The organism is Shouchella oshimensis (assembly GCF_002019765.1).
GTDB lineage: Bacteria > Bacillota > Bacilli > Bacillales > Bacillaceae_D > Shouchella > Shouchella oshimensis.
In genome coordinates this window covers 3,645,836-3,703,506 of sequence record NZ_KV917380.1, presented here as the reverse complement: position 1 = coordinate 3,703,506, position 57,671 = coordinate 3,645,836, and the positions used below count along the sequence as shown (strand labels likewise).

The window sequence follows — 57,671 nt, the reverse complement described above, 5'->3', positions numbered from 1 at the left end:
GGAAGTTGGTATAGCGGTAGGCGCATTTATAGTGGGATGTGTGATTGGCACCCTTCCTATAACGTATTTGGCCGATCGTGTAGGCCGGAAAAAATGTTTTGTAGTCGTTATAGCCGTGTCTATTTTGTCCTTAGCAGGTGTGGTGGCAATTGACCACTATCAAACCATGCTTCTATTTTCTTTTATAACAGGGTTTGTTGTAGGACCATTTTATCCACTCACATTAGCCCTTACCGTTCAAGATTTAACTCAAGAAGAACTTCCATCTGGTACAGCGCTCTTTACGTTTACGTATGCAGCGGGCTCGGCAGCAGGCCCAATTCTATCGGCATTGGTGATTGCTAGCTTGGGAATTCAACACATATTTAGTCTGACTTTAGTATTCTTTTTATCGTTACTCCTATTCGTGGGGTTGCAGTTAGTCAGAGAGAAGCACAAAAAAAAGTTCGATCGGGGGAATTTAAGTGGTTAATAGGAATGAATCATCGACAGGTCCTCTTGCTATCTCTAAAGGGAACCAAATAAGTACCCGCTTTCAAGTCAAATCTTCTATCGGACAATTATTGTCTGAAGCTGCACAAAGAAAAGATCGAGGAGTTACGTTCATTGAGAATGATGAATCAGAAACATTTGTTTCTTATGAGGAGTTATTCTTAGCAGCGAAGAAACGTTTATACGGATTGCAACAGATAGGTGTGCAAGCAGGAGATTCAGTAATGGTCATTCTTGAAGACAATAAAGAGTTCTTGAAGACATTTTGGGCTTGTATTTTAGGTGGTATTATCCCGGCTCCACTTTCCTATCCCCAATCGTTTAAAACGCAATCGGCAGCGCTAGAAAAAGTGAAGAGCATTTGGACGGTTTTAGGTGAACCCGTTATTTTATCAGATGAAAGAGCAGCTCAAAGTTCAATTAATGAGCTGCTAGGCGCTAATATGAATTGGGTGGAAGCCATTCAGTTAGACCATGAAAACCAGTACGGTGAACTAGCTAAGGTGGACGTTCTAGATGCCGCATTTATTCAATTTAGCTCCGGTAGCACAAGTCTTCCAAAAGGCGTTTTATTAAGTCATAAAAATTTATTGGCAAATATTGATTCCATTGTAGATGCTGCACAATTTACAGACATGGATCGCTCCCTAAGTTGGATGCCTTATCATCATGATATGGGTTTAATTGGGTTCCATCTCTCCATGATGGCGATGCAAATTCAGCAATACAATATGTCCCCAGTTAAATTTGTAAAGAAGCCGATTCTTTGGTTAGAACTGATTACGAAACATAACATTACGTTAACTGGCTGCCCTAATTTTGGATACCGATTACTCCTTGCTCGAGCAAGAGAAGAGAAGTTGAAGAAATTAAATCTTCATTCCCTACGCTTAATTTTTAATGGGGCAGAACCTATTGCTGTTTCCGTTATGGAAGCATTCGTTAAGAAATTAGAACCGTATGGACTAAAACGAAGTGCGATGTTTCCGGTTTATGGAATGGCTGAAGCTTGTGTAGCTGCATGCTTTCCTCCATGTGGAAGTGAGCCAAAAATACATGCCATTAATAGGCACACATTGAATCTCTCGCAATCGGTTCAAGAATTAGAATGGGATCATAAGGATGCAGTACATCTAGCTGATGAAGGCTTCCCTATTAATGGGATGGATGTACGTATTGTGGGAGAGACGGGTGAAATCGTTGTAGAACGAACAATCGGTGAGATTCAGCTACGAGGACCTAACCTAACAAGTGGATATGTCAATAATGAAGATGCGAACGAGAAAGCTTTCCAAGATGGATGGTTTAGAACAGGAGATACTGGTTTTTTAGATAACGGTCGTTTAACTGTCATCGGTCGTATAAAAGACATTATTTTCTGTAATGGACAAAACTATTACGCTCATGATATTGAAACAAAGATCGAGGAGCTAGAAGGTGTGAAGCCTGGAAAAGTGGCGGTTTGTGGTTGGCAAGACGAGCAAGAAGGAACCGAAAAAGTAGCTGTTTTTTCTACGCTTCGTGTCAAGGAATCAGAGCAGAAACAATTTTACCAAGGAATGCTTTCTCATATTCGTGAAACGACAGGATTACCCATTCATTATGTCATTATGATTAACAGTATTCCTAAAACAACAAGCGGAAAGGTACAGCGATTCGAGTTAATAAAAGATTTTCAAAACGGCATTTTAAGTGATTCATTGACTGCAGAAGAGTTAAACAAGTGGATGATCTCAGAAAAAGAAGAGGTAATGGATGAAGATGTATCACTTGAAACAAAGACGATGAGTGCGCTTAAACAGAGTTGGGCGGAAGTATTAAACCTTCCAATTGATCAGGTTCCAGAAGACGTTTCTTTTCTTACGTTAGGTGGTTCGTCTTTAAAAGCGTTTCAAGTTTTAGGCATGTTAGAGGAAGAATTGAATGTTTCATTAACCCATGACATGCTCATACGATGCCGAACCGTTTCTGAAATGTATCAGTATTTGTTTGATTTCATTTATCACTCGAACGTTGAAGACGAAGTGGCAGCAAGCATGGAAGTAGAGGATGCAAGCGAGACGGAATATAACGAAGAAGATATTGCTGTTATAGCAATGGCTTGCCGTTTTCCTGATGCATCGTCTCCAGAAGCGTTTTGGGAAAATTTGATAAATGGAAAAGATAGTATAAATGATATACCGATGGAACGCTTTGGCACAAATGCGTCTTTTCATCACCAAATGAAGAGTGAAAGTGAGTATAAACCGAAGGGAGCTTTTTTGCAGAAGCCTTTCGATTTTGATCCTGCCGCATTTGGTATTTCTGAAGAAGAAGCCGTCATTATGGATCCGCAACAACGGTTGATTTTGGAGCTTTCTTATGAAGTATTTGAACGAGCTGGATATTCCAAAGAAGCCGTAAATGGGGAAAAGATCGGCATGTATATTGGCGCTGGAGTGAACGCGTACTATGAACAACATTTAAGTGCCATGAATCAAAAGCGATTTAAAGCGTTTGATAGTTTCAATGCTTTGAGTTCTGAACAGCAAGAACAATTGCTTCAAGAATGGACTACGTCATTTGGTGAGGTAGGGGATCATCCTAATGTGTTAGTAGATAACATCCTTAATATGATTGCTGCTAGATCTTCTCAAACATTTAACTTAAAAGGGCCAAGTATGGTCATTGATACCGCTTGTTCTTCATCACTCGTCTCCCTTCATATGGCTTGTGAAGAACTAGCTAAAGGCAACATAAAGATGGCCATTGCCGGCGGTATTCACTTGTTGCTGACAGCAACTCCTTATCGTTTGTTTAACCAAGCAGGAGCTTTATCTGAGAAAGGAACGTCGAATGTATTTGATGAAAAGGCAGATGGATTTGTACCAGGAGAAGGGGCGGGTCTTGTTCTTTTAAAACCTGTTCACCAAGCGATTAAAGATGGAGACCATATCCAAGCCGTAATTAAAGCAAGCGCTATTAACAACGATGGTCATTCTATTGGTGTGATGGCACCTAATCCTGATGGTCAAAGGGAAGTGGTTCAATCCACATATGAACAAAGTGCGATTTCTCCAACGACGATCCAATACATGGAAGCACATGGAACTGGAACTCCGATCGGTGATCCAAGTGAAGTACGAGCATTAGAGCGTGCGTTTCAACGGTACGATGTAGATCGTCAATCTATTGCTTTAGGATCGGTGAAAGCAAATATTGGGCACTTGCTTAGCTCTGCTGGAATTGCAAGTTTCATAAAAATGGTGCTTTCTTTAGAGAAGCAAACGTTGGTTCCGCAAATTAATGTTCATAATGAGAATCCGATGCTTCACTTAGATCAAACACCATTTTATATTCCGAAAAAGTCGGAAGTTTGGGAAAAACCTGAAGGATTAAGACGTGGAGCCATTAATTCGTTTGGTTTTGGTGGGACAAACTGTCACATGATCCTAGAGGAATCACCTAATCAATCGGTTGTAACTTCCTTTAAGGAAGAGGATCTACCAGTACATTCCATTTGTCTTAGTGCCCATACTGAAGACGCTTTAACGGAGAAAATAAAACAGTTATCAACTTATTTAAACCGCCATAACCCGAATGTTGGAGATGTTGCTCGTACTGAAAATGCAAAAACTCAATGGGATTATCGTATAAGTTTTTCAAGTAAAAATGTAGAAGATTTGAAGCTAAAGCTCTCGACATTTACAAGCAAAAAGATAACCAAGAAAAAAGGAAATCGAAACATTGTATTCATGTTTACCGGTCAAGGGTCTCAGTATGTTGGAATGGGTCAGCAGTTGTATAAATATGTTCCCATCTTTAAACAGTATTTCGATGACTGTTCTGAAGCATTTAGGCCTTATTTAACTCAGTCCATTACTGAATTGCTTTTCAGCGAACACGCAAATCAAACGGAACTATCTAGAACGGATATCACGCAGCCTGTTGTTTTTGCAATGGATTATGCTCTTGGTCGACTCTTACTTGAACTGGGAGTAAAGCCTACATCAATGATTGGTCATAGCGTAGGTGAATGGGTAGCTGCAACGTTGGCGGGTGTTGTGACATTAGAGGATGCTGCGAAATGTGTAGCGCTAAGAGGGAGGTTAATGAACGAATTAAGCTCTTCAGGTGCTATGGCTGCAGTGTTTACTTCAAAAGATAGTCTCGAAGAATTACTCGAACACTTTCAAGATAAGGTATGGATTGCAGGGTATAACGTGACCCACCAAGCTGTATCTGGTAGTGAGGAAGCGTTGAACCAATTTTTACAATTTATCAATCAAAAAGGAGTCGCTTTCAAAAAATTAAACGTTTCACAAGCGTTTCATACACCTTTAATGAAACCAATGTTAGAAGAATTTAAGAGGGAACTCGATAAAATATCCTTTTCAAAACCATCGATTCCTATTATCTCTAATGTTACAGCCGAATATATGGATAGCCCAATGAATGCAGCTTACTGGATTGAACACATTACGTCTTCAGTAAAGTTTGACCAGAGTGTCGAGTTCGCAATCGCAAAAGGAGCTAATCTATTTCTGGAGGCTGGTCCTGATTATCTTCTTGCAGCAATGGCTAACGCTGTCAGTACAAGTGGTAAAAAGCCTGAGGTTTGCTCATTAATCAATAAGAAAAAGTCAGAGCTGGAATTTTTCACAGAAGCTTTAGGCTTCTTATTTGAAAGAGGTATAGCGTTCGATTGGTCCGCCCTTTATAAAGATCTGTCCTTTAAAAAAATTCAACTACCTTTATATCCATTTGAACGATCAACCTTCTCGCCTTCTTTCGGAGATTACAGTAAAGCTCAACTATTACGATGGTTTCATGAGTGGCAGTGGGTGGAGGATCTAGGAAAAGCGTATCAACCGGATAGAAATGGAGTGACTTTAGTTGTTAGTAGTGAATCCGATTGTCATAGGGGACAATCGATAGCCAATTATTTAAGGGAGACAGGTGAGGATCTTATCTACCGTGTCGAGAATGGCTCAACGTTCAATCAAAAGGACTCTTATTGTTTTACTGTCAATCCATCTAAGGCATCTGAGTGGGAACACTTAAAATCAGTTTTGCCTTCTGATATTAAGAATGTTGTCTTTTTAAGTTATGGAAGTCAAAAAGTGGGTGACGAAAAGTATATAGAAAGTTGGAAAGACTTTTTGACACTTGCTTCTTTTACATCCATGCAAAGCATGAATCAAATGCGCATATTGGTTGTGACGAAGCAGTTGCACCCATTAATGAAAACAGATAGTGTGCAGAACCCTTATCAAGCTCTGGATGCGACGTTTGCCAATGTATTAGACACGGAAGCGCATGTCTATGCGTCTACGATAGATGTAGAAGAAGATGATTGTGGAGTTGTAATTGAAGAGGAGTTAAAGCGATTTCCGCCTGAAGAGGGAGTGGCACTTATTCGGAAGGGCAAACGTTACGTACGTGCTTTAACACAAAATAGGCAGATGTCATTTGAAGATGAAATAAACATTGAAGAAAACGATACGTATGTTTTCACAGGCGGTGCAGGAAGCATCGGAAGTGAGATAGCTTTAGAGTTGGCGTCTAAAGCGCCAATCAACTTAGTTATAACTGGATTAACACCTCTAGAGGAGAGTGAGTACAAACGACAGCTCTTTTCTAGGTTGAAGTCGCTAGGTTCGCGAGTGTCTTACTTTGCAGTTGATGTTGGCAATCGTCAAGAAATGGACCGTGTGTTAACAGAAGTGAGAACGTTATATGGACGTGTTGATGGTGTTATTCATGGAGCTGGGCTTCTTAGTCCTGAGACAACGAAGTCTCTAATGAAACGTGATCAAGAGAGTGTAGAAGCTGTTTTAAATCCAAAAATAAACGGGACACGGGTGTTAGATGAATTAACGAGAAACGATTCCCTTAAATTTTTTGTGATGCTCTCATCCATTTCTGCATCTAAAAAAATATGGTCAGCGGGTCTTGGAGACTATGCAGCCGCAAATGCCTTTCTTGATCAGTATAGTTATTATAGAACAACGATAAAAGAAGCTCCTGGAAAAACAATAGCGATCAATTATTCCTTATGGGAAAAAGAAGGCATTGCCCGTTCTGTTCGTTCCTTGTCGACGTTTATTAAGAAAACGCAAGGGTTGGAATCTGTTTCGTCATCATTGGGCTCTAAAGTTTTCTTTCAAGCACTAAACGCCAATGGAGAGCCAGTATTACATGTGCTAAAAGAAAAAACGAATCGAATGCCTTCTTCGACAATGAAGCGGGAGCCCATTGAAAAAGCGAATCGCTCTCAAAAACAACAGAACGTAACGTTAGAAAAAGGGGCCATTCGAAACCTAGTCTATCAAATTACTGCTGATCAATTACAATGTCCTGTTGATGAACTTGAGACAAACCGAAATTTTGAAGAATTAGGCATTGATTCTATACGAGCGGTTACGGTACTTGATCAAATTGCACAATCGTTAAAATTGGAATTAAACCCAACGCTTCTGTTTGAATACCAGACACCCTATGAATTAAGTAAGTATTTAGAAGACGTTGGACAAGCGTCATTTATACAGGAGAAAGAAAAAGAGTTCTCAAACCCTGCGCATAGTGATTCAGATATAGCCATCATCGGAGTAGGTCTCAGATTTCCTGGCGCTAGTACTACAGACGAGTATTGGAATTTATTAACGAGCGGAAGGTCTGTCATTAAAGATACGCCAGCAGATCGTTGGTCGAAAGAAGACCACGTGAGTTCGGATCGGGAATCCTTGCATAGCAGTTATAGTAACCGCGGAGGATTTATTGAACAGCCTTATGATTTTGACCCTTCCTTTTTTGGAATGTCACCAAGCGAGGCAGAAGCAACCGATCCTCAACAAAGACTATTTCTTGAAGTAGCGTGGGAAGCAATGCAACAAGCAGGATATGGAAGTTCAGAGAGATCAACAAATGTAGGGGTATATGTTGGGTGCGAACAAAACACATATATGGAGCACTTTATTGGATATCGTTCCTTCAAAGTTCTGGAACAGCAGTTAACCAATCATCCTGTTTTTTCAATCATGGACGAAACTAGTAAAAACGATCTCATGGAAACCATTTCTCACGTACTGGCACCGGGTAAGCTTGTACCGGATGCTGTAGCAGGAAATGGATTAAATGAAGTAGCTGCTAGGGTAAATCATTTATTCAATCTGACTGGTCCAAGTATGGTCATTAATACTGCTTGTTCTTCTTCATTAGTCGCTGTTCATCAAGCCTGTGATGCGCTCCGTACTGGTCAAGTGGAAATGGCATTGGTTGGAGGCGTTAATTTGAACTTATCTCCAACACCATTTGCGAGTTTAAGTCGAGTTTCTGCTTTATCACCAAATGGAGTGTGTCGTCCATTTGATAAAGATGCAGATGGTATGGTCTTGTCAGAAGGATGTAGTGCGGTACTCTTAAAGCCTGTGAATAAGGCAATACATGACAATGATCATATTTATGCGGTTATTAAAGGATCAGCAATAAATAACGATGGTCGATCGCAAGGGATTACTGCACCGAGACCCCAAGGTCAGGCTGAGGCGGTTCGTGCTGCCTATCAAACCTCAGGTATTAATCCTGAGACTGTCTCTTATATTGAAGCACATGGGACTGGTACGCCATTAGGCGACCCTATTGAAATTGAAGGTTTAACTCAAGCATTCAGGCACTTCACAGATAAAACTGATTTTTGTGGGATTGGTTCAGTAAAACCAACCGTTGGCCATATGTTGGCGGCATCTGGTTTATCGAGTTTAATAAAGGTTGCTTTATCCATAAGTAACCAGCAATTGCCTCCAACCTTAAATTTTGAGGAAGCCAATCAGAACATTCCATTTGAGAAGACACCGTTTTATGTTGTGAATAAGTCCCAATCTTGGTTGCCTACAGATCAACATCCTTTAAGAGCGGGTATTAACGCATTCGGTTTTGGCGGAACAAATGCACACATTATCCTTGAGGGCGCACCTTCAATGCCTGAGATTGGTGTGAACAAACCATTAACAGATGGACCACAATTAATGGTGATTAATGGGAAAAGCAAGGCGACATTGAAAAAGATAGCCTCTGACCTTAATCAGTATGTAACTGAGAACGATGTAACGCTAGCTGACTTTTGTTTTTCACTAAATACAGGACAAAAGGCGTTAACGCATAAAGTCGCTACAATCATACATTCAAAACAGCATGCTAGTCAGGTGCTTCAGGCACTATCCCTCGGATTAGAGTCGAATGAACTGGTGTATGGGAAGTCAAACCCGAATAAACAAGTGACCATTCAGCTTGTGTTAAATGGTAAACCGTCTATGAATAATCGAACGATAGAACAAGTTTCAAATCGGTTCCCGGAGTTTGAGGAGGATTATCAACACTGTATGAACGCTATTGTTCATTCATTAAGTGAACATGAATTCATGCAGTGGAGATCCGTTGCTGTGGAATATGCGCTATGTTGCCAGTTAAAACGGTTAGGGCTTGATGTAGAGGCATTACATTCAAGCGAAAACGGGCTATTAACAGGGTTGTTGCTAAAGAATAAACACGCGGTAGATCACGTTTTTTCTATCTTTCATGATAGGCATATTGTCGCCGAGACAAGTGTGTTTTTTGAGAATGGCAATGGCTGGCAAGCACCGTTATTTACAAGTTTAGGAGATGCCAAAACGCTTACAGCTTCTGAAATGCTAATGGCAATGGATATAGCTAAACCGAAGTTGTTTACTCAGAAAGAAAACTGGTTTTCTATGACGAATGGTGTTTTGGGAGAAGCAATGAACAATCATGAATGTACGCTAGATACCTTACTTGCTTTAATCGGATCATTAGTGGTGAAGGGAGTTCCACTAACATTGTCAAAAGTAGCAGGAGCAGGTAGCAAGCATATCCCGCTTCCAACCTATCCATTTGAACGCTCGACTTATCGGATCGCAACAGGGTTAAGCAAGCCAAAAGAATGGCGTCAAGATCGCATTCATACTATTTCTGAGTCGAGGGATACAAAGAAAGGTTTCTCTGTGGAGGAGTTAAACGAAGAGTTACAACTCTTATCAGGGTCTCTATTTGGTAAAGAATAATTTGAATTGAGTAAGGAAGAGAGTACCGTACACTCTCTTCCTACTATTATGGAGGTTTCTTTTTGGACAAAAATAGACTGGATTATTTAGATTTTTTAAAAGTATTCATGGCTATCTTTATCGTTACGGTCCATGTTGCGCTTGCCTATGCTCCAGGTATTTGGTGGTTTTATAAATCATTGCCAGAAGACGACTGGCTACTCGTTTATTACCAAATTATAAACCCTATTGCCATGGCTCTTTTTTTCTTACTTTCTGCTTATTTCTTCCCAGCATCGTTTGATAAAAAAGGGGCAAAAAAATTTATGAAAGGAAAGCTCATTCGCGTTGGTGTGCCGTTTATCGCAGGTGTTTTTCTACTGATTATTCCACTTCATTTTTTTTACCATTTACAATTTAGAGACTGTGGATATACGACACTATACAGTTACACATGGAATATGTTCTTTGGTATTGGTGGTGATGCTAATGCCTGCCATGATCGCTGGCTCGACATTTGGCCCGATTTAAAAGTCGCTCACTTGTGGTTTTTACAACATTTACTTATTTATGCAAGCATTTATACCCTCATCAGGCTATTGGTTAGAAAAAAAGAGCACAAATTTTTAGGGCGTCCCTCAAATGTAAAGATTGTCGCGTTTATCCTAGTGTTGACTACGATTACGTTTGCCATGAGAACAAAATTTCCATTAGATTATTGGAATGGATTTTTAGGTGCCATTCAAATGGAGTATGCCAATGTTCCAAAATATGCTCTGTTTGTCATACTTGGCGTGCTGCTCTATAGAACGGACTGGCTCACAACTTTTCCTATAAGAAGAGGGATGGTTTGGCTTGGGTTCGGTTTCATACTTTTACTGACAACATTATTTGGCTATGAATACATTCCGTTTTTTCTTGCCAGTGGTGAATTTGGCTTAAATACATTTCTATGGACGCTATGGGATTGTTTCATGACGGTATCGCTAGGTATTGGATTGATTGTTTTATTTAGAGAAGGAAGTCGGTACCTTTATAAAGGGTTCCGTCAATTTTCGCAAAATACATACGGCGTTTATTTATTCCATGTGCCTATTGTTGTGTTTGTTCAATATTTTTTTCGAGATCTTTCTGAGCCGATCTATGTGCGCTTCTTAATAGAATGTGTGGTTTCCGTATTGATTAGTTTTGCTTTTACACATTTTATTCGTAAAAGTAAAACCGTTCGAAAATTCATTTAATTTTTCACTATAGTTAAGAAAAAGATAAGATTTATTTCACAGAATGATTAGAAGTTGCGACTACAATAAAAAAATAGAAAAGGGAAGCTAAAGGAGGAAGTGTACAGGATGGAACGTGGTTTAAAGAAAATTGGTAAATGGATGGCCACATATAGGTGGGGTGTTGTTGGTGTCTGGATCGTCTTGATTGTATTTGGCGGTTATTATGCTACTCAAGTAGGTGGGTATTTGACTGGAGGGGGCTGGGGTGTTCCTGGATCGGGGTCAAATCAAGCATACGAACTTGTTTCAGAAGAGTTTGAATCTAGGAATGCCACATCGTTAACGTTCGTAATGAGTCACGATACGTATGAAGTTGGTTCTACAGAATTTACAGAAGCATTAGAGCAAGCGTCAGCATCGTTATCAGATGAAGAAGAGATAGAAAGTGTTTATACGTGGGTTAATGCGGAAGAGCGTATAAAAGATCAATTTGTTTCTGACCAACGTCATACAAGTATTGGGTTTGTTGAAATGAACGTTGATGAAGGGTTTGCTCAAAAGGTATTACCTGACATTCAAGAGCGTCTAACAGAAGCGATTGATCAAGATGGCTTTCAAGCGACGGTTTTAGGAGCCCCCGCTTTTTGGGGTGAAATGAACCAATTGAGTCAAGAAGGACTTGAGAAAGCACACTTATACGCTTTGCCTATTATTATTATCGTTTTATTATTCGTGTTTCGTTCTGTTGTATCTTCCTTAACACCTTTGCTTTTATCTGGGTTTTCAATCATCGCTTCATTAGGTGTCCTTTACTTTTTCGCTCAGGGAATTGAATTATCCATCTTTGTGTTAGATGCAGCATTAATGTTAGGGATAGGTGTAGGGATTGATTTTGCTCTCATCTTTGTCAAACGTTATCGAGAGCAGTTAGAGAAAACGAGTGGCAACCATCTTGATGCAGTCGCAGAGACGATGGGTACAGCTGGTCACGCTATTTTGTTCTCTGCTTTAACGATTATTGGTTCCATGTCTGCCATCTTATTCGTTGATATAGCTGCTGTCCGTTCCATCGCTTTAGGTGTCATCGTTGTTGTGTTCTTTTTAATGCTTACTAGTTTATCATTACTGCCTGCGTTTTTAGCAATAGTAGGGCCAAAGATTAATGCACTAAGAGTTCCTTTTATGTCGCTCCGTACAGTTCCAAATCAGCAAGGTACATGGTATAAACTTGCTCATAAAGTAATGAAGCGACCAATTCTTTATTTTGCAGGTTCTGTTTTCTTTCTTCTTTTACTTGCTTGGCCTGCACTTGAACTCGAAGTTTCAACGCCGGATTCACGCATGCTGCCAGAAGATACGCAAGTTCGTAGTGGTATAAATGATTTGGAAGATGGATTTGGTGTTGGTTATTCCGCCCCTATTCAAGTCGTTGTATCGACAGAAGAGGGAGAATTAACCGATGAAGCATCACTTACGAATCTTCAATCATTACAGGAAGAGTTAGAAGGTATAGCGAATGTTGAAGAAGTGAATTCACTCTTCTCATTTTTCCCAGATATGACCATGGATTCTATAAGCGACATTCTAACAGATAACCAAGATCTTCTTTCCACAGGTGAATGGATGATGCTAAATCGAAATCTTGGAGAAGAGAAGAATGTAGTCATCTTTGATGTCATCTCAAATGATTACTCTTCTAGTGAAGCGAACCGAGGGATTGTAAAAGAAATTCGTTCGACTCATTCTTCTCAGGACGGGTGGACCGTTCTCGTAGGTGGAGAGACGGCAGAAGGACTAGACACTAGTCAATCGTTAAATGATAGCTTGCTAGGCGTATTAGCCTTTACCTTAGCGCTTCTATTTATTGTACTGGTCATCACGTTTAAAAGCGTACTATTACCGCTTAAAGCGATTATCATGAATATTCTCTCCCTCGGTGCTACGTATGGTGTACTTGTCGCAGTGTTCCAATGGGGATGGGGATCGGAAATATTCGGTTTCGGTGAGTTTGGTTTTATCCAAAGTTTTATCCCGATTTTGTTACTAGGCCTCCTATTCAGTTTAAGTACGGATTACGAAGTGTTCTTGTTGAGTCGTGTACAAGAAGAATATATGAAAGGTGTATCGAATGAGGAAAGCGTGGCGCTAGGGTTAGAAAAGACAGCGCCTATGATATCTGGAGCAGCGTTAATTATGGTAGCTGTTTTTGGATCATTTGCGTTTGCTGGCGTACTCCCTATGCAGCAACTAGGGTTTGGAATGGCTCTTGCCATTGCTCTTGATGCAACGGTCGTGCGACTGTTTTTAGTCCCAGCAACAATGAAGCTTTTAGGTGATTGGAACTGGTGGTTGCCGTTTAAGCGCTCCTCACGGAAAACAAACCTAGAGAAACAACGCTCGATTAGTTAGCATTTCGTTTTTTTAGAGTAAGAGATCGATTATAATGAAAAAGCAGACAGAGGAAGGAGAGAAAAGATGTCAATACGAGTAAAGTTGATTCTTTCATATGTATTAATGACCATTATTCCCATTGGCCTTTTCATTCTCTTTCTTCATCTTCTTTTTCATCTATTTTTAAATAATATAGAAGAAATGAAAGAATTTTATCAAGTAGATGACCGGACGGTTGAAGCATTCTTTTATGAAGAATTAGCCGCCATTACGGAGTTAAAACAAGTCGCTATTTCGAGCCCAGATGAGCTATTAGATGAGTCGATCGTTTCACGGTATGAGAATCTGTTAGGACATCGGCAAATCGCTATCTTCGTTCGAAAAGGGGATACGCTCACAAATGGACAGCAAGCAGATACGTCTACTTTTTACTCTTATTTACCGGCGCACCAGTTAAGCGAGTCTGATCCATATGTGAATCATCAAGGTCAAATAGGTGAAGACGGTCAGTATTGGCTCTATACAGGAACCGATTTTCGTTTCCCTGATGGCGACGATGGATCACTCTTCTTTACATTGGATGTTGAACCTGTAAGTGACTTTCTAACCAACATCATTCCGCTTGTTATTACTGGATTTATTGTTGCCTTTATTTTGACAAATGGTGTAATTACGTATGTCATATCAAAGCATCTTATACAGCCGTTAAAAAGATTACACCGTTCTGCAGGAGAGATTGCCAGCGGGAACTTAAATGAACAAACTGGTATTGTGCGAAATGATGAAATTGGTGATTTGGCAGGTGCCTTTGAAGAAATGAGGCTGCAATTAAAGCAATCTGTGGCGCTTCAAGAAAAGTATGACGAAAACCGAAAAGAATTAATCAACAATATCTCGCATGATTTGAAGACACCGATTACCTCAATTAAGGGGCATATTCAGGGAATCATCGATGGTGTTGCAAGGGATCAGAATAAATTGGATAAATATATTCAAATTATCCACACAAAAGCCTCAGAAATGGATCAATTAATTGATGAACTTTTGCTCTTTTCAAAACTAGATTTAAATAGCATTCCATTTCATTTTGAGTGTGTAAATCTTCGACCTTATCTAAGAGATATTATTGAAGCATTTCAATTGGAATACGATGAGGTTGAGATTGAATCAAATGTAAGCATTCATCCAGAAACCCTTGTTTTAGCTGACCGAGCTCAACTTTATAAAGTGTTTGCTAATCTTTTAGCCAATAGCGTTAAATTTATGAATCAAGATGAAAAAAGAATACACGTACATGCAAGTGAAAGAGGGCAAGTTGTATGTATCTCTATTACAGATAATGGTCAAGGCATTGAAGAAAAGGCTTTACCTTACGTGTTTGATCGATTTTATAGGGCGGAGGCTTCTCGAGGGACAGATCAAGGAGGAAGTGGCATTGGATTAGCCATTGTCAAGCAAATCGTTGAAGCTCATGAAGGAATGGTGGAAATTACAAGTAAGGTTAACGAAGGTACTACCATTCAGTTCACTTTGCCAATAGTCGATGAAAACAAGAGAGGTGAAAAAGATGAAGAGGATTTTAATTGTTGAAGACGAGAAAACGATATCAGAGCTGCAGAAAGACTATCTCGAAATTAATGGTTTTGAAGCAGAAATTAAGCATAATGGCCACGAAGGTCTTGAACGGGCACTTACAAGTGACTTTGATCTAATTGTATTAGATGTTATGCTCCCTGGTTTAGATGGGTTTGCTGTCTGTAAAAAAATTCGAGAAGTGAAAGAAGTACCTATTCTGATGGTAACGGCTCGCGTCGAAGAGATCGATTTAATCCGAGGATTGGGCTTGGGTGCTGATGATTATATCTTTAAACCTTTTAATCCAAATCAGCTAGTGGCAAGAGTAAAATCCCATCTAGCACGCTATGAGCGTCTTGTGTCTTTACATGAACAGCCAACAGAATTGACGACGATTGGACGTTTATGTATTGATCACACAGCTAGGAGCATTCAATTAGATGGAGTAGAAATTCAACTCAGAGCAAGGGAATTTGAGTTGCTCGCGTTCCTTGCTCTTCATCCAGGTCAGGTCTTTACGAAAGAACATTTATATGAACGAATTTGGGGGATGGATCCTGCGAGTGATCATACAACGGTAACGGTACACATTAAAAAAATTCGCGACAAATTGTCTGTAAACGGAATCGAATTTGATAGCATCGAAACGGTATGGGGTGTAGGTTATCGCTATAAAAAGCAGTCGCTATTGGCATAAAGGGAAACCAGTTGATTGAATTTAGTCATATCTTGTTGAGATGGCGTTAAAATACCATATGTCTCTTTGTGTGCTGGCAAGATTTGTTTGACAAAATTGACAAGTGTTTGAGAGGGACCGATGTCAACGAAGATCCATTTTTGATGTTCTTCTGTTAGTCTGTGTATGGTTTCTTCAAAGAATATGGGCTCTCTAATGGTTCTCCAAAAATCTGGTCGGGTCACGGCTATACCTGGAAATAAAGAGGAGCTCGGAATATAATCTGTGTGACCTTTATGCAATCTCATGGCATTGAATACGGAAAGGAAAGCGTCTTTCAATGGCTCCATGTAGCTTGAATGAAAAGGGTATTCCACAGGTAAGGGGAAACAAGGAATGTTTAAGTTGCTTAATGCTCGAAGAACGGTTTGTCGTTCTGTTATCGGCATAGATAACAGAAAATTTGAATGATAGTGTATACCTGCTAAGTTACAGTGCCGGAATACATTGTTGAGAGACGTTTCATAAAAAGTCGAGGGAGGAGCTAAAACAGCAAGCATTGCACCGGGTATACTGCGAGCTTCTATAATGGTTGCTTGTTGATAGAGACTTTCAATAGCTTCTCGAAATGGGAGTATACCTGCTGTTGTAGCTGCTGCAAACTCTCCGAGACTTGTACCAATTACTTTATCTGGCCGCACGCCATGCTGAATGAGAGATTGACTTAACGAAACTTGTACCATATAGATGGCTAGATGAGTATGGAGCAGACGATTTGTATGAAATGAGTTCTCTGAGCGATAGAGTAAGTCGACAATGGACAGTCCGGCTATATCACTGACGTAGCGATCCAACAGTGTAAATGTATCAGCAAAATAAGGATCATTTAAAAAGAGTGACTTGGCCATTTGTGGATATTGAGAACCTTGACCAGGAAATAAAAAAACAGTTTTATTTTTCATATGTGTACCTCCGATGCGATTAAGAAAAGGTTAGACAGAAGGAGAAGAGAAAATGAACCAACGTTTCAGGAAAGTTAAGAAAGGCATTTTGTATGTTTTAGCTACTTTTGGTTTGGTGTCTATCCTCATGTTTATCGGAGGATTAGTTGCTGATCTCCGAGCTTTTGACGAAACAAGTGGTGGGTATGAGCCACCTTATGAAAATTTCACTGGTGATCCTATCAATTTTGATGAATTAGATCAAACCAATGAAGGCATTGTCGGACGTGGATACTCGGTTGATATTCTCTTAAACTGCACCACGGGAATGATTTCATTTGAGTTTTTTAATCAACGATTTGACTTTCGTGCTGTTTCAGATAGAGCAATTGCCGTTCATAAGCCACAAGAGGCTTGTCTAAAAAGAGGCTTTGAGCCGACATTTTATGAAGAATAACACGCGAGCGTATGATGCAACTCTTTTAGACTTACTATTCGAAATACATCGTTAAATGGTTGTTTTAATGTGCAAATAGCAAGTTGATAGGCCTTGTCCAATGTATAGGGAACGAAAAAATAACGTTGGTTTTGAAAGTGACTGGATAAAACAGCATAATTTGGATCGTCAGACTCGATCTGTAATTGATTTAACGGATAACGTAAACCAAATCCTGTAGACTTAAGTAAACTTTCTTTCAATGTCCAGCGTTCATAAAAGTACGCTAATTGCCTTGAAGGCGATAACGTCAACGCTGTAGCTTGTTCTTGATTGTTGTAAATACGGCTTGATAAAGAAGAAAGATCCGTGCGTTGTATTTTTTCAATATCTACACCGATTGGTTGAGAATCTGTACAACAAATGATCCAGTTCCCTGAATGAGATACGCTAAAATGAAAGGAAGCGTTATGGATGAGAGTGGGCTTTTGATCTTTTAAATAATGAAAGTTAATGTCACGATTTCGTAGCCCAATTTCTTTCATAATCGCTAGTCTCGTTAACGCATCACCTACTAAAGACCTAATTTTGTCATTTTGATAGCGTAAGCGATTGATAAGCTCTTGACGATGAATCGATATAAATGGAAGTAGTGCATCAAACTCGCTAGTATCAGTTGGTTCACTTAGATAAAATGCATAACCTTGCACGAAGACCCCTCCATATCGTTGTATAGACGTGGTATAAATATATTAATTATAAGTAAGAGAGGGTAAAAAGACACCGCAAAAAGATGGCGGTGTTTTTCTTTACGTCCAATTATTGTTGATAGGGCAGTAGTTATCAATATCTGTTCATGTTGTCCTTTACTTTTTAAATGAAAAGAAAATTTGCGTAAATGAGAAATCTTTTATAGACTTATGAGCATATAGTAAAAAAGAGGTGGTTATTTGGATACACTTTCTTTGGAAAGGAGACTTCTAGGAAAATTCGAAAATACGAAACAAGATAGTGAATGGTTTTCAGAAGTGTTTAATCTGAAATCGATTTTAGACACTGCACTTAATCGAGATTTCTTATTTAGCAATTGGATGAACAGTTATCAAAACGCCCTTAACTTTGAAAATGAACACTCAAAGGAATTAGGTGTCATTCTTGATCTAATTGTTCACGTAGCTGACATCCTAGATGATTTTCAAGATGGAGCCAAAGAAATGGACGGTGGAGAGCAATTAAATGAAGCTGTATTTATTCTCGTTTTTTGTATCCATACCATTCAAGAACGTCCTTTACCGTTAAAGGTGAAAGAACAACTTCAACGAACAGTAACGCAAAACATGATGTCAGCATTTGTAGGACAACAGCGTGATCTAACGAATGTGTCCGAAACAACAGAGCAATACCTAACGATGGTTAAAGAAAAAGCAGGGACGTTTTTTAAGTTGGCGACGGACATGCTGCTCACGGTGGCGACAGAACCAGTGGATAAGGCTTTATGGAATGAAGCGAGCACATTATCGACTAATTTGGGGATTTATAATCAAATGTTAAATGATGTGGACGATTTTTTAACTCTTGGAGAAGATATCCGAAATCGTCGTCATTCTTTACCCGTTCTTTTTTCATTAGGAGATCCTAACTTGTTGGTGACTAAATATTATCAAGGTCAATTAACATACGATGATTTAAAAGAAAACGAAGATAGGGTTCATCAGGAAATTCAAAGAAGCGGTGTCTTATCTTATTGTCAGTATTACTTGTTGTATTATGAGAAACAATGTTTACGCATGATAGAAAATAGTATCTTTTTAAAGAATAAATCTCAATTATACCCATTTATAAAGAGGAGGAAATAAAATGGACACAATTATTCGTTATATTGCTACGAACCCAGAGGTGGCTGAAAAAATGAGTAAAGGTGAGCTAGTGTTTACTAACATTGGAGTAGAGGCAAATGAATTGTTGAGAGAGACGTTTACAAATGGAATAGACTTAAAGAAAGTTGTTGTGAATGCTTGGAAATACTAAGCGACTCTTAGCATTTATCTGTATTGCATTTATATTTAGTATCACGATTTATTTCAACTATTTAAATATTAAAACAGTTTATGTAGGGTTGTCTTTATCCGAAGTAAACGGCCATTACGAAGTAACAAATCTTGTTCCGTCGGGCGCCGCTTACTATGCAGGGGTGAAGCTTGGAGATCGAGTACTAGCCGTTGACAACGAGATTGGAAAAATCTCAGAAGTTCTTGCCGATAACGGTCGTTTAGAACAAGTAAATCAAATTGAAATTGAGCGCAATGGTGGCAAGAAGATCATTGCGTTTCAACATTCAAATGAACTAATGGGGCAACTGTTTTCATTTGTTTTGATGCCCATTATATTTTTTATGTTTACGATCGTAAGTTTACTACTCGTTGGTATACGAGCATTTACACATAACCGATTTTTTTATCCAGTTCTATTTCTAGCTATTTTATCGTTAAGTATGGTCTCAGGTATGCTAAGTTCGAAACAATTTATTCTTTCACAATATGTGATTACCATTTCAATGCTCTTTTTGCCCTATTTGTATTTCAAAATTGCGTACATCAAAATTAAAACCCATTCAGATAGTACGACTTTTCGTAGATACAATTGGGTGTACACACTCTTAACAATCGTGCTCGTTGGAATAAATCTTTATTCTGAGGAGAATGAACATGTTGGACTCATTTTTGGTAGTAGTTTTTTATTTCTCATTACATGTCTGATTGGAACGTTCATTCATGGATTATTCTTAAAGAAAACACGCCCTTATATAACGACACTATTCGTCTCGCTTCTTCTTGCTGTGGGGCCTTTTACGTTCTTAACACTTTTACCAGAACTAGTGAATTCAAATTGGTCTCTAGAAGCTGAAGTAGCTATTTTGTTCATTATTATCATTCCGCTCATTGTCGTCTATTTACTAGCAACAGATACTTTTTTTATTAAATACTTTTCGCTATACCGATCCTTTTATTTCTTTTTATTAAGTATTATCCCGTCATTATTAAGTGTTGGTATATTCTTAGTGTTTGTTAACGCTAGAGAATATGAATTTATGCTAGTGCATTTATTTTATGTGTATATCTTACTCGGTTTGTTAACCTTTTTTTCGAAAGATATTCTTGATAGAAAGCTACGTATACGGATTCCTTCTGTCCGTTCGTATTATCATGAAAGTTTAACGAAGTTTAGCGAGCTGCTTAAACAAGAAAAAGAAAAAGACCACATTATGAAAATATTAAAAAATGAAGCAACCGCTGTATTAGGGTTAAAACAGGCTGAAATTCGAACATATAGTAAATTCCATAAGAACGTTTTTGATCCAGTTAAGGGAAAAGTGTCGTGGTTTATTGTAGAAGATGGGAATAAGAAGTACGTCTTACATGGGAATTTAAGAAAGCTGAAATGGCTTAATGCCCATCAGCGAGACTGGCTATTTATCGTCTCTTCTTACATCTCAATGAAATTCGAAAACCTGCGTCAAATGGATGAAGTAATAGAGGAATTAAAGGTATTAGAAGGGAATCAAGAAGAAAACAAATGGGTATCGGCACTTTTCTTTAAGTGGTCTGAAAGAGAACGACTACACTTGGCGTTAGATATTCACGATACCGTACTCCAGGATTTAATCTTACATGCTCGGCAAATTGAGGTGTACAGAAATCAGTTGAAACCGGATCATGAAGAGGCGTTTCAATTGAAGATTCAACAAATAGAAGAGAATGCTAGAGACTTAATTTTAATAACAAGGGAAACGTTGGAAGAGATTCAGCCTTTAGATAGTATGACGAAAACGTTGAAACAACGGTTACAAGAATTTGTTGATATGAAAATAGTCAGGTCTGATTTTCATATTCATTTTTCCTATTTAATAAACGAGGAATTGACTAGTGATTTACAAACGAATATCTTTCGAATTTCCCAAGAATTAATAAACAACGGAATTAAACATTCCAATGGGAGCAAAATAACATTAAATATTGAAAAGCAAGTGGACTATTTATTAATTCAATACAATGATGATGGCATTGGCATGAAAAAACGAATTTCTAAAGAAAATAATCAGAATTTAGGGATGTTCGGTATCCAAAAAAGAGTGCTTGCTTCACAAGGAGAATGTTTATTTCACAACAAAGATGGAATGGGATTAGATGTCCAAATCTACCTACCGCTACACTTAATTGATTCGTGAAAATCGAGCTCGTTCAAGATTGAATTCTCATAAAGGGGTGCTTAAGTGACGAGGTTACTGATTGTAGATGACCATAAATCAGTTGGGTTAGGAACAAAAGAAATGTTGTCATCATTTCCAGCATTTAGCATTCACTTAGCGTGTAAAGAACAAGAGATTCAAGAAGCGCTTCGTGTAGAATTTGATTTAATCTTAATGGACATGCATTTGCCAGGAAAGAATGGGTTAGAATGGATTTCGATTGTGAAAAAACGGTTCCCTAAAACAAAAATAATTATGTTTACTGGTCTAGACGTGGAATCTCATTTTAACATTTGCGTGCAGAATGGTGCAGATGGTCTGATTAGCAAAAGTTGTACAGAAGAACAAATTCGCACGGCTGTAAAAGCAGCCTTACACAACCAAGCGGTCATTCCGATTGAAATTCTGAAAAATGTGGAATTGAAATTAAACGATAGGCAAAGCGTAGAGGATAAGACATTAACGAATCGAGAGTATGATATTTTAGTAGAAATGATGAAAGAAAAAACAAACCTTGAATTGGCAGAGACGTTCTTTTTAAGTCAACGGTCGATTGAAAGAGAATTGACAAGCATTTACAAAAAAGTGGGCGCCTCTACAAGGCGTCAAGCTATGGAGAGGGCTGTTGAATTAAGAATAGTACCTGAGATTTTAGTTCGATCATTAAGTAGACAGAGCGTATGATGCCCATACATGAATGTTGATTGGAGACTGAATGGATATCAGTCTTTTTTTTTTGCTTTCCGATTCACTCAAATGCCGCATGCCAATGGTAAGGTTGAAGCTCTCTCAATGTTTTAAATATCAATGCTTGTTCTTGATTGGATACAGCGGCTTTCACCTTATAGCCCCAATAAAATAGCCGTTCTTGACATACACCACAAGGAGATAAAATCGTAAGGGGAGAATGTTCATCTTCTCGCACAAGACAAAGAGAGTGGGTCACTGGCCGATTTAGTTTATGAGCTTCTAGTATAGCGCCAGTTTCCATACATAGTTCAGTTGAAGCAACGACGACTTCTGGTGCTACGCTAGTTAAGATTGTTCCATTGTCTAATGCAAGAGCGGCGGCACCTCCCCAGCCAGTAGGATAACGGTCATAAATAAGGGTTGCTGCTGCATCAAAAAGTTGTTCTTCAAGTGTCATCGTTTTGATTTGCCTCCTTCTTTTTCTTCCTTTTATGAGCTTAATAATTTTTGAATCAAGTAACTTGTATACCTTAGGGGGGTATGGTATGATTAATGCGTGATAAAACATGCCTATCCTACCGTATTCATTTTAACATGATAAGAACGGATGATTAATACAGCTCTAGTGAAGAAGGAGGCAGAATAATTGTGGAAAAAGAAGTCTATTTACCAATAGAGGGTATGACATGTGCAGCGTGTGCGAATCGCATTGAAAAAGGATTGACCCGACTGGATGGCATTGATGAGGCAAATGTTAACTTTGGGACAGAAAAAGCAAAGATACGCTACGACTCAGATAAAATAACCCCACAGGTATTTGAAGAAAAAATTGAACATTTAGGATACAACGTTCGTAAGGAAAAAGTGGTTTTTGCTATTACTGGCATGACGTGTGCAGCGTGTGCCAATCGCATTGAAAAGAAGCTATCACGAACAGACGGTGTTTCCAGCGCGAGTGTCAATTTTGCCGTTGAGAATGTCACAGTAGAATACAATTCAAGTCAAGTCTCGCCAGTTGACTTAAAAGAAGCAGTAAAAAAAATTGGCTATACGTTAAACGAACAAGAATCAAATGAAGAAATAACTGACTACCGCGATAGAGACATTCGGAACCAAACTGGGAAATTTATCTTTGCGGCACTATTATCGGCGCCGCTTTTGTGGACAATGGTAACACATTTTGAATGGACGTCCTTTCTCTATATACCTGACATGTTTATGAATCCATGGGTGCAGCTTGCTCTTGCCACGCCTGTCCAATTTATTGCTGGAGCACAGTTTTATAAGGGAGCTTATAAAGCGCTTAGAAGCAAGAGTGCTAATATGGATGTGTTAATTGCGCTTGGCACGACTGTTGCTTTCTTCTATAGTCTTTTCTTAGGATACGAGTGGCATATGGCTGGTCAAGTAGGGATGCCAGAGCTTTACTTTGAAGCAGCTGCAGTCATTATTACCCTCGTTATTTTAGGAAAGTTATTTGAAGTACGTGCAAAAGGTCGAACAGGGAAGGCAATTGAAAAATTACTTGATATGCAAGCGAAGACTGCCCGTATTGTGCGTGATGGCGAAGAAGTGGAAGTACCTGTAGAAGCTGTTGTGGTTGGTGACACGTTCATTGTCCGTCCTGGTGAAAAAATACCAGTAGATGGAGAAATTGTAAAAGGAATGTCTGCTCTTGATGAGTCAATGATTACTGGAGAGAGTATCCCTGTTGATAAAAAGCCAAAGGATGTTGTGATTGGCGGAACAATCAACAAAAATGGAACGCTTACCGTGAACGCAACGAAAGTAGGAAAAGATACGGCTCTCGCGCAAATTGTAAAAGTAGTTGAGGAGGCGCAAGGTAGTAAAGCTGATATTCAGCGCGTTGCCGACCGTGTGTCAGGCGTGTTTGTGCCAATTGTCGTGCTTATTGCAGTAGGTTCTTTTCTTGCATGGTATTTCCTAATCGAGCCAGGAGATGTGCGTTCAGCTCTCGTACCGCTCATTACGGTACTTGTAATCGCTTGTCCGTGTGCTCTCGGACTCGCAACGCCAACGTCTATTATGGCAGGATCAGGAAGAGCAGCGGAAATGGGTGTTCTTTTTAAAGGCGGCGAACATTTAGAGCATACGCGGAATATTGAAACGGTTGTACTTGATAAAACAGGGACAGTGACAAAAGGAGAGCCAGAATTAACGGATGTACACATTGTAAAGGGAATGGAACAAGACGTATTAGCACTTGTAGGCGCAGCTGAAAAACATTCTGAGCACCCACTTGCACACGCGATTGTTGACGGCATCAAGAAGCAAGGCATTCCTATTCCAGAGCCTGAACAGTTCACGGCTTTGCCTGGATATGGGGTAAAGGCACAAGTGAATGGTAAGAACCTCTCTATTGGAACAAGAAAGTTAATGAAACAGCACCAAGTGAATAGTAAAGCGATTGAAGAAAAGATGGCAACTCTCGAAACAGACGGGAAAACAGCGATGATAATCGCGATTGATCATGAGGTAGCAGGACTTATCGCTGTCTCTGATACGGTTAAAGATACGTCCAAAGCAGCGATAGCGCGGATGAAGTCTCTTGGGCTAGAGGTCATTATGCTAACTGGTGATAACGAAAAAACAGCGTCGGCCATTGGGCATCAAGTGGGGATTGACCGTGTCATCGCAGAAGTCGTTCCAGAGCAAAAAGCAGATGAAATAAAAAAGCTTCAGCTAGAAGGTAAGAAAGTGGCTATGGTTGGAGATGGCATGAATGATGCACCTGCATTGGCTGTAGCAGACGTTGGAATGGCGATTGGGACTGGGACAGATGTAGCTATTGAAGCAGCAGATGTTACGTTAATGCGAGGTGATTTACAAAGCGTCGCTGATAGTATTCAGCTTAGTGAGAAAACGATGCGAAATATTAAACAAAATTTATTCTTTGCCTTTGTTTACAATTCAGCAGGTATCCCGATTGCTGCTGCAGGGTTACTAGCACCTTGGGTAGCTGGAGCAGCGATGGCATTTAGCTCGGTTTCGGTCATCTTAAATGCGCTACGTCTACAACGAATGCGTTTTAAGAAAGAAGGTGACTCTCGTGCAAACTAAGACGTGGGTACTTATTGGAATCGTTTATCTTCTATTGGTTATGGGAATGTACGGGTTTATTACTGGTGAAAACATTTTCCAAAATAACATGATTCACGAAGAGCACAGTGAAGAGTTTGTAGAAGAGTCTGACGTGGATCACAGTGGACACAATCAACATGAAAATCATGGAACGGGTAAATCACAAGTCATAACACATGTCATGTACCAAGAGGATCAATTAATGATCCAGCTTGAAGATGATGAGGGGAATATACCTGATTTAGACATCTCTCATGAAAAAGAAATGCATGTGATCGTGGTGTCCAATGACTTGAAGCAGTATTTGCATCTGCACCCAGAAAAGCAAGGTGAAGGGGTGTTTGTTATCAACCAATCTCTTGCTGACGGAGAGTATCAGATTTTTGTTGATGTGTCACCGAAAGGAAAAATGTATACTCCTTCGGCAAACGCTATCAAAGTAGGCGAAGCACCAACGACGAAAACACAGTTAGAAGAAGATAAGGTTTGGACAAAAGAAATTGACGGAAAAACGGTCACGCTAGAAACGGTTGAAGCCACAGTTGATGAACCCGTCCAACTGGTATTTGACCTATACGATGAAACGCCTGAGCCTTATTTAGGGGCACTTGGCCATGTCGTCATTTTAGATGAAGCTGTTGAAACGTTTATTCACGTTCATCCAGCTAGCAATGACGAGACCCGCTTCGATGCTCATTTTACTCAGTCGGGCACTTATAAGCTATGGGCAGAGTTTCAGTATCGCGATGAAGGAGTTATTGCCTTTCCTTTTGTAATTGAAGTCAACTAAGGAATAGACCAAAGAAAAAGAATGGAGGAACAATAAATGAAAACAATTGACTTAAAGGTAAGTGGCATGTCTTGTGGACATTGCGTCTCAAGCATAGAAACTGGCGTTGGCAACATGGATGGCGTTGACGAGGTGAATGTAAAGCTAGACGAAGGACGTGTTACGATTACGTTTGATAGCGATCAAGTAAACAAAGGAATGCTCAAACTAACAATAGAAGACCTTGGTTACGATATCCAGTAAAAAATAGAAGCAAAACATTCGAACCATCTTTCGGTTCGGATTTTTTGTTATTTGCATAGACATCATATAGGAATACATTGCTAGGCTATTCAAACGGATTTGTCCATTGTTTAATAGGAATAGACCTCTAGTTTTGTAACTGGTAAAATAATACTCTGTAGCCTAAATAAAAAAAATTAGTCTAAATGAAGAATGTCTAGTTGACTAATCGGATTTAAAGGAATAAAGTAAGTGGTAGAAAAAAAGCAACGTTTTTAACAGTATAGGGAGGGTTATGGATGGATGTTGGTTTAACGATTGCGGTTGTAGCATCAGTTGTAATCGTCGCTGCAATCCTATTTTGGATGCAACGAAAGCATTTATCGTTTTCAGTACGCGTATTAACCGCTTTAGGAGCAGGTATTGCGCTTGGCTTTATTTTTCAATTTTTCTTTGATCCAGAATCAAACGTTATCGTCAATGCAATGGATTGGATAGGCATTGTTGGAACAGGTTATGTTCGCTTTTTACAAATGATTATGATGCCGCTTATTTTTGTGGCTATATTATCTGCCTTTACACGGATAAAAGCTGCAAAAGAGGTAGGCAAGATTAGTGGACTTGTGATAGGGATGCTCGTTGTAACGACTATTATTGCAGGTGCAATTGGATTTACGTCTGCTTCCGTGTTTAATCTAAGTGCAGACGATATTCAGGTAGGTTCCGCTGAGCAAGAGCGGGGTCTGTCAATGGAAGAGCGTTATGACACGATGGAAAGCACAACCATTCCTCAGCAAATTGTTCAGCTTATCCCGACAAACCCATTTGCTGATTTAACAGGAGCGAGACCAACGTCAACATTAGGTGTGGTAATCTTTGCAGCATTTTTAGGTGTTGCTTACTTAGGTGTTCGTCGTAAAGAACCGCAAGCTGCTGAGATGTTTGAAAAAATTATTGGTGCAATATTCTCCGTTGTGATGCGTGTTGTGACACTTATTTTACGCTTAACACCATATGGGGTACTCGCCATTATGACATCTACTGTAGCGCAAAGTGATTTAGGTGCTGTTATGACATTAGGAACGTTTGTGATTGCTTCCTATGTTGCATTAGCCGCTGTTTTCCTTGTGCATTTACTCATTTTACTATTTATGGGATTAAGCCCTGTGCAGTATTTGAAGAAGGCATTTCCAGTGTTGGCGTTTGCGTTTACGTCACGAACAAGCGCAGCTGCTTTACCAATGAATATTCAAACACAAAAGAAATTAGGCGTACCAGAAGGAACGGCGAATTTTGCAGGATCATTTGGTTTATCAATTGGTCAAAACGGTTGTGCTGGCGTTTATCCAGCTATGCTTGCGTTTATGATTGCACCGACAGTAGGACAAAACCCGTTTGAACCTGGTTTTATAGCGATGCTACTTGTTGTGATTGCTATTAGTTCGTTTGGTGTCGCTGGTGTAGGTGGCGGAGCAACCTTTGCAGCAATTCTTGTACTTGCCGCTATGGACTTACCAATTGCGTTAGCTGGTTTGTTAATTTCAATTGAACCGTTAATTGATATGGGACGTACAGCCGTAAACGTATCAGGAAGTATGATTTCCGGTATCTTTACTTCAAAAGTGAAAAAAGATTTGAATGTGGATGATTATAAAGATGATTCCCTTCGCATTGATGTATCTGAAGAAGCAAGCTAAAGACTAAGACCGCAATCCTTATGGATTGCGGTCTTTTTTCCGGCTTTCATGAACGAGGTGTAGGGCACTCAGGATTGCTGTAATCGGAATAATAAGAGCAACCCCAATTCCGGCACAGAAGATCGTAATTAGTTCGTTTGCAAACACTTTCGCATTAACCATTTCGCCTAGTGTATAGGATAAGTCTTTAAACCAAATTAAGAGTGCGAGCTGCCCGCCGAAAAACGCAAAGAATAAGGTGTTGGCATTCGTTCCTAAAATATCCCGTCCAATTTTCATTCCGAAAAGAAAAAGACGTTTTACGTTCGCATCCCGATGTTGCTTGTACAATTCCTGCATTGGAGACGTAATGGAGATTGCTGTGTCAGCAATAGCGCCAATTGTGCTCATCACAATGACGGAAGCGGCAATTTGTGTGAAGTCGAGTCCAATTAGAATGGAAAAGGACCCAAGCTCTTCAATTTCCTCCTCGCCAAACCCTTGTATCATTGTGTGATTCGTTACAAAAGAGATAAAGACTAACAGAACGGCAATTGTCAGCATTGTAGAGACAAAGGCTGTAATGGATTTACTGCTCCATTCATTAATAATAAATAGGGTTGCAGCAGCAATTAAGGTGCAAGCAACAAACGTGATTACCAATGGCTGTGCCTCTGGATTTGTCATAAAGACAATACCACCGAAGAGAATGATAAAATTTAAGAACAAGACGGCAAAAGAACGTGCCCCTTTTTTACCACCAACGACAAGCATGAGGATGAATAGAAGTACTGTTAAGACGGTAAGAACATTCAATTTTTAGCCCTCCTTCTACGGACGAAATAGAGGGACAAATAGAGACCGACAGGAATGGCTAGAACAATGCCAATCCCTGCCACTAATGCGCGTGCTAGTTCTAACGATAAATTAAGTGATACGATAAATTCTAGAGGTGAATGGTTTTTAAAATAGAGAAGGATACTTGGAATCGATCCACTTATGTACGCAAAGAACATAATGTTAATCATTGCTCCCATGACATCCCGTCCTACTTCCAAACCTGAAGCTTTCAATGTGGATTCCTCAATGGCTTCGTTTTCCTCGTACATGCCAAAAATAGAGGCAGACATCGTAATGGATACATCCATCACTGCCCCTAATATGCCAATTAATACTCCAGCCATAAAAACAGTTTGATAGGGTCGCGTTAAAAACTGCATCTCTTCAAATCGTAAACCATTGTTATTTAATTGAGTTAAGACGACGTAAGCTAATGCCATTGTAATCGTAGTGACAATGAGCGTTGAAAGGATTGCTGTGTACGTTTTTTCATTTGCTCCATTGACAAGTAGTAAGGTTATCACTGTGAAAAGGATGGAGCTAATTGCACAAATGACCAGCAACCAATCGTTAGATGCTTGTAAATAGATGTCTAGGGCGAATGATAAGATGAGCCCATTCACACCTAATGATAGAGCCGAATAGAGTCCTTGTCGTTTTCCAACTGCCATGAGAACAAATAAAAACAGCCATGCGATCATAACGAGGTAATGATCGCGTTTCACATCGGTAATGGAACCAGTCAACTCTTCATCTTCAAACGAATCAACCCAAATAAAGACATCATCTCCAGCCGAAAATGCTTGGTCGTAGGCTCCTGAATCAGAATAGTGGTTGGTTAATGTAATAGTTTGCCCTTGATGCTCTCCATTTTGAATTTTTGCGTTAATGGACTGGGAATAAATCGTATCTTCATTGCCGAATTGATCGATGACATGCTCTTCTTCATAATTGGTGACATCGGTTATCGTCGCAATAGGTCTTTCATAAAAAGAATAATTATTCCATACAAACAGAATGGAGGAGACTGCTAGAAGAACAAGCGCTATCATCCATTTTAGAGATTTTCGCGTAATCATTTTTCGAGTCATGCTCAAGCCCGGCTTTCTTTTTTTCAATTCTGTTTACCGTATCAGGTGAACAAGAAAAGGTCAATTTAAAAAACGAGGCTGGGACATAACGAAAAGTAGTATTTGATTGCTGAGTAGCACCGCTACAGGAGAATCCTTTGCTTTCCGTTGATACGGCCTCAGCCTCCTCCGTGGAAAACCGCCACTCCAGAGTCTTCAGACACGTGCTGATCCCCCAGGAGTCTTTGGATTCTCCTTCCGCTCATTTTTATATAAAACAAACGACGAACGTTCCTATTTTCAGGAATGTTCGTCGTTTTGGTCTGTCTATCTACTTTTGTCCCAGCCTCTTTAAAGGTCGTTCCATTCTTCTCTTAAGATACCCATGCGGACGGAATCATAGTAGTGGCCATTAAAATAACGAACGTTACGAATACGACCTTCCATTTGCATGCCGAGTTTCTCTGCTACACGAATCATTCGTTTATTTCCAGACCAAGTCGTTAACCCCACTCGAACATGATCCGTAGTTTGGAAGAGATGGTCCATCCACAGTTTTAAAGCACGGGTTCCTAAACCATGACCCCAGTTCGTTCCCTTGTAAAAAATGATTCCCATTTCAAGCCAAATCTTTTGTGCATCTTCATAGTAAAAGCTGACTGTTCCACAGATCATGTTATTCACCGTAACTACCCAACGATCATCTTGGTTTACCCAGTTTTCGCTTTTTTGCATAAAAGCTTCATAAGCAATCGGACTATGAGGAAAGTAGGGGGCATCCCATTGTTTCCATTCCGGATTCGTCTCTTTATAAATCAATTCCCATAGTGTCGTTAAGTCATTCTGCTGAATTGGACGTATGGTTAGCTCTTCATCTGTATACATTCGTTTCCTCTTTTCCTGAGTCAAAAAAAGGTGCTCTCTTGCTTTTCATTCCCCTGTGTCTATGTAGGCTGTTTCATCATACTCATCTCTCATTTCGTACATCTTGTCATGTCAATGGATGAGAAGAAACAACAGAAGAGGGGAGAAGAGAGCTGTCAAGTTTGGAGAGCGGCACGCGTTAAGTGCGATCTGCGATCAATAAGTAAGTAGGGTATAAGCTGTCATGCAGCTCTCAAAAAGTGACATAGTACATTATGATATTTTTAATGATTTTGCTAATCGGCGCACAGCTTGCAATTCCTTGTAAGAGATTAATACAGAGCGAAACACACGATTACGTATGGAAATACTTTGATGAAGTGGCTTTTCTAATTCAGGATAAGACGATGTAACGTAATAAATTAAATCGGCGTAAGATAAATCCAGTTCTTTGCATGTTTGGTGTTTTTTAAGCAAATGGCTTTGAATCTTGTTAATCAACATAAACGCAGTTTGATTTTGTCTATGATTCATTTATATTCCCCCTTTAGTTAAAAAGCATAACAAAAAACAATGACTTCAATCAATACCCGGTCTGATCAATTTATAAACCGCTTTTTTTAAAACTACATGTAAAGCAGCTATTGAATAGAGGCTTGTGCGATACGTAAAATGGATACCTTAGTCATTTAGAGCTGATTATATGAAAATATGTGAATCTGGATAAGGGAGCCTTACACTGTTTCAATTTAAAGGATTCTATGAGATAATTAACATGTTTTCACTTAAGAGCGGGCTAAATTTGAGAGGTGTGATCCCTTAATGTACAAAGTAGAACGTACTGTCAATGGGGTAACGGTGACCTTCAAGGACTCAAACAGCCATTTGGATAAAACCTTTAATGATCCTGTTGCCGCAAAATTGTTGGCAAAAAAATTAAATTTAGACTTAATTATCGCAGACAACGATGAATGGCGAGTTGTAAGTTGTGGATAAATTGTTAAATAGATAGATACAGTTGGCTGACTGTAATAACCTTCAAATGATTTCATTTGAAGGTTTATTTTTATGTCAGGTTTTAGAGGATGAGGATTGGAGGCGGTTGTGGCGACTTAGCAATGGGTGAAGCCATTTTTCGAAATCAACTCAAACAAAACGAAAAAGGATGCAACACGTTTGTCTGCATCCAATCTTTATGAAGTGCCTATTTTACTATTTTTACTCTAGCGTCGATGGAACCAACGTCTTTTTCACCTGGTGTATGTGCAGGTTTGCCAAATGGCATCTGTGCACGTAATTTCCATTCTTTTGGAATAGACCACGTTGAAGCAACCATTTCATCAACAAGTGGGTTATAGTGTTGTAAGGACGCACCTAGGCCTTCAATCTCAAGTCCAGTCCAAATCGCATATTGAAGCATACCTGAAGACTGTTCTGACCAAACCGGGAAGTTGTCTGCATAAAGTGCAAATGATTCTTGTAGTTGTTCAACAACACGTTGATCTTCAAAAAATAAGATCGTTCCATAACCGCCTTTGAATCCATCCATTCTCGCTTGTGTAGATGAGAAGTCCCCATCACCTACAACGTCTTTAAGAATATCTGTCGTCTTCTCCCAAAAAGCATCGTGTTCTTTATCAAAAAGGACAAGTACACGTGCGGATTGGGAATTAAATGCAGAGGGTACATATGTTACTGCATGTTTAACAATTTCCTCCACTCGGTCTTTTGAGACGATTTCTTCTTTTCCTACGACATGATACGAGCGGCGATTTTCGAGTGCTTTATAAAAATCTGTCACAATCAATCTCTCCTTTCCTTTTCCATTTAAGGTTAAGCGATTTTGCTGTTTTCTATTCATTACTCTTGTTAGTATATAAAGAAGATCATAAAGATGTAAGTACGCACATTTATGTAAGAAAGTATCCAATATGAAACTATAGAAGAAAAAGGTGCTAGTCATGGACTATTTGTCGTTGAAGGGTATACCAAGTAAACGAATCGTAAAGGATATCTGTGGTCTCTATCGAGATGTGTTCAACGAGGACCGTCAGTTGAATGAACGTATGGCCGATAAACCAAATGTAGATGTACAACTTGCTTATGAGAACGGAACGTTAATAGGCTTTAAAATAGGTTATGAGCAAAGTCCGACTACGTTTTACAGTTGGTTAGGTGGCGTGCGGTCAACCTCTCAAGGAAAAGGTGTAGCCTTACAATTAATGAGGAATCAACATGCTAAAGCGAAGGAAGCAGGATACAAAATAGTTGAAACAAAAACGATGAATCGCTGGCGAAAGATGTTGCTACTAAATATTCGCTTTGGGTTTAATGTGACGGCTGTTGAAGAGAGTCAAACAGGTGATGGTAAGATTATTTTGCAGAAGGCTTTATGAGTACTCTGTAATAGCAGTTTACACAGGAGGAGGTATTCGTTCCATGACAAAAGTGATACATTTATGTCAAAAGGTACACTAGAACATAAGGGAGGAAATCGAAATGAAACAGTTTGAAGTTGCAAGTATTCCTGGAGATGGTATTGGAATAGAGGTCGTTCCTCAAGCTGAACGTGTTTTGAAAGCGGTTGCTGATGTGCATGGAGGACTAGCATTCCAATTTCATTCATTCCCATGGAGTTGCCAGTATTACATAGAACACGGTGTTATGATGCCTGAAAATGGATTGGAGCAATTAAAACCGTTTGATGCCATTTTTTTAGGGGCAGTTGGTGATCCAAATCTTGTGCCAGATCACATTTCTCTGTGGGGGCTTCTTATTCAAATTCGGCGTGAATTTGAACAAGTCATTAATATGAGACCGGCAAAACGACTTGATGGGATTCAGTCGCCATTACAGAACCCAAAAGACTTTGACCTAGTTGTGATTCGTGAAAACAGTGAAGGTGAATATAGCACGGTCGGGGGCCGTATTCATAGCAAGGAAGATGAAGTGGCCATTCAAAATGCTGTATTTACAAGAAGAGGCACCGAACGAGTGATGCGTTATGCGTTTGAAGTGGCAGCAAAACGAAAATGTTTTGTGACAAGTGCTACGAAATCAAACGGGATTGTTCACTCTATGCCGTTCTGGGATCAAGTATTTAAAGAAGTAAGTGAAGGCTATCCTGCTATAAAAACCGAATCTCAGCATATTGACGCATTAGCCGCCTTCTTTGTGACAAAGCCAGCTAGCTTCGATGTCATTGTTGCTTCGAACCTTTTCGGAGATATCCTAACAGATATCGGCGCTGCTATAATGGGGAGCATTGGCATTGCACCAGCTGCAAATATCAATGTAAATGGAAAGTACCCATCAATGTTTGAACCAGTTCATGGCTCTGCGCCAGACATTGTTGGGAAAGGATTAGCTAATCCAATTGGTCAAATATGGACTGCGAAAATGATGCTGGACCATTTTGGTGAAGAGGAGCTAGGGTCGTTTTTATTGGATGCAATTGAACGAGTCACAAGGAAAGGGATCGTCACCGCGGATCTTGGCGGCGCTCATTCAACAGATGAGGTAACAACTGCAATCATCGATGAATTGTATAACGCTCCATCTGTATAAAAGCATGATTCTACGAGGAAACGGGTACACCTTCATTAGCAGTAATGATTAACAGGACAAGTTGCTCAGAAACAATTTCTTACGAAGCGTTTTTTCTGATGAACATACGATACGATAGCGAAAATAGTACGAGTTAAAAAGGAGAGAGTTTGTTGACCTATGAAGAAAAACAGCTCCAATGGGCAATTTGGCAAGGGTTTTTCTTGTTAATTCTAATTGGACTTGGTATCGTTCTTATTTTTCGCTTTGGAGAAATGCTACCCTTTCTCCAATCCCTTTTTATAAGCGAAAAGTATTCTCTACCACTTCAAATAATGGCTGGTGTAACAATTGGTTTTTTGGTTGGATTTTTAACGCTTTACTTGTTGAAATGGACGAAGACAACATTACCAGAAAATGAGTTAGCGGATTTATTACGTACGATCCTTTCAAAGCCTGTTGGATTTGTACCAGTTGTAATCGGTGCGCCTCTTGTGGAGGAATTTCTGTTTCGTGGTGTGCTCATTGGACTCTTTCTGGACATTCTACCAATTTGGATTCTACTCATCGTCAATGCGTTTTTGTTCATGCTCGTCCATGTCCCTCAATACAAAGGCATGCCCATTCTTCATGGGATCATTTTCTTGGTAGGCTTGTTACTTGCATATTTGTTTATTATTACAGGTGCGCTTATCGTCCCCATTCTTGTACACGCTGTTTACAACCTAGTAGTTGGGATCGCTATGCGTAAAATGGCTTAAATATGTAAAGGAGAAGTCCATCCGGCTCTATTAGATTCGGAAACCTCCTCCCTCCATAGATTCGTTACGATTAACCCAATACAGTAGGTAATAAAACAAGTAAATTAGAGGATTCAATCTACGGAATCTTGGGTAGCAAAAAAGGGGAGGGTGTTAAAAGTGGATTTGTTTATGAATATGAGTTTGCTGCTTCCTATTGGAATAGCTGTTCTAGGTTGGATACTCGTGGTTCTTTTTCGACGTCAGCCAACAAAAATTGTTTGGATCGGTATAAGTAAGCTGGTTATAGCCTTTCTGCTATTCGTATTGTTTATTTTAGGTGAGGAAGCACAAGCAAATGAAACGGGACTTGGCATGACCGGCGCTCGTTTTTTAATCGTTCTTTTACCGAGTGCCATTATGATCCTCGTGCTTGCTTTTACACAGCAATATAAAGTCAAACGATCAGCGAATAATAAAAACGAGCTCCGATGACATAAGGGAAAGGTGTGGGAAGTATGTTGGATAAAGATGAGATAGAAATGGTCGAACGAGAGTTGGCTTTTCTTGAACGTCTAAAAAAAGAAAGATGCCAACCTTCTTGTATGTTCATTCCTACAATTAATGAAGAGATAAGGGAAGTAAGGCGTGCAGTAAATTTGTCGAAAAAGAGGTGATACACTAGATGAATCAGCATCAAAGCGAGGTGCTTGTCAAACTGGTGAACGCATTTCAGTCAAAAGAAGTGTCATTTGGAATTGGTGGCTCGACACTTCTATTTCATCACGCTATCGCGAAAGAAGTAAATGATCTTGATTTTTTTATTGATTTGGTAGATGTAAAACGTGCTCACGATGTGTTGATTCAATTAGGCGATGAAGAACAAGCCGATTATAAAAAACCATTCCAAACAGAGGTCTACAAATGCTTCAACATAGCAGGTGTCTCACTTGATATAATGGGTGGTTTTGCAATTGAACATGAAGAAGGAGTGTATCGCTTTGCGTTTGACTCGTCAGCAGTCGCCTTTGATAAAGGACACATCCCTTATATGTTACTTGAAGACTGGTACGTTTTTTATCTGTTAATGCCGAATCGTGCACAGAAGGTGTCGATGATAGAGGCTCATTTTCGTGCTAAAGGAATAGAGCAAGTGGACAGGCTTCGACATGCACTCATGCAGCCACTTGCACTTGGAGTGAAACAAAGGATAATAGAATGGCTATAAAAAGGGCGTTTTTCTTTGAGAAGAAGGAAGCGCTCTTTTTTTATAAAAAGATATAACAATTACATAATTAAGAAATTGACAAATCAATTTGAGTAGGCATATACTATCTGTAACCGGTTACACATTAAGGGGTAAAACATGACAACAATTAAAGATGTAGCAAAATATGCGAGAGTTTCTGTAGCTACAGTATCACGTGTACTAAACAATAAAGGTTATGTGAGTAAAGAAGCTGAAACAGCAGTACAGAAAGCGATAAAGGATCTTAACTATCGACCAAGTGCAGTTGCCCGCTCCCTTTACGATAAGAAATCAAGAATGATTGGTTTATTAATCCCTGATATCGCGAATCCCTTTTTTCCTGAGATTGCACGTGGGATTGAAGATGTAGCCTTAAAAGCTGGTTACACTGTCGTATTATGCAATACGGATAGCCAACTAAAAAAAGAAAAACATTACTTAAATACATTAGAACGGAAATATGTAGATGGAATCATCGTTGCCACTGGTGTTGGAGGCTATGAGCATTACAAAGCGTTAAATGTACCAATTGTGGCGTTAGACCGTTTCATAAGTGAGCATGTTCCAACTGTAACTGTGGAAAACAAACAAGGCGCAAAACTTGCAACGGAATATTTAATTCAAAAAGGTTGTAGGCATATTGCGCATCTTCGGGGTCAGACTGGTTTAGTGACAGCAGATGAACGATATCAAGGGTTTAAAGAGACTGTTGAGCAGTTTGGAAAGCGACACACCGTTCTTGAAACAGGCTTTAACAGTTATAGAGCAGAAGAGATGGTTCGAGAATTACTAGAGCAACATCCAGATCTTGATGGTATTTTTGCAGCGAGTGATGTAGCTGCAGCAGGGGCGATGAAAGCGGCATATACAATGAAGCGTGTTGTGCCAGACGATTTGCAAATCATTGGGTTTGATGGCATTTCCTTCGGCGAAATGCTGAGTCCTTCTTTAACGACAGTGAAGCAGCCGATTTATCAGATAGGTGAAAAAGCCATTTCTTTATTAATTGATCAAATCGAAAACAGGCCAATAAAAACATTTCAGTATGTGTTTCCACCAATTATGCACATACGTGGAACGACAAAGTGAGGAAAACCATATGCGTAAGCCAAAAGTAACCGTCATTGGAAGTATTAATATGGACATGGTCACGACTACGTCTAAAGTGCCGAATCAAGGGGAAACAATTTTAGGAGAAACCTTTCAAACCGCATTCGGCGGAAAAGGAGCCAATCAGGCTGTCGCGGCGGCACGTTTAGGTGCAGATGTAGCGATGATTGGTCGAGTAGGTGACGATCCGTTTGGTCAGCTTTTGTTAAATGGCCTGGAAAAAGAAGGGGTTCGTATAGACAGTGTGGAACCGGTTACAGATGAAAGTTCAGGTGTAGCAACCATCTTACTTTCTGAAGGGGATAATCGAATCATTGTTACACCAGGAGCGAATCAGCACGTTGACTCCGCTTATATTGAATCATTTCGAAAGCTCATTGTTCAAAGCGATGTGGTCGTCATTCAATTAGAAATCCCGCTTCAATCGGTAGATTACACCGTTAAAATATGTAGTGAGGAAGGGGTACCTGTTATTTTGAATCCAGCACCTGCCCAGACACTTCCGATAGAAACCTATAGACGAGCTTCTTATTTAACACCGAATGAGAGTGAATACAATGAACTCTTTACGACTGTTCATGAGGAGTTGAAACAAAAACTCATTGTCACACAAGGCGCAAATGGTGTGCAGTGGTTTGAGGGGGATGAACGAAAGCGAGTACCAGGTCACACAGCATCCGTAGTGGATACGACAGGAGCTGGCGATACATTTAATGGGGCATTAGCCGTTGCCCTCGCTCGTAAGGAATCTCTAGAAGAGGCGATCACGTTTGCAAATGCTGCAGCTGCTTTGTCTGTTCAAGCTTTTGGAGCTCAAACAGGTATGCCATCAAATGAACAAGTAAAGACATTCTTAACTAACGCTGGAGGGCTTTAGAATGAAAAAGACAGGTATTTTAAATCGAGATATAGCTCGTATTCTTGCGACCCTTGGTCACACGGATCACATTGTCATTGCTGATTGTGGTCTGCCAATTCCTTCTGGAGTAGAGTGCATTGATTTATCGTTACGAAAAGGATTTCCTTCTTTCACGGACGTGCTAGAGGAAGTACTTGAAGATATGGAGGTTGAGGCTATGATAGCAGCTGAGGAAGTAAAAGACCAAAATCATATCTATACAGCCATTGAAAGCAAAGGTATTCCTACTTATTTCTTACCACATCAAGATTTGAAAGTAGAAACAGCAAAAGCGAAAGCTGTCATACGAACAGGTGAAGTAACGCCATTTGCTAACGTTATCTTGCGCGCAGGCGTTTTATTCTAAGGGGGACGAGCCTTTGATTGTTGAAATGAATCAAATCAGCAAGGCATTTAATGGAAATCAAGTGTTAAACGGTGTTTCTTTCACACTCGAAAAAGGTGAGATTCATGCCTTAATGGGTGAAAATGGTGCTGGAAAATCAACGCTGATGAAAATTCTAACAGGCATTTATCCGAGGGATAGCGGAGATATCATGGTAAAAGGAAAAAACGTTTCTTATACTCACCCTAAGGATGCTGAAGAAGATGGGATTACGGTTATTCACCAAGAATTAAATATCTTACCTGAATTAACAGTGGCGGAAAATTTATTTTTAGGTAATGAACAAACGGTTGGGAAAACAGGCTGGCTTAAAACGAAGGAGATGAATCGGCTAGCGGAGCAACAATTGGCTGATTTAGGGTTACGTGTAAAGGCAACGGAACGAGCAGGCAATTTGTCAGTCGGTAAACAACAAATTATCGAGATTGCAAAAGCGCTCATGACGGAAGCAGATGTCATTATTATGGATGAACCAACAGCGGCGTTAACAGACCGAGAAATTGATACGTTGTTTGAGGTCGTTCGAGGCTTACAGAAAAAAGGTGTAACGTTTGTTTATATTTCGCATCGAATGGAGGAAATTTTTGCCCTTTGTCAGCGTATTACGGTTTTAAGAGATGGGAATTACGTTGCCACAAAAGTCATCAAAGAAACCGATTTCGATGAGATTGTTCGTTTAATGGTGGGACGAGAGCTCGGTGGACGTTTTCCAGACTATGATTTACAGCCTGGAGAAGTGAAGCTAGCAGTAAAGGGAATCTCTCGTGAAGGTGAATTTGAGAACGTTACATTTGAAGTACGAGCCGGAGAGATTTTTGGTATAGCAGGATTAATGGGGGCTGGTCGTTCAGAGGTCGTTGAAAGTCTTTTTGGCTATCGGGGAATTGACAGCGGTTCAATGGAATTAGATGGTAGACCAGTTTCATTTAAAAAGCCAATTGATGCGATTGAGAAAGGGATTGGCTTTGTGTCTGAAGACCGAAAGTCAAAAGGGTTAATCGTTGATTTCTCTATACGTGATAACATTAGCCTGACAAATTTGAATGCGGTTTCAACATCGGGAATGATGCAACGTACGAAGGAACAACAACTTTACGAGACGTTGGTGACGAAGCTTGGTGTACGTACGTCAGGACCACATCAGCAGGCGAAATCACTAAGCGGAGGCAATCAGCAGAAAGTGGTAATCGCGAAGTGGCTTGGGATTAAACCAAAAGTACTTATTTTAGACGAGCCAACTCGAGGTGTTGATGTTGGGGCTAAAAAAGAAATTTACACCATTATGAATGAATTAGCAAAACAAGGTGTCGCAATCATTATGGTGTCTTCTGAATTGCCAGAAGTGATTGGGTTAAGTAGCCGTGTTGGTGTCATGTTTGAAGGAAAGATGTTAACCATTTTACACCGAGACCAATTATCAGAAGAAGCCATTATGCATGAAGCCACTGGAGGAGAAAAACATGTTCGACAATAAAAAAGCAAAAGCGCTTGCGGCAACATTAGGGCCGTTTATTGGTTTGTTTTTAATTATTCTTGTTATTAGTATCTTAAATCCAAGCTTTTTATCTACTGCAAATCTCTTAAACGTGTTACGCCAAGTGTCTATAAATGCTTTGATTGCATTTGGTATGACCTTTGTAATTTTAACTGGAGGAATTGATTTATCTGTAGGTGCAATCCTTGCATTTTCCGGAGCGGTAACGGCGACCTTGCTCGCTTCAGGTGTCGATCCAGTTTTAGCCATCCTGGTAGGTTTACTAGTAGGTGCCATTCTCGGTGCTATTAACGGCATTATTATTGCAAAAGGAAAGGTAGCGCCTTTTATTGCAACACTTGCTACAATGACTATTTATCGCGGCGCCACACTTATGTTTACAGATGGTCGTCCAGTTTCTGGTTTAGGAGATTCAACCTTATTTCAAATGATTGGTGGTGGGTACTTTTTTGGTATTCCAATGCCTGCTATTACCATGCTCATTAGTTTTGTTATTCTGTATCTTATTCTGAAGAAAACAACATTCGGTCGCAGAGTTTATGCAGTAGGTGGAAATGAAGAGGCTTCCATTTTGTCAGGAATAAAAGTGGATCGCATAAAAATTTATGTGTACTCATTAACCGGTTTTTTGGCAGCGGTTGCAGGGGTGATATTAACATCTCGTTTAAATTCTGCACAGCCTACAGCAGGGACGATGTATGAACTTGATGCTATTGCCGCTGTTGTGTTAGGTGGTACGAGCTTGACAGGAGGAAGGGGTTGGATTGTTGGTACACTGATTGGTGCGCTCATTATTGGCGTGTTAAATAATGGGCTGAATTTACTTGGTGTTAGTTCGTTTTTCCAACAAGTTGTAAAAGGAAGTGTCATTTTACTCGCAGTCTTACTAGACCGCAGAAAAACAGCTTAATTAAACTAAGGGAGAGATTAGGATGAAAAAAGTAAGTCTAACAATCGCAACAATGGGTTTAGCAGCATTTCTTGGAGCATGTTCAATGGATTCACCAGGATCAGACGATGCGAATAACAGCAATGGCACTGGAGAAGGAGAGGAGAATGGCGAATTCACTGTTGGCTTGTCGATTTCAACTTTAAACAACCCGTTCTTTGTTACATTAGAAGATGGTGCTATTGAGAAGGCGGAAGAGTTAGGTATTCAAATTGAAACAGTAGATGCACAAGATGATAGTTCAAAACAAGTGAATGATGTAGAAGACCTCATTCAGCGTGGTGTTGATTTAATTCTCATTAACCCAACGGATTCTTCTGCGGTAGCAGCTGCTGTTCAATCAGCCAACAATGCTGGTATTCCAGTCATTACAGTTGACCGAGCTGCTGAAGGTGGAGAGGTTGTGACCCACATTGCTTCTGATAACATAGCTGGTGGGGAGATGGCTGGTGACTATTTACTTGAGCTTGTAGGAGAAGGAGCACAAGTAGCTGAACTAGAAGGAATTCCAGGTGCTTCTGCTGCTCGTGAACGAGGAGAAGGGTTCCACAACATTGCCGAAGAATCACTTGATGTGGTCACAAGCCAACCTGCAAACTTTGATCGTGCAGAGGGGTTAACGGTAATGGAAAATATTCTTCAAAGCAACCCGGATATTGTCGGTGTATTTGCTCATAATGATGAAATGGCTTTAGGCGCATTAGAAGCGATTTCAGCAGCTGGCCGAGATGATATTGTTGTTGTTGGATTTGATGCAACCGATGATGCAGTTGCCTCTGTGGAAACGGGTGGACTTGCAGGTACCATTGCTCAACAGCCAATCCGAATTGGTGAAGAAGCTGTACAAGCGGCGTACTCTGTATTAAATGAGGAAGCAATTGACGAGTTTATCCCGGTAGAGCTCGAGTTAATACGTCAATAAAATGAATGGATACCCCTTTAACGAAAGGTTAGAGGGGTATTTTTTACAAAAAAAGCGCTACAATCAGAAGTCTAGCATGAGACAACTGATGTAGCGCGTCGCTTTATGAACGATGTTCACGATAGGCAATGGAATACTGATCGGCAGCGATCATAGCATCAACAACATCATCAACGCTAGGGACACTTGGCATATTATGGCTGCTTTCTCCTTCTTGAAGTGCGGTTTCAGCTACTTTCTTTAACTGCTCGCGATCAATGTCTTCAATGTGAAGGTCTTTAAATGTCGTAGGCAATTCTAGTTGTTGAAGAAGAGAGATATAGCGATTCACTTCTTCTTTATCACGAGCTTCATAAGCGAGCTGCGTTAATATGCCAAAAGCAACTTTTTCGCCATGACTCTTTTTATGAATGTCGCCATCTAATACGGTAAAGCCATTGTGAACAGCGTGGGCAAGGGCTAGTCCAGCACTTTCAAAGCCAAGTCCACTTAGCAACGTATTAGCTTCCACAATTTGCTCAAGGGCATACGAAACCACTTGGCGTTTGTTTGACTCGTAAGCGAGTAAACCATATTCAAACAAGGTTTGCTCACACTTCTCAGCAATCGCTTTACCGGCAATCGTTGCTTGTCCGCCTGCCATTGTCGTACCTCTTGCTTCTAAGCTCGCTCTTGCTTCTACCCAAGTAGCTAAGGCATCTGCAATGCCGGCAGCAAGGAAATGAGGCGGTGCTGCTGCAATGATCGCCGTGTCGAGCAACACAAGGTCTGGGTTTTTGTTATAGAAACGATAACGTTCGAAAACACCCTCATCTGAATAAATAACAGAAAGAGCACTGGTTGGTGCGTCAGTGGATGCCGTTGTCGGAATGACTGCACAGGCAGCACCTTCTAAAGAATCACGAACACCTTTTGCTGTATCGAGGGTTTTTCCGCCCCCGACTCCTACAATAATATCGATGTTATTACGACTTGCTTCCTTGCTAATACGTTCAATTTCTTTCGCAGAAGCTTCACCCTCGAACGTCACTTCTGTAACAGCTAAATCATGTTCTTTAAGGCTCCCTAAAACGCGATTACCTGCAATTTCCCATACGTTTTTGTCTGCAATGATCATTGCTTTCTTTCCAAGCTGAGAAATATATTCTCCTGCTTTATCTAGAGTATGACGACCTTGAACATACTTACTAGGGCTGATAAATATTTTTTCACTCATGTTCTTTCACTCCTATTAATGTAGCTTTTAATGCTAAGATTCCCCGACAATCAGAGAAGTAAACAAGGAAAATGATCGAAAAAACATTAATGAGTCAAACGTTTTTTAGAGTAAGCATGTAAGGAAACGTTTTTGTTCCCGATTAGCTTAGATGAAAAGGGATTAGGAGAACAAACAATAAGCGAAAAAAAGCTGTTTTAAATCGTTGAAAGAAGTCCGCTCTCCTTGCTGTTTTGATGATTTATGTTTTGTAAAGTAAAGGAGTTTTGTTCTGCTGGTAGTAGTAAGCGCATTAGCTGAGGTTGGTTAGTAATACTAGAATCAAGCCATGCTTGGCGGTTTCCTTCTTTTAATAACACTGGCGCGCGATGGAATGGTAAACCTTTTGTACGAGTCGTAATAATCGTGCAAGAGTAAATGGTTTGGTTTAATTCTAGGTTTTTCCACGTATCCCATAGGCCTGCAAAAGCCATGACTTCGTTGTGATGAAGTTCAACTTTGTAAGGTTGCTTTGTGCCATTTTTTGTTTGTCGCCACTTATAAAAGCAACTAGCAGGGATAATGCAACGATTTTCTGGGAGTAAGAATTTAAAACTCCTTTTTAATTCAATTGTTTCAGCCCGAGCATAAGCCATTTTGTTCCCGACTCCTTCGTGCCTTGCCCAATAAGGGATGAGCCCCCAACGCATGTAGGATGCCTGTTGTTCTTTATTGTCTGAGATTGTCAAGATTTTTTGGGAAGGGGAAACGTGGCATGGTTGACTAATGGAAGGGAAGGGTCGTTCAAATACCGTCTCTAACGCCTCAATGGAATGATAAAGAGCAAAATGGTTATACATAATTCACCTCTACAATAGGGTGCTCTTAGTTTTTCCATGTATGCTTCTTTTAAACAAAAAACGCGCAGGAATAGATACTATTCCCTACGCGCATACGTCCTTCTATTGAACGGCATTTTCAACATTCAGTAAGCCACTACCAAAGCGGAACGAATCGCCAAGATCATTGGCTGTATCGTTTAAATGGCCTCGTATTTGTTCGTTTGTCCAGCTTGGATTTTTTTGCTTAACGAGTGCTGCGGCACCTGCAACATGTGGAGCAGCCATAGATGTTCCGCTTAAGCTGTCATAACCTCCACCTGGGTACGTACTTTCTACACCAACGCCAGGTGCGACTAAATCGAGTCCCTCTCCATACTGTGAGAAGCTAGCGAGACTATCCGACTCATCGGTAGCGCCAACAGCCATTGCATGATCATAACGAGCTGGATATCCTAATGAACTTGTCCCAGAATTCCCTGCTGCTGCTACTACAAGCACACCGCTATCTGTGGCATCATTAACCGCTTGCTCTAATGTCTGACTAGGAGAGGGGCTTCCTAAACTTAGATTGGCTACATCAATATTGTTTTCTGCTGTCCACTCTAACCCTTGCGCAATCGAACTAATCGATCCTGATCCAGAAGCACTTAAGACTTTTACTGCAAAAAGATCAACGTCTGGCGCAACACCCAATACCCCTTGATCATTATCTAACGCTGCAATCGTACCTGCTACATGAGTACCGTGTCCATTTCCATCATCTGACCCACTTTCGCCTGGTACAAAACTAACGCCACCTTGTATATTTAAGTCAGAGTGTGGATCAATTCCTGTATCAAGGACTGCTACACTTACACCACTGCCTGTAAATCCTGAGGCCTGTGCAGCTGGCGTGCCAATTCTTTCGATTCCCCATGGAATGCTTTGTGCCATCGTTGTCACTTCTTGATCCTCTTCAATATAGGAAATACTCTCTTCATTTTTGAGTTCAGCCATCTCTTCTTCTGTCATTTCTACTGCAAGAACAGGAATCTCCTTAAATTCGTACGTTACATCAATCGCATCATCTGCTTGTGTGCGAATCTCTTCTGCTAAATTTGTTGTAAATTGCTCCACTTCCTGAGGTTCATCAAAGCCAATTAAATAAGATTTTTTTTCCTCTGCTGCTTCTGAAATGGATGGTGTTCCTATTAAAGCAATGGTTGCGACTGCTGTTCCTGCAATTAATACGTGTGTTCTTTTCTTCATTCGGTAACGCCTCCTATTCAAAATGGGTTGTCCATTACGATAGCACGCAATGAACCTCCTTTTTATTGGGAAACATGAATCGATAAAAAGGTATTTATTGAATAAGGAGGAAAGGATAATTAAGAAGAATGAACTAAATAAGCCGTCATATAAGTCTTTTTATATTGGGAAAGTGATTAATAAATCGTTTCACGATGAATCGATAAAAGGTAGATAAACATACATACTTCTTAAAGTTTTAAACAACTTTTCTAAATGATGAAATTTATGGAAATAACGTAAGTGTATATCACCATACTTGTTACAAAGATGAAAGGTTTTTTGGTGTACATACGGGATTTTTGTCATTATTGTCATCGTTGTTTAACGGTTGATACACCATTGTCATCTCTGTTGTTGTGATAAAATGACATGTATTTAGTTGAAGGAGGATCATAATGGCGACAATTGATACATTTAAAGAACTAGATATTCGTGTAGGCACCATTGTTCATGCAGAGTTTTTTGCAGAAGCAAGAAAGCCCGCTATTAAATTGAAAGTAGACTTAGGGGATGTAGGTGTAAAAGCATCCTCTGCACAACTAACGAAGCGATATGAAGCAGCGGATCTAATAGGAAAGCAGGTATTGGCGGTGGTGAATTTTCCATCAATGAACATCGCAGGTTTTACATCAGAAATCCTTGTGCTCGGAGCCGTTCCGAATAAGGAAGATGTAGTGCTTATTCAACCGGAAGTCACGGTTGCAAATGGAACAAGAGTAGGGTAACGGCTTTTAAATGAAACCTACACAAAATCACTTAAAGTTTGTGGATAACATAGACCGCAAATAGTAATGTTATCCACATTTAAACGTATACATCCACATGAATATGTGGAAAACACTAGATTTATCCACAAAACAGAAAGTATTTCTGTGAATATTGTATTTAAGTGATATTAAGTGTTTTTTAATTTACTTAAATATCATTACAAAAAAACGGTTAATCACTTATAATAGAAGAAGAGGGACCTTGTTCCTTTTGTCTCAAGCCTGAGGAGAGTGGCTCTCATCAGCACTCTTCGGGTGATTGAGCATGGTGAATTTGCGACAGGGCGCTTTTTTTTATACTATAAAAGGGAATCGTTCGCTCACGCGTGCGAAATACTTGTGTTGGTTGAGGTACATGGACATCATGTTAAGAGTACTTAAAAAGGAGCAATTTGACGAATTGTATCAGCTGTTTTTGGAAAGCTTTCCTGTGGATGAGTTTAGACCTTATGAAGCACAGTTAGCGCTAGTAGATCAGGAAAACTATCGCGTATATGTCTTTGAACAGGAGCAAACCATTGCTGCTTTTTTTGCAATCTGGGAAGCAGATGAGTTTGTTTTCTTAGAGCATTTTGCAGTTAGAGAGCGCTATCGAAATGGTGGCTTAGGAGGAACGTTGCTACAGGAATTACTGAAAATGGTTCAGAAGCGAGTCTTTATTGAAGTAGAGCCGCCAGATGATGAATTAAAGCAGCGGCGGGTGGCTTTTTATGAGCGGAATGGGTTTCATTTCAGTTCCTATGGGTACATTCAACCGGCGTTAGCGGATGGCCGTAAGCCTATACCGTTAAATGTTATGGCTTACCCAGGAGAGATGGATGAGAATCAATTTTATTTATTTAAAAATTGGATTTTCACAGAGGTTTATGGAAATAGCAAATAGAAGCTATATGAAACGATGACCACGATTCTTTTAAAGAGGAGTGGTTTTTTTATGTAAACATTAGTGTGATTCAATTATGCGTAACGTTCTGTCATCGCAAGAAATCACTCGCTTTGTTTCTATTAGTTTCGACTGGATGTACAACTGTTGTTTTGATAATGTTCGTATATCTTTACGTTTTGAGTCGACTTCGTATTTCGGTATCTCAGTAAAGTGAATATTCTTTTTGTCCATAAGAATCGCTCCTTTAACTATAGATAGTTGTCATACTTCTGTCTAATCATGAATAAAGTGCTGTCATTGTATCAATCTTAGGGGCAATATACAAGAACCTCTCTGACTTTACATGATTTCCAATAAAGATCCGTTGTTTATGTAATGTTCTTTCATCACTCTAGGAAAATGGAAACATTATCCTCTAGTATAGAGAATGTACGTTCGTATATACTACTAACAACTGGAGGAATCGTCATGAAAAAACAACCATGTGAAAAAGATCTATTCGATATAGAGATTGCTAAGGAAACAGAAGATTCAATTGTGCTAACTGTAAGAACTTTTTTATTCACAAAAATGGTGAAGGAAATCCTTCATAAACAACTATGCCGTTTAGAGGAAAATGAGAACCTCGTTCAACGATCTTCATACTATAGCTGGCTTCGACGCATAATGAATGTCATTAGTAAAGATTTGTATGAAATAAAACGCTATTTAAAAACAGAGGGGGTTCAAGTCAGTGAGGAACCCGTTGAAGTGACAAGAAGCTACATGAATTGGCTCTATTGGCATAAAGGAAGAATGGCCTATACTGGTGGGACACCTTCACGCTTAAAACAGTGTTTGAAGGAACGGCTTGGTCACTATACTCAGCTAGAAAGAGAGATCAGTAAAGGTGGATAACGAGTCGCGCTGTCCTTTCGACGAAGCTTTAAGCACCACACTGGAAGCACTCAATGAGGATGAACTATGGCAAGAGATATTCATCGTTCAAAAAAAGAAAGAAGAACAACAGATTAACAAAAAAAGACAATAGCTTTACCGTTATGTCCGTGCTATAATGACAAACATCCTTTGTATAAATACAGAATGGTTGAGGGAGAGAGAGAATGAAGTTAATTTTGCGTTTGTTAATAGGGATTGCTGTAGGAATTATCATTGGACTTGTTGCAAATGAATGGACTGCTCGACTTATGGTGACGATCAGTGATATTATTGGCAGCTTTATTTTCTTTATGGTCCCGCTTATTATTATCTTTTTTATTGCTGCTGGGATTGCGAACCTCGGTAAAGGGGGAGGGAAATTACTTGGGTCTACAATTGGCATTGCTTATTTATCAACAATTTTAGCTGGAGCCTTTGCAGTGTCTGTAGCGATGTTCGTATTTCCCCTAATTGGGCTTTCAGGATCAGAAGCGGTAGCGCCAGAAGGGTTAAGTGGATTTATTGAATTTGAAATTGAGCCGATCGCTGGAGTGTTAACGGCTTTAGTTCTGGCGTTTGTTTTAGGAGTAGGTATCGCAGCTACTGAAGCTACTTCTTTTAAACGCGTCATTGATGAAGGGCAAAGCATGGTTGAAATGATTATTCGAAAAACCATTATCCCGTTACTACCATTTTATATTGCGGGTGTTTTAGCAGAGATGGCGTACGAGGGAGCAGTCTTTGAAACACTTGGAGTGTTTGGAGTTGTACTTGCTCTTGCTGTCAGTATGCATTTGATTTGGTTAGTTATTCAATACACAGTTGCTGGAATTGTAAATAAAGAAAATCCCTTTCGATTAATGAAAAACATGGTTCCCGCTTACGTTACAGCGCTTGGGACAATGAGTAGTGCAGCGACTATTCCTGTAACTGTTAACGCAGTGAAGAAAAATCGAATTAAAGACTCAATTGCTGATTTTGTAGTACCGCTATGCGCCAATATTCATTTATCAGGGAGCACGATCACGATACTAACAGCTGCTACAGCTGTAATGTACATGATGCCAGGTCTTGAGTTCCCTGGGTTTGTTGGAATGATTCCAGTTATTCTTATGCTAGGTATTATTATGATTGCCGCACCTGGTGTACCAGGTGGAGCTGTAATGGCGGCCGTTGGTATTCTTTCTTCCATGTTAGGATTTAATGAAGCTGCTGTTGCGCTAATGATTGCTTTGTATCTTGCACAGGATAGTTTTGGGACAGCGACAAATGTAACAGGTGATGGCGCTATTGCCCTTATTGTGAATGGAAAAGAACAGAATCATTCTGATAGGAATGCAGCATAGAATATGTCGTACTGTAGTAGACCAAGATGGGAAAGAGCCCTCTTGGTTTTTTTGTCTATACGGAATGTATGTTCTGTGATAATGTATACATAAAAAGGATGAGCGCCCCATGCATTATGAGCAAGCATTAGAACGTTACATAAAGGCAACAAACACACATTGTTTTAGTGAAGTAGAAAAAGTGTTACATTCTGAAGCTGTTTTTTGGTTTACGAATCGAAGTTGCGTTACTCGAAAAGACATACAAGCGTTCTTTGAGTCAGCGTGGGAACAGATTAAAGAAGAAGTGTATGGAGCAACAGTGAAGTGGATGATGACAACGGAACAAGCTGCGTTATGCACCTATACGTATACCTATCAAGGCTATCAAGATGGGACATTTGTATCAGGAAAAGGACGAGCAACAAATGCATTTGTTTTGGAAAAGGGGGAGTGGAAGCTGATTCACGAGCACTTGAGTGCAGTGCCCCAAGTAGCGGGGGATAAAAAGTGAAGACTGGATTGCTTCATCATATAGAGCTATACGTTACAGACCTGCCTAAGAGTGTGACTTTTTGGGGCTGGTTGTTAGAAGAATTAGGATATGAAGCTTTTCAAGAATGGGAACAAGGGAAGAGTTGGAAGCTAGGAGAGGCATACATCGTTTTTGTTCAGGTTGAAGAGAAATACCGCCATACGCCCTATCATCGAAAACAGGTCGGTTTAAATCATCTAGCCTTTCATGCAGCATCAAAAGCACATGTAGATGACATGACTAATCGTTTAAGAGCTAGGCAAGTGCCTATACTCTATGAAACGAAACATCCATTTTCAGGAGGGCGTGACCATTACGCTGTGTACTTTGAAGATCCAGATCGAATAAAGGTAGAGCTAGTGGCTCCGAAAACCGAGTAATTACCTATATAAAAAAAGGAGCATTAGAGAGCTCCTTTTTATTGTTGTGTAGCTCGATAAATAGATGCCACTAGATTCATCATCCATCGAGGCACTTTACTTGGAAAGTACGCTCTATGATAGTGTTTGTAATAGCCTGCCTTTAAATCATTCCACTGATAGCAAGGTTTTGTTTGGGAAAAGCGGGCAATATCGATAATATGAACACGATTCTCTTTTGTCACAAGTAAATTGTGGAGATGAATATCGGACGGATTCAGCCCTTGCCTCTTCGCATAAGAAAGAGCTTGATCGACTTGATGTACATAATCAGGGAGAATGGGAATGCCTTCTTCTAGACATTGAAAAAATGTTCGTCCATCAATATAGTCAATGACAAGATAATTTGAACCACTCTCATAAAGTGTTGGATAATAAGAGCTCTCTTTTACCTTCCTATAATTGTGTTGTTCCTGTTCTGCGATGGTTTCGTATGGCGGATAAAATACCTTTAGTACAAGAGGTTCTTCCTTTAGTTTAAAGGCTGTAGCGCTTCTTCCAATTCCGCAAATGGTTAAGTCTGGATGATGGGCCTTTACATGATACTTCGACTTATTTTTTTGGAAGACAATCGTTTTGGCATATGTTTCATATAAGGTAATGGAACTTGGCATCATCCTTACTTTAACCCTTTTCGTTTTTTAAGTTCTTTTTTTACAAGTGGAACAATGTGCTTTTGAGCTTGTTTTATTCCTTGCCGTACCGCTTGTGATTTTAGAAGCTTCATCAATTTACCCATATGGTATTCTCCTTTAATGGTGGCGGCAAAGGGTAACAAAAAAGACCTTTGCCCACCAGAATGGACAAAGGTCTCGCAAGCAACAATAACGTTGCCAGTAGTGCCGAGGATTTCTCCTGTAATGACGACAGCTACTATTATGCTACTCCCCTTTGGGATTTCGTTTTCGATATTTTCACCAAGTATAGCTTCCTGTTCTAAGGTTTTCAACGATATCCACAACTTCTCATCATTTCTCGTCAGTAAATAGAAACATAGCCGAAATCATCCACACATTCTTTAAAAAATATTTACATAACAAAAAAGGGAGGTACGTGCGAAGAGCTGGAAAAAAGCAACTGACGTAAAAAGGCATGCTAGAATAAACCTACAAAGAATGGAGGGAAGCTTATATGCGTTCACGCTACATCTATGGTGCAACCATTTTAGGAGCCGCTTGTTGGGGCTTAATCGGTCTTTTCATTGCTCCCTTATATAAGGCAGGATTTACATCGTGGGATGTTGTGACGATACGAGTTGTGTGTACGTTTGTTCTCTTAAGCGGTATAATGATGACCTTTTATCGAGAGCAACTAAAGGCTCATTGGAAAGATCACTTCTTCTTTGCGTCTGCTGGTATCATTAGTATCGTGTTTTTTAATTATTTCTATTTTGATGTGTTTTCTAAATCAAGTCTATCCGTTGCCGTAACATTGCTTTATACAGGGCCAGTATTTGTTACACTTTTATCGCGTCTCTTTTTTAAGGAACCATTGACGTTGCGTAAATTAATGGCTCTTGGATTAGCTGTACTCGGTTGTGCGTTCGTAGTTGGTTTCTTTCCAGTTGGTCAACAAGACGTTTCGCTACATCTATTAGGGTTTGGCTTATTGTCTGGTTTTTTTTATGCGCTGTTTAGTATTGTGACAAAGCCTGTTACTAGAAAATATTCCGTTATGACAATAACAACATACGTGTTTTTTTACGCAAGTGTATGTATGGTGTTGAGTAGCAATACCATTCAAAAAGGGTCCTTATTTTTAAATGTGGAAGTGTTAATGAGCGCCTTCTTACTAGCGTTGATCTCAACAGTAGCTGGTTATGTTTTCTATACCATTGGCTTGAAGCATTTAGAAGCAAGTAGAGCATCCATTCTAGCAACGGTAGAACCTCTTGTAGCGGTTATGACGGGTCTGTTCTTTTTAGGAGAAGAGTTAACGTTTTGGCAAATCGTTGGGATACTCTTTGTGCTTTATGCGGCTGTTTTAGTCGTAGAACGAAAGAGGAAGCCTAAAAGTGCGCGGGGTTCAATAAGAAACAAACATGCTTAATGACTCTATGTGAAACGAAGGCGTAAGGCATTTATAAATTAGCGAAACCTATTCACATTACCAATACGGTAGTGTGTTTTTTTATGTCCTCATTCGAAAAAAGCAGTTTCTGCATAAGTACGGTCTTTTTTGTGAAAATTAACGGTACTAAGGAAGGGAACTGTTTATGAAAACGTTAACTGAAATCGAATCTTTCTTTCGGCAAGAGCTTCATCATTCAAGCGATGTGGTAAGACGACCGATGACGATTCAAGGCGAGCAAGGAATCCTTATTTATTTAGATACAATGGTAGATGAAAAGTGGTTAGAGCAAGTTTTGTATCAATCATTTATGCAAAAAGAGGCGCTTTCTCTTTCAGCTATAGAAAGTCAAGTGAACGTATCTATGGAAAGGCTGCATTCAGCAGAAGCGTGCTTGCCTCTATGTTGGACTGGTCACGCCATTCTTGTATTTGGCTCTTCATCCTTTCAATTTCTTGCGCTGAAGACACCAACTACACAGAACCGATCCATTGAAGAGCCCATTAATGATCGTGCTTTACGAGGTTCCCATGATGGATTTATTGAAGACTTGACGACCAATTTAAGCTTAATTCGTAAAACCGCACGAATCGAAGACCTTGTTATTCAAACCCAGGTGGTTGGTCAATCGGTAAAAAAAGAAGTCGCAATGGTTTACATTGAAGGAAGAGCGGATCCAACGATTGTGAAAGACATCAAAAAGAAGCTAAGCAATATAAAGCAAGATATGATTAGCTCGCCAGGAACGCTAAATGAACGATTGCAAGGAGCAAAGAAAACGTTTTTCCCGCAGATTCTGTATACAGAGCGTCCTGATTCAACGGTTGGGAATCTGGCAGAGGGTAGAATTGTCTTATTAATTGAAGGAAACCCGACAGCATTAATTTTGCCTGTATCGTTTTTTAGTTTTATGCAGTCTGTTGATGATTACAATGTCCATTTTGTTTTAGGAAGTTTTTTAAGGCTAGTAAGAATGATTGCTTTACTGATCTCGATTTTGCTTCCTTCTTTGTATATTTCTCTTGTGGCATTTCACTTTGAAATTATTCCACAACCATTAATCATATCGGTGAAAAGTTCACTACAGAACATTCCGTATCCTCCCCTTGTGGAGGCGTTAATTATGGAGTTTACTATTGAATTGATTCGTGAAGCAGGATTACGGCTTCCTGCCCCAATTGGTCAAACCATTGGAATTGTTGGAGGGTTAGTTATTGGTGAAGCCGTGGTTAATGCAGGGTTAGTATCAAATATCATGATTATCGTAGTGGCTGTTACAGCTATATCCTCCTTTGTTATTCCGAGCCCAGAGATGAGTTCAGTCATAAGATTATCACGTTTTCCGCTTATGATTTCGGCAGCGACATTTGGGTTAATTGGGGTGGTCTTAACATTTTTTGCCATTTTAATGCATTTAATTAAACTGGAATCTTTTGGTACTCCTTATTTAACCCCCATTGCGCCTTTTAATAGAAAAGGGCTTAAGGATGCCATTATGCGCTTCCCAGTTTGGCTTATTCAACGTCACACGGATACGGCTTCAAGCCATCCCTTAAACGGAGATCAAAAAAAATAAGAAAGGACTTTCACTATGGAGCAAGCCCCAATACTAGGAAAGACACAACTCTATTGGTTTTTTATGCACGCTCAAATTGGTGTTGGTCTTTTTTCACTACCAAATCATATTTATCAGTTTGCGAAGACAGACGGATGGCTTTCCTTATTACTTGCAAGTGTCATTGTTCAAATAGTTCTTTATTGCTTGTATATCATACACAAACGGTATCCACATGATTCGCTTTTTAAAGTTTGTGAAAAAGTTTGTGGGAAATGGATAGGGAAGTTTATTGTTCTGTTATTCATCGTCTACTTTATCTTAATAGCAGGACTCGTCTTAAAAGGATTTACGCAGCTTATAGCAATCTGGATTTTAAACAAAACCCCTGAACCTGTTTTTATGTTTCTCTTTTTGTTAGCTTGTGTACCGATGTTATTTTCAACACTTAAATCCATTGGCCGTATGCTCGTTCTGACAGCACCAATTGTCCTCACCATTCCAGTTATGGTCGGGTATGCGTTTATTTATGGGGATTATTTAAATCTATTGCCGCTAGGAGTAGCTGATTTCTCAGCAATTTTAAAGGGTGTACTTGCTTCCATGTTCTCGATAAACGGCTTTATTGTGGTGGCGGTTGTTTTCCCCCATGTGAAAGGAACGCCAAAGGAGAAGTTTAAAATAGTATCGGCTGCCCATTGGACGGTAGCACTTATCTATACGATTGTATTGCTCACTTCATTTCTCACTTTTAGTCATGGGGAAATGAAACTTCTACCTGAGCCTTATTTGTATATGATTAAATCGTTCTCGCTAACCATTATTGAAAGACTAGATTTAATTTTTCTTTCCTTTTGGTCTATTAGTATTATTACAACGTACGTCATCTTTGTTTACTGCGGTACAATCGGGGTGATGGATTTGCTGCAAACAACGCGTTATCGACTTATTGCCATCACGCTTCTCATCATGACCTTTACCATTGAATTTTTGCCTACTTCTATTAACGAATTTAGCCAAATGGTCACGTACATTAATAAGCCAAGTGCATATTTAACTTTTTTGCTCCCTGTCTTATTAGTACTTTTATCAAGTGTGAGAAAAAAGGAGCGGCCATTATGAAAAAACAAATACTATTAATGATAACGCTATGTTTATTGACCGGGTGCTGGGATGAGCGACTTGTGAAAGACATTAATCTCATTTATTCACAGGCGCTGGATAAGACAGATGAAGGCTTAATTGAAACAACCATCGTCACAATTGGTGGCGCACCAAATGAAAGTGGAGCACAAGTGAGCACGCAAAAGCCAGCTATCATCTCTGCGGTTGGAAACACACCTCGTGATAGTCGAATGAATCTAGATCGAAAGGTATCTGGGGAATTGTATGCCTCCAAGAACCGGGTGACACTTTTAAGTCAAGAGCTTGCCGAGGATAATATTTATTCGTTGCTTGATGTCCATTTCCGATCACCTATTTCAACAACGAATGCACGCTTAGCTGTAGTAGAGGGTGATGCAAAGAGGGCATTGCATGTGAAAGTGGCCGAAACGCCACTAATTAGTAATTATTTAGGGGATTTGCTGTTAGGGTTAGAGGAAGTGGAGTCAATTCCAAAAGCATCGATGGAAGACGTGCTTAGCTCCCTGTTTGATAAGGGAACAGACTTTGTCTTACCCCTAATGCATGTTATTGACCATGAGAATGTTGCATTAGATGGAGTAGCGTTATTTGATAACGACCATATGAGCGGAAGTATAAATGCTGACCAAACATTGCGGTTATTGCTCATGGATATAGACAGGAGGGTACCACGACGTTTTAATACACGTGTAACAGACAATGAAGAAAGGCGAATCAATAATTACGTAACGATTGATGTTGAAGAAAAAAATAGAACACTAAAAATAAAAAAAGAGGCTCCTAAACAATTCTCTGCTCACATTAATCTTGATTTACTATTAAATGTAGTGGAGTACCCAAAAGATACACTGTATATTGAGAAAAACGTTATAAAATTAAACGAAGAAATACAAAAACAGTTACAATTCGAGTGCGAAGAAGTACTACGAATTATTCAAGAAGCAAACTGCGATTATTATGGGATTGGCAAGCATATCCGTGCACATCACTATAAAGATTGGGAAGCGATGAATTGGGAGGAAGACTATGCCAACATCCCACTCACTGTCTCGGTTCAGACAAAAGTCGTTTACCATGGTATTATCAATTAATTCACGGTTTCCTCGCGTCAAGTAGTAAAGAAACGAATTGGAGTGTCCCGCTTTCATTGCGATGGTCAAATTGCTTAGAACGATAGATCATCCCATCTTCTTTGTGCCAGTCGTTCTGGTGAAACTGACCCTTCTCATCATGGTATTCTAACAATGAAATGCGAAAGCCAGCTGTTTCAAAAAGTGAAGAAAGTGTATGATAGGTGTGGACGACTTTATGGCTACTAGCAGGATGATCTAAGGGGCCGGGTCCACCTATTTGTACAGCAGTCTGGTATGCTTCATTAGGGAAATAGCGGTCAGGTACGGCACAACGAACATACCCTCCTGGTTTTAAAAATTCATAACAAAGAGCGGCGGCTTGAATTCCTTCTTCAATGGTAAGGTGTTCCCAGACGTGTTCTGCTAAAATAATAGAAAGGCTCGATGGCTCAAAGTGAGTCAGCCAATCATCTCGTTTTATCAGATTTAGCTCATCTTTTTGTAGATGAAGCCACCCGGGGTTATTATGATACTCACCAGCACCAACAACAATCTTTGTTTTTTGGTTTCTTGTCATATGGGGATCTCTTCCTTCCAACGTCTTTGTCCTGTTTCTTCTATAAAAGGATGAATGAATCCTGCTAGATGTTTTGATCGTCTGTAGAACGGTTATGGAAATAGTATAGACGAGAAAAGGGAGATGATGAAAACATGTCAACAGTACTCGCAGGTATTCAACTTCTACCGAACCTTAAAGAAGACCATACTGGAGGAATGATTGATCATTCGCTACAGTTGGTCGAAAAATCTGGTCTTAGATATGAAGTAGGGCCACTGGAAACGGTTGTTGAAGGAGATTTAGATTCGGTTATGAGCCTAATTCAATCAATCCAAGAAGAAGCCATTCAAACAGGGGCCGATGAACTATTGTCTCACGTAAAGATCCATTATCGTAAAGATGGGGTTTCGTTTGAAGATAAAAAATAAACGTTCGTTATACGCGCATGCCAACAGGAATGCGCGTATTTTTTCAAAGGAAGTGTGTAGAGGTGGATAAGCATACGGTTTTATTAATCGTTGATTTAATTAATCCTTTTGACTTTAAGGATGCTGAGAAGCTCTATGATGCGTCTTATACATGTGCACAACAAGTTGCCAAATTAAAGAATACCATGCAAGAAAAAGGTTATCCTGTTATCTATGTAAATGACAATTATGGGCACTGGAAATCTGAATTCACCCAACTGTATCATTACATTGTTGAAAATGAACTTCCTGGCTCGCCGATTGCAACATTATTAAAGCCGAGTGAGCATGAATATTCTGTTCTTAAGCCTCAATTTTCCGGTTTCTTTGCTACACCTTTAGATATGCTTTTAAAAAGAATGGAAGCCAAAACGCTTATTATAACAGGTGTTGTCGGAAACATGTGTATTGAATTCACTGCGAATGATGCGTATATGCTCGGTTATCATTTAATTATTCCTAGAGACGGTTTTGCATCCTTTACAGAACAGGAATATCAACAATCGTTAACTCATTTTGAGGAGATTCTTAAAGCAGATACACGGTCCATTGAGGAACTAATGTCCTAGAAGAGTCTAAGTAATTTTTATCATCATGACTTAGCACAAAAACATACTAAGATTAGTGGGTAAGATCATCGACGGATGAATCTTACCCACTATTTTTCGTTTAGGCGTATAGTGAGAGGTGAAAGAAAGCTCGACCTAAGCCTCAAGGATCTAGAATCCGTATTAAAAACCGAGCTTCTTCACTTTCATTACTGAATCAGGTTTAAGTATGTTGGGGCCATTGAGCTCGTGTAGAGGAAATTAGAATCGGAATGATTAAGTGAAGACCTTTCAATGCTAAATGAAAAGAGGAACAATGATGGAGTTTGTAGTCGCTTTAGATGTATCAATGGGGAAAAGTTACTCGGTCATTTATCAAGACCAAAGATGTTTGTACGAAGAAGAAATTGCTCATAATCAACTAGGATTTCAACAGCTATTCGATCACATTCAGACCCTTCCAGGTAGTGTGACCGTTGTCTTTGAAGC

At 39.7% G+C, this 57,671-nt stretch carries 54 protein-coding genes (1 of these 54 cut by a window edge); 39 read left to right on the top strand and 15 right to left on the bottom strand.

The features are described from left to right. The 6 genes from BK583_RS18535 to BK583_RS18510 all read left to right on the top strand — a co-directional run. Positions 1–472: the 3' portion of an MFS transporter gene (locus BK583_RS18535; protein ID WP_055737154.1), read on the top strand. Its footprint begins 698 nt before the window's first position; 472 of the gene's 1,170 nt are visible here — the last part of the coding sequence; its start codon lies off the left edge, out of view; it ends in the stop codon at positions 470–472. Then, a complete protein-coding gene (locus BK583_RS18530) occupies positions 465–9,551 on the top strand; it encodes a type I polyketide synthase (RefSeq protein ID WP_055737155.1) in 9,087 nt (3,028 codons plus the stop codon). The genes BK583_RS18535 and BK583_RS18530 overlap by 8 nt, the downstream gene beginning before the upstream one ends. A 62-nt stretch (positions 9,552–9,613) precedes the next feature. Further along, complete coding sequence (locus tag BK583_RS18525; RefSeq protein WP_055737156.1) at positions 9,614–10,771, top strand: acyltransferase family protein; 1,158 nt, start codon at positions 9,614–9,616, stop codon at positions 10,769–10,771. Between the two features lie 108 nt (positions 10,772–10,879). Then, entirely contained in the window at positions 10,880–13,162 is a 2,283-nt protein-coding gene (locus BK583_RS18520) for an MMPL family transporter (RefSeq protein ID WP_055737157.1), read from the top strand. A 66-nt stretch (positions 13,163–13,228) separates the two neighbouring features. Continuing rightward, positions 13,229–14,734, top strand: a complete 1,506-nt coding sequence (locus BK583_RS18515; protein ID WP_055737158.1) for a sensor histidine kinase — start codon at positions 13,229–13,231, stop codon at positions 14,732–14,734. Further along, positions 14,712–15,416, top strand: coding sequence for a response regulator transcription factor (locus tag BK583_RS18510; protein ID WP_055737159.1), 705 nt, complete (start codon positions 14,712–14,714; stop codon positions 15,414–15,416). Before BK583_RS18515 ends, BK583_RS18510 begins: the two co-directional genes overlap by 23 nt. On the opposite strand, the gene BK583_RS18505 is transcribed toward BK583_RS18510, so the two are convergent. Continuing rightward, positions 15,389–16,357: an acyltransferase domain-containing protein gene (locus BK583_RS18505; RefSeq protein ID WP_055737160.1), complete on the bottom strand. Its 969-nt coding sequence runs from the start codon at positions 16,355–16,357 to the stop codon at positions 15,389–15,391. The genes BK583_RS18510 and BK583_RS18505 overlap by 28 nt on opposite strands. A gap of 52 nt (positions 16,358–16,409) precedes the next feature. Between BK583_RS18505 and BK583_RS18500 the strand changes: the two genes are divergently transcribed. Beyond that, on the top strand, positions 16,410–16,793 hold the full coding sequence (locus BK583_RS18500; protein ID WP_038476512.1) for a hypothetical protein: 384 nt from the start codon (positions 16,410–16,412) through the stop codon (positions 16,791–16,793). Here the strand turns inward: BK583_RS18500 and BK583_RS18495 are convergent. Continuing rightward, positions 16,781–17,482 carry a 4'-phosphopantetheinyl transferase family protein gene (locus BK583_RS18495; protein WP_055737161.1) on the bottom strand — a complete coding sequence of 234 codons (702 nt, stop codon included), beginning with the start codon at positions 17,480–17,482 and terminating at the stop codon, positions 16,781–16,783. The two genes, BK583_RS18500 and BK583_RS18495, sit on opposite strands and share 13 nt — an antisense overlap. Before the next feature lie 240 nt (positions 17,483–17,722). On the opposite strand from BK583_RS18495, the gene BK583_RS18490 reads away from it, so the two are divergent. From BK583_RS18490 to BK583_RS18480, 4 genes are read left to right on the top strand one after another with little or no spacing between them, the layout of a single operon-like run. After that, the gene (locus BK583_RS18490) at positions 17,723–18,628 is read left to right on the top strand and encodes a polyprenyl synthetase family protein (RefSeq protein ID WP_055737162.1); all 906 of its coding nucleotides are present in this window, start codon (positions 17,723–17,725) and stop codon (positions 18,626–18,628) included. A gap of 1 nt (position 18,629) precedes the next feature. Next, entirely contained in the window at positions 18,630–18,800 is a 171-nt protein-coding gene (locus BK583_RS20940) for a hypothetical protein (protein ID WP_158318479.1), read from the top strand. Continuing rightward, positions 18,784–20,997: a histidine kinase gene (locus tag BK583_RS18485; protein WP_038476521.1), complete on the top strand. Its 2,214-nt coding sequence runs from the start codon at positions 18,784–18,786 to the stop codon at positions 20,995–20,997. The genes BK583_RS20940 and BK583_RS18485 overlap by 17 nt, the downstream gene beginning before the upstream one ends. Positions 20,998–21,042: 45 nt before the next feature. After that, positions 21,043–21,702 (top strand): response regulator transcription factor, encoded by a 660-nt coding sequence (locus BK583_RS18480; protein ID WP_038476524.1) that lies wholly within the window; start codon positions 21,043–21,045, stop codon positions 21,700–21,702. A gap of 64 nt (positions 21,703–21,766) precedes the next feature. Here the strand turns inward: BK583_RS18480 and BK583_RS18475 are convergent, their stop codons facing one another. Further along, positions 21,767–22,165 (bottom strand): cytidine deaminase, encoded by a 399-nt coding sequence (locus tag BK583_RS18475; protein ID WP_055737163.1) that lies wholly within the window; start codon positions 22,163–22,165, stop codon positions 21,767–21,769. Positions 22,166–22,353: 188 nt separating this feature from the next. Here BK583_RS18475 and BK583_RS18470 point away from each other — a divergent pair, with 188 nt between their 5' ends. The 4 genes from BK583_RS18470 (at position 22,354) to BK583_RS18455 (ending at position 27,519) form a co-directional block, all read left to right on the top strand. Beyond that, positions 22,354–24,789: a heavy metal translocating P-type ATPase gene (locus BK583_RS18470; RefSeq protein ID WP_371836660.1), complete on the top strand. Its 2,436-nt coding sequence runs from the start codon at positions 22,354–22,356 to the stop codon at positions 24,787–24,789. Next, positions 24,779–25,600, top strand: coding sequence for a DUF8832 domain-containing protein (locus BK583_RS18465; RefSeq protein WP_236702451.1), 822 nt, complete (start codon positions 24,779–24,781; stop codon positions 25,598–25,600). Before BK583_RS18470 ends, BK583_RS18465 begins: the two co-directional genes overlap by 11 nt. Positions 25,601–25,636: 36 nt before the next feature. Continuing rightward, positions 25,637–25,843 carry a copper ion binding protein gene (locus BK583_RS18460; RefSeq protein WP_038476532.1) on the top strand — a complete coding sequence of 69 codons (207 nt, stop codon included), beginning with the start codon at positions 25,637–25,639 and terminating at the stop codon, positions 25,841–25,843. A gap of 278 nt (positions 25,844–26,121) precedes the next feature. Beyond that, positions 26,122–27,519 carry an L-cystine transporter gene (locus tag BK583_RS18455; RefSeq protein WP_055737164.1) on the top strand — a complete coding sequence of 466 codons (1,398 nt, stop codon included), beginning with the start codon at positions 26,122–26,124 and terminating at the stop codon, positions 27,517–27,519. Positions 27,520–27,537: 18 nt separating this feature from the next. Here the strand turns inward: BK583_RS18455 and BK583_RS18450 are convergent, their stop codons facing one another. The 4 genes from BK583_RS18450 to BK583_RS18435 all read right to left on the bottom strand — a co-directional run bounded on the left by BK583_RS18450 (position 27,538) and on the right by BK583_RS18435 (position 30,806). Then, positions 27,538–28,314 carry a YibE/F family protein gene (locus tag BK583_RS18450; protein WP_038476538.1) on the bottom strand — a complete coding sequence of 259 codons (777 nt, stop codon included), beginning with the start codon at positions 28,312–28,314 and terminating at the stop codon, positions 27,538–27,540. Next, positions 28,311–29,417: a YibE/F family protein gene (locus BK583_RS18445; RefSeq protein WP_236702452.1), complete on the bottom strand. Its 1,107-nt coding sequence runs from the start codon at positions 29,415–29,417 to the stop codon at positions 28,311–28,313. The genes BK583_RS18450 and BK583_RS18445 overlap by 4 nt, the downstream gene beginning before the upstream one ends. Before the next feature lie 342 nt (positions 29,418–29,759). After that, a complete protein-coding gene (locus BK583_RS18440) occupies positions 29,760–30,293 on the bottom strand; it encodes a GNAT family N-acetyltransferase (RefSeq protein WP_055737166.1) in 534 nt (177 codons plus the stop codon). 252 nt (positions 30,294–30,545) lie between these two features. After that, entirely contained in the window at positions 30,546–30,806 is a 261-nt protein-coding gene (locus BK583_RS18435; RefSeq protein WP_038476544.1) for a hypothetical protein, read from the bottom strand. A 288-nt stretch (positions 30,807–31,094) separates the two neighbouring features. Here BK583_RS18435 and BK583_RS20935 point away from each other — a divergent pair, with 288 nt between their 5' ends. Next, positions 31,095–31,268 (top strand): hypothetical protein, encoded by a 174-nt coding sequence (locus BK583_RS20935; RefSeq protein WP_158318480.1) that lies wholly within the window; start codon positions 31,095–31,097, stop codon positions 31,266–31,268. Between the two features lie 208 nt (positions 31,269–31,476). Here the strand turns inward: BK583_RS20935 and BK583_RS18430 are convergent, their stop codons facing one another. Then, a complete protein-coding gene (locus BK583_RS18430) occupies positions 31,477–32,076 on the bottom strand; it encodes a nitroreductase family protein (protein WP_124741581.1) in 600 nt (199 codons plus the stop codon). A gap of 157 nt (positions 32,077–32,233) precedes the next feature. Between BK583_RS18430 and BK583_RS18425 the strand changes: the two genes are divergently transcribed. The 11 genes from BK583_RS18425 to rbsB all read left to right on the top strand — a co-directional run bounded on the left by BK583_RS18425 (position 32,234) and on the right by rbsB (position 41,587). Beyond that, positions 32,234–32,668 carry a GNAT family N-acetyltransferase gene (locus BK583_RS18425; protein WP_055737167.1) on the top strand — a complete coding sequence of 145 codons (435 nt, stop codon included), beginning with the start codon at positions 32,234–32,236 and terminating at the stop codon, positions 32,666–32,668. 103 nt (positions 32,669–32,771) lie between these two features. Next, a complete protein-coding gene (locus BK583_RS18420) occupies positions 32,772–33,839 on the top strand; it encodes a tartrate dehydrogenase (protein ID WP_055737168.1) in 1,068 nt (355 codons plus the stop codon). 152 nt (positions 33,840–33,991) lie between these two features. Continuing rightward, positions 33,992–34,579, top strand: a complete 588-nt coding sequence (locus BK583_RS18415) for a CPBP family intramembrane glutamic endopeptidase (protein WP_038476553.1) — start codon at positions 33,992–33,994, stop codon at positions 34,577–34,579. 159 nt (positions 34,580–34,738) lie between these two features. Beyond that, positions 34,739–35,053, top strand: a complete 315-nt coding sequence (locus tag BK583_RS18410) for a hypothetical protein (protein WP_055737169.1) — start codon at positions 34,739–34,741, stop codon at positions 35,051–35,053. Positions 35,054–35,243: 190 nt separating this feature from the next. Then, positions 35,244–35,786: a hypothetical protein gene (locus BK583_RS18405; RefSeq protein WP_055737170.1), complete on the top strand. Its 543-nt coding sequence runs from the start codon at positions 35,244–35,246 to the stop codon at positions 35,784–35,786. A gap of 138 nt (positions 35,787–35,924) precedes the next feature. Continuing rightward, positions 35,925–36,896, top strand: coding sequence for a LacI family DNA-binding transcriptional regulator (locus tag BK583_RS18400; RefSeq protein WP_038476561.1), 972 nt, complete (start codon positions 35,925–35,927; stop codon positions 36,894–36,896). A gap of 10 nt (positions 36,897–36,906) precedes the next feature. Beyond that, positions 36,907–37,794, top strand: coding sequence for a ribokinase (gene rbsK, locus BK583_RS18395; RefSeq protein WP_055737171.1), 888 nt, complete (start codon positions 36,907–36,909; stop codon positions 37,792–37,794). A gap of 1 nt (position 37,795) precedes the next feature. Then, the gene (gene rbsD / locus BK583_RS18390; RefSeq protein ID WP_038476567.1) at positions 37,796–38,182 is read left to right on the top strand and encodes a D-ribose pyranase; all 387 of its coding nucleotides are present in this window, start codon (positions 37,796–37,798) and stop codon (positions 38,180–38,182) included. Between the two features lie 13 nt (positions 38,183–38,195). Further along, a complete protein-coding gene (locus BK583_RS18385) occupies positions 38,196–39,695 on the top strand; it encodes a sugar ABC transporter ATP-binding protein (protein ID WP_055737172.1) in 1,500 nt (499 codons plus the stop codon). Then, on the top strand, positions 39,658–40,626 hold the full coding sequence (locus BK583_RS18380) for an ABC transporter permease subunit (RefSeq protein ID WP_371836659.1): 969 nt from the start codon (positions 39,658–39,660) through the stop codon (positions 40,624–40,626). The genes BK583_RS18385 and BK583_RS18380 overlap by 38 nt, the downstream gene beginning before the upstream one ends. Positions 40,627–40,648: 22 nt before the next feature. Further along, positions 40,649–41,587 carry a ribose ABC transporter substrate-binding protein RbsB gene (gene rbsB / locus BK583_RS18375; RefSeq protein ID WP_038476576.1) on the top strand — a complete coding sequence of 313 codons (939 nt, stop codon included), beginning with the start codon at positions 40,649–40,651 and terminating at the stop codon, positions 41,585–41,587. 103 nt (positions 41,588–41,690) lie between these two features. Here rbsB and BK583_RS18370 read toward each other — a convergent pair whose 3' ends face one another. From BK583_RS18370 to BK583_RS18360, 3 genes are all read right to left on the bottom strand, one after another. Further along, positions 41,691–42,803, bottom strand: coding sequence for a glycerol dehydrogenase (locus BK583_RS18370; RefSeq protein WP_055737173.1), 1,113 nt, complete (start codon positions 42,801–42,803; stop codon positions 41,691–41,693). A 197-nt stretch (positions 42,804–43,000) separates the two neighbouring features. Then, on the bottom strand, positions 43,001–43,642 hold the full coding sequence (locus BK583_RS18365) for an SOS response-associated peptidase (protein ID WP_055737174.1): 642 nt from the start codon (positions 43,640–43,642) through the stop codon (positions 43,001–43,003). A gap of 102 nt (positions 43,643–43,744) precedes the next feature. Further along, the gene (locus BK583_RS18360; protein ID WP_038476582.1) at positions 43,745–44,872 is read right to left on the bottom strand and encodes a S8 family peptidase; all 1,128 of its coding nucleotides are present in this window, start codon (positions 44,870–44,872) and stop codon (positions 43,745–43,747) included. 437 nt (positions 44,873–45,309) lie between these two features. Between BK583_RS18360 and BK583_RS18355 the strand changes: the two genes are divergently transcribed. Continuing rightward, positions 45,310–45,639 (top strand): tRNA-binding protein, encoded by a 330-nt coding sequence (locus BK583_RS18355; RefSeq protein WP_055737175.1) that lies wholly within the window; start codon positions 45,310–45,312, stop codon positions 45,637–45,639. Positions 45,640–46,036: 397 nt separating this feature from the next. Continuing rightward, positions 46,037–46,564: a GNAT family N-acetyltransferase gene (locus tag BK583_RS18350; protein WP_160319309.1), complete on the top strand. Its 528-nt coding sequence runs from the start codon at positions 46,037–46,039 to the stop codon at positions 46,562–46,564. Between the two features lie 60 nt (positions 46,565–46,624). Here BK583_RS18350 and BK583_RS20930 read toward each other — a convergent pair whose 3' ends face one another. Further along, positions 46,625–46,798, bottom strand: a complete 174-nt coding sequence (locus tag BK583_RS20930) for a hypothetical protein (protein WP_160319310.1) — start codon at positions 46,796–46,798, stop codon at positions 46,625–46,627. Positions 46,799–47,035: 237 nt separating this feature from the next. On the opposite strand from BK583_RS20930, the gene BK583_RS18345 reads away from it, so the two are divergent. From BK583_RS18345 to BK583_RS18330, 4 genes are all read left to right on the top strand, one after another. Further along, positions 47,036–47,464, top strand: coding sequence for a YhjD family protein (locus BK583_RS18345; RefSeq protein ID WP_055737176.1), 429 nt, complete (start codon positions 47,036–47,038; stop codon positions 47,462–47,464). 206 nt (positions 47,465–47,670) lie between these two features. Further along, positions 47,671–48,831 carry a dicarboxylate/amino acid:cation symporter gene (locus BK583_RS18340; RefSeq protein ID WP_055737177.1) on the top strand — a complete coding sequence of 387 codons (1,161 nt, stop codon included), beginning with the start codon at positions 47,671–47,673 and terminating at the stop codon, positions 48,829–48,831. A gap of 109 nt (positions 48,832–48,940) precedes the next feature. Beyond that, a complete protein-coding gene (locus BK583_RS18335) occupies positions 48,941–49,324 on the top strand; it encodes a YybH family protein (protein ID WP_078440255.1) in 384 nt (127 codons plus the stop codon). Next, positions 49,321–49,725 carry a VOC family protein gene (locus tag BK583_RS18330; RefSeq protein WP_055737179.1) on the top strand — a complete coding sequence of 135 codons (405 nt, stop codon included), beginning with the start codon at positions 49,321–49,323 and terminating at the stop codon, positions 49,723–49,725. Before BK583_RS18335 ends, BK583_RS18330 begins: the two co-directional genes overlap by 4 nt. Positions 49,726–49,763: 38 nt before the next feature. Here the strand turns inward: BK583_RS18330 and BK583_RS18325 are convergent, their stop codons facing one another. Continuing rightward, a complete protein-coding gene (locus tag BK583_RS18325; RefSeq protein ID WP_124741270.1) occupies positions 49,764–50,381 on the bottom strand; it encodes a protein kinase family protein in 618 nt (205 codons plus the stop codon). A gap of 2 nt (positions 50,382–50,383) precedes the next feature. Further along, complete coding sequence (locus tag BK583_RS18320) at positions 50,384–50,713, bottom strand: hypothetical protein (RefSeq protein WP_038476601.1); 330 nt, start codon at positions 50,711–50,713, stop codon at positions 50,384–50,386. Between the two features lie 182 nt (positions 50,714–50,895). Between BK583_RS18320 and BK583_RS18315 the strand changes: the two genes are divergently transcribed. The 4 genes from BK583_RS18315 (at position 50,896) to BK583_RS18300 (ending at position 55,626) form a co-directional block, all read left to right on the top strand. Continuing rightward, the gene (locus BK583_RS18315; protein ID WP_055737180.1) at positions 50,896–51,813 is read left to right on the top strand and encodes a DMT family transporter; all 918 of its coding nucleotides are present in this window, start codon (positions 50,896–50,898) and stop codon (positions 51,811–51,813) included. A 166-nt stretch (positions 51,814–51,979) separates the two neighbouring features. Further along, positions 51,980–53,410: a spore germination protein gene (locus tag BK583_RS18310; RefSeq protein ID WP_055737181.1), complete on the top strand. Its 1,431-nt coding sequence runs from the start codon at positions 51,980–51,982 to the stop codon at positions 53,408–53,410. A 15-nt stretch (positions 53,411–53,425) separates the two neighbouring features. Continuing rightward, entirely contained in the window at positions 53,426–54,511 is a 1,086-nt protein-coding gene (locus BK583_RS18305) for a GerAB/ArcD/ProY family transporter (RefSeq protein WP_055737182.1), read from the top strand. Continuing rightward, a complete protein-coding gene (locus BK583_RS18300; RefSeq protein ID WP_055737183.1) occupies positions 54,508–55,626 on the top strand; it encodes a Ger(x)C family spore germination protein in 1,119 nt (372 codons plus the stop codon). The genes BK583_RS18305 and BK583_RS18300 overlap by 4 nt, the downstream gene beginning before the upstream one ends. Position 55,627: 1 nt before the next feature. On the opposite strand, the gene BK583_RS18295 is transcribed toward BK583_RS18300, so the two are convergent. Further along, the gene (locus BK583_RS18295) at positions 55,628–56,185 is read right to left on the bottom strand and encodes a class I SAM-dependent methyltransferase (RefSeq protein ID WP_055737184.1); all 558 of its coding nucleotides are present in this window, start codon (positions 56,183–56,185) and stop codon (positions 55,628–55,630) included. A 134-nt stretch (positions 56,186–56,319) separates the two neighbouring features. Here BK583_RS18295 and BK583_RS18290 point away from each other — a divergent pair, with 134 nt between their 5' ends. Together BK583_RS18290 and BK583_RS18285 are read left to right on the top strand one after the other, a co-directional pair. Continuing rightward, entirely contained in the window at positions 56,320–56,595 is a 276-nt protein-coding gene (locus BK583_RS18290) for a thiamine-binding protein (protein ID WP_055737185.1), read from the top strand. A gap of 62 nt (positions 56,596–56,657) precedes the next feature. After that, positions 56,658–57,203, top strand: coding sequence for a cysteine hydrolase family protein (locus BK583_RS18285; protein WP_236702453.1), 546 nt, complete (start codon positions 56,658–56,660; stop codon positions 57,201–57,203). Positions 57,204–57,671: the final 468 nt, after the last annotated feature.

Excerpts from the sequence above, each read along its gene's own strand:
- BK583_RS18520 (WP_055737157.1), top strand. The coding sequence starts at position 10,880 with ATGGAACGTGGTTTAAAGAAAATTGGTAAATGGATGGCCACATATAGG.
- BK583_RS18515 (WP_055737158.1), top strand. The coding sequence starts at position 13,229 with ATGTCAATACGAGTAAAGTTGATTCTTTCATATGTATTAATGACCATT.
- BK583_RS18510 (WP_055737159.1), top strand. The coding sequence starts at position 14,712 with ATGAAGAGGATTTTAATTGTTGAAGACGAGAAAACGATATCAGAGCTG.
- BK583_RS18505 (WP_055737160.1), bottom strand. The coding sequence starts at position 16,357 with ATGAAAAATAAAACTGTTTTTTTATTTCCTGGTCAAGGTTCTCAATAT.
- BK583_RS18500 (WP_038476512.1), top strand. The coding sequence starts at position 16,410 with ATGAACCAACGTTTCAGGAAAGTTAAGAAAGGCATTTTGTATGTTTTA.
- BK583_RS20940 (WP_158318479.1), top strand. The coding sequence starts at position 18,630 with ATGGACACAATTATTCGTTATATTGCTACGAACCCAGAGGTGGCTGAA.
- BK583_RS18485 (WP_038476521.1), top strand. The coding sequence starts at position 18,784 with ATGCTTGGAAATACTAAGCGACTCTTAGCATTTATCTGTATTGCATTT.
- BK583_RS18475 (WP_055737163.1), bottom strand. The coding sequence starts at position 22,165 with ATGACACTTGAAGAACAACTTTTTGATGCAGCAGCAACCCTTATTTAT.
- BK583_RS18460 (WP_038476532.1), top strand. The coding sequence starts at position 25,637 with ATGAAAACAATTGACTTAAAGGTAAGTGGCATGTCTTGTGGACATTGC.
- BK583_RS18455 (WP_055737164.1), top strand. The coding sequence starts at position 26,122 with ATGGATGTTGGTTTAACGATTGCGGTTGTAGCATCAGTTGTAATCGTC.
- BK583_RS18445 (WP_236702452.1), bottom strand. The coding sequence starts at position 29,417 with ATGATTACGCGAAAATCTCTAAAATGGATGATAGCGCTTGTTCTTCTA.
- BK583_RS18440 (WP_055737166.1), bottom strand. The coding sequence starts at position 30,293 with ATGTATACAGATGAAGAGCTAACCATACGTCCAATTCAGCAGAATGAC.
- BK583_RS18435 (WP_038476544.1), bottom strand. The coding sequence starts at position 30,806 with ATGAATCATAGACAAAATCAAACTGCGTTTATGTTGATTAACAAGATT.
- BK583_RS20935 (WP_158318480.1), top strand. The coding sequence starts at position 31,095 with ATGTACAAAGTAGAACGTACTGTCAATGGGGTAACGGTGACCTTCAAG.
- BK583_RS18425 (WP_055737167.1), top strand. The coding sequence starts at position 32,234 with ATGGACTATTTGTCGTTGAAGGGTATACCAAGTAAACGAATCGTAAAG.
- BK583_RS18420 (WP_055737168.1), top strand. The coding sequence starts at position 32,772 with ATGAAACAGTTTGAAGTTGCAAGTATTCCTGGAGATGGTATTGGAATA.
- BK583_RS18405 (WP_055737170.1), top strand. The coding sequence starts at position 35,244 with ATGAATCAGCATCAAAGCGAGGTGCTTGTCAAACTGGTGAACGCATTT.
- BK583_RS18400 (WP_038476561.1), top strand. The coding sequence starts at position 35,925 with ATGACAACAATTAAAGATGTAGCAAAATATGCGAGAGTTTCTGTAGCT.
- rbsK (WP_055737171.1), top strand. The coding sequence starts at position 36,907 with ATGCGTAAGCCAAAAGTAACCGTCATTGGAAGTATTAATATGGACATG.
- rbsD (WP_038476567.1), top strand. The coding sequence starts at position 37,796 with ATGAAAAAGACAGGTATTTTAAATCGAGATATAGCTCGTATTCTTGCG.
- BK583_RS18380 (WP_371836659.1), top strand. The coding sequence starts at position 39,658 with ATGAAGCCACTGGAGGAGAAAAACATGTTCGACAATAAAAAAGCAAAA.
- rbsB (WP_038476576.1), top strand. The coding sequence starts at position 40,649 with ATGAAAAAAGTAAGTCTAACAATCGCAACAATGGGTTTAGCAGCATTT.
- BK583_RS18370 (WP_055737173.1), bottom strand. The coding sequence starts at position 42,803 with ATGAGTGAAAAAATATTTATCAGCCCTAGTAAGTATGTTCAAGGTCGT.
- BK583_RS18365 (WP_055737174.1), bottom strand. The coding sequence starts at position 43,642 with ATGTATAACCATTTTGCTCTTTATCATTCCATTGAGGCGTTAGAGACG.
- BK583_RS18360 (WP_038476582.1), bottom strand. The coding sequence starts at position 44,872 with ATGAAGAAAAGAACACACGTATTAATTGCAGGAACAGCAGTCGCAACC.
- BK583_RS18355 (WP_055737175.1), top strand. The coding sequence starts at position 45,310 with ATGGCGACAATTGATACATTTAAAGAACTAGATATTCGTGTAGGCACC.
- BK583_RS18350 (WP_160319309.1), top strand. The coding sequence starts at position 46,037 with ATGGACATCATGTTAAGAGTACTTAAAAAGGAGCAATTTGACGAATTG.
- BK583_RS20930 (WP_160319310.1), bottom strand. The coding sequence starts at position 46,798 with ATGGACAAAAAGAATATTCACTTTACTGAGATACCGAAATACGAAGTC.
- BK583_RS18345 (WP_055737176.1), top strand. The coding sequence starts at position 47,036 with ATGAAAAAACAACCATGTGAAAAAGATCTATTCGATATAGAGATTGCT.
- BK583_RS18340 (WP_055737177.1), top strand. The coding sequence starts at position 47,671 with ATGAAGTTAATTTTGCGTTTGTTAATAGGGATTGCTGTAGGAATTATC.
- BK583_RS18335 (WP_078440255.1), top strand. The coding sequence starts at position 48,941 with ATGCATTATGAGCAAGCATTAGAACGTTACATAAAGGCAACAAACACA.
- BK583_RS18325 (WP_124741270.1), bottom strand. The coding sequence starts at position 50,381 with ATGATGCCAAGTTCCATTACCTTATATGAAACATATGCCAAAACGATT.
- BK583_RS18315 (WP_055737180.1), top strand. The coding sequence starts at position 50,896 with ATGCGTTCACGCTACATCTATGGTGCAACCATTTTAGGAGCCGCTTGT.
- BK583_RS18310 (WP_055737181.1), top strand. The coding sequence starts at position 51,980 with ATGAAAACGTTAACTGAAATCGAATCTTTCTTTCGGCAAGAGCTTCAT.
- BK583_RS18305 (WP_055737182.1), top strand. The coding sequence starts at position 53,426 with ATGGAGCAAGCCCCAATACTAGGAAAGACACAACTCTATTGGTTTTTT.
- BK583_RS18300 (WP_055737183.1), top strand. The coding sequence starts at position 54,508 with ATGAAAAAACAAATACTATTAATGATAACGCTATGTTTATTGACCGGG.
- BK583_RS18295 (WP_055737184.1), bottom strand. The coding sequence starts at position 56,185 with ATGACAAGAAACCAAAAAACAAAGATTGTTGTTGGTGCTGGTGAGTAT.
- BK583_RS18290 (WP_055737185.1), top strand. The coding sequence starts at position 56,320 with ATGTCAACAGTACTCGCAGGTATTCAACTTCTACCGAACCTTAAAGAA.